Annotated in this window: 48 protein-coding genes, 1 tRNA gene and 1 pseudogene (2 of these 50 cut by a window edge); 29 read left to right on the forward strand and 21 right to left on the reverse strand. The window is 60.5% G+C overall.

The window, feature by feature from the left end; genetic code table 11:
- From X751_RS136860 to X751_RS1000000164900, 9 genes are all read right to left on the reverse strand, one after another.
- On the reverse strand, nucleotides 1-2,999 hold the 5' portion of the coding sequence (locus tag X751_RS136860; protein ID WP_023672409.1) for an ATP-binding protein. 376 nt of this gene lie to the left of the window's left edge; the window shows 2,999 of its 3,375 coding nt (coding positions 1-2,999); its start codon is at nucleotides 2,997-2,999; its stop codon lies off the left edge, out of view.
- A complete protein-coding gene (locus X751_RS136855) occupies nucleotides 2,996-5,155 on the reverse strand; it encodes a serine protease (protein ID WP_023672410.1) in 2,160 nt (719 codons plus the stop codon). Before X751_RS136855 ends, X751_RS136860 begins: the two co-directional genes overlap by 4 nt.
- Before the next feature lie 31 nt (nucleotides 5,156-5,186).
- Entirely contained in the window at nucleotides 5,187-6,365 is a 1,179-nt protein-coding gene (locus X751_RS136850; RefSeq protein ID WP_023672411.1) for a serine protease, read from the reverse strand.
- Nucleotides 6,362-7,873: a S8 family serine peptidase gene (locus X751_RS1000000164885; protein WP_023746217.1), complete on the reverse strand. Its 1,512-nt coding sequence runs from the start codon at nucleotides 7,871-7,873 to the stop codon at nucleotides 6,362-6,364. Before X751_RS1000000164885 ends, X751_RS136850 begins: the two co-directional genes overlap by 4 nt.
- On the reverse strand, nucleotides 7,848-10,274 hold the full coding sequence (locus tag X751_RS1000000164890) for a DNA/RNA non-specific endonuclease (RefSeq protein WP_023746218.1): 2,427 nt from the start codon (nucleotides 10,272-10,274) through the stop codon (nucleotides 7,848-7,850). Before X751_RS1000000164890 ends, X751_RS1000000164885 begins: the two co-directional genes overlap by 26 nt.
- 118 nt (nucleotides 10,275-10,392) lie before the next feature.
- Nucleotides 10,393-11,235 carry a matrixin family metalloprotease gene (locus tag X751_RS136845; RefSeq protein ID WP_031214812.1) on the reverse strand — a complete coding sequence of 281 codons (843 nt, stop codon included), beginning with the start codon at nucleotides 11,233-11,235 and terminating at the stop codon, nucleotides 10,393-10,395.
- A gap of 268 nt (nucleotides 11,236-11,503) precedes the next feature.
- Nucleotides 11,504-12,439: a hypothetical protein gene (locus tag X751_RS136840; protein WP_198022477.1), complete on the reverse strand. Its 936-nt coding sequence runs from the start codon at nucleotides 12,437-12,439 to the stop codon at nucleotides 11,504-11,506.
- Between the two features lie 179 nt (nucleotides 12,440-12,618).
- Nucleotides 12,619-13,536: a DUF3616 domain-containing protein gene (locus X751_RS1000000164895; protein ID WP_023669242.1), complete on the reverse strand. Its 918-nt coding sequence runs from the start codon at nucleotides 13,534-13,536 to the stop codon at nucleotides 12,619-12,621.
- Nucleotides 13,537-13,572: 36 nt separating this feature from the next.
- Nucleotides 13,573-15,690: an N-acetylmuramoyl-L-alanine amidase gene (locus tag X751_RS1000000164900; protein WP_156936419.1), complete on the reverse strand. Its 2,118-nt coding sequence runs from the start codon at nucleotides 15,688-15,690 to the stop codon at nucleotides 13,573-13,575.
- 315 nt (nucleotides 15,691-16,005) lie between these two features.
- Here X751_RS1000000164900 and X751_RS136835 point away from each other — a divergent pair, with 315 nt between their 5' ends.
- The 6 genes and pseudogenes from X751_RS136835 to X751_RS1000000166375 form a co-directional block, all read left to right on the forward strand.
- The gene (locus X751_RS136835; protein WP_156936420.1) at nucleotides 16,006-17,634 is read left to right on the forward strand and encodes a hypothetical protein; all 1,629 of its coding nucleotides are present in this window, start codon (nucleotides 16,006-16,008) and stop codon (nucleotides 17,632-17,634) included.
- 230 nt (nucleotides 17,635-17,864) lie between these two features.
- Nucleotides 17,865-19,187: a DegT/DnrJ/EryC1/StrS family aminotransferase gene (locus tag X751_RS1000000164905; RefSeq protein ID WP_023827285.1), complete on the forward strand. Its 1,323-nt coding sequence runs from the start codon at nucleotides 17,865-17,867 to the stop codon at nucleotides 19,185-19,187.
- Between the two features lie 241 nt (nucleotides 19,188-19,428).
- Nucleotides 19,429-20,778, forward strand: a complete 1,350-nt coding sequence (locus X751_RS136830) for a hypothetical protein (RefSeq protein WP_023746221.1) — start codon at nucleotides 19,429-19,431, stop codon at nucleotides 20,776-20,778.
- Nucleotides 20,779-20,959: 181 nt separating this feature from the next.
- Complete coding sequence (locus X751_RS136825) at nucleotides 20,960-21,991, forward strand: hypothetical protein (protein WP_156936421.1); 1,032 nt, start codon at nucleotides 20,960-20,962, stop codon at nucleotides 21,989-21,991.
- Nucleotides 21,992-22,091: 100 nt separating this feature from the next.
- Nucleotides 22,092-22,721 (forward strand): hypothetical protein, encoded by a 630-nt coding sequence (locus tag X751_RS136820; protein ID WP_155922515.1) that lies wholly within the window; start codon nucleotides 22,092-22,094, stop codon nucleotides 22,719-22,721.
- 195 nt (nucleotides 22,722-22,916) lie between these two features.
- Nucleotides 22,917-23,224 (forward strand): annotated as a pseudogene (locus X751_RS1000000166375) (ATP-binding protein); the annotation flags it as partial.
- Between the two features lie 444 nt (nucleotides 23,225-23,668).
- On the opposite strand, the gene X751_RS1000000164910 reads toward X751_RS1000000166375, so the two are convergent.
- On the reverse strand, nucleotides 23,669-28,474 hold the full coding sequence (locus X751_RS1000000164910) for an HNH endonuclease (protein WP_156936422.1): 4,806 nt from the start codon (nucleotides 28,472-28,474) through the stop codon (nucleotides 23,669-23,671).
- A gap of 480 nt (nucleotides 28,475-28,954) precedes the next feature.
- Between X751_RS1000000164910 and X751_RS1000000167260 the strand changes: the two genes are divergently transcribed.
- A complete protein-coding gene (locus tag X751_RS1000000167260) occupies nucleotides 28,955-29,140 on the forward strand; it encodes a hypothetical protein (RefSeq protein ID WP_198022478.1) in 186 nt (61 codons plus the stop codon).
- Entirely contained in the window at nucleotides 29,122-29,352 is a 231-nt protein-coding gene (locus X751_RS136815) for a hypothetical protein (RefSeq protein WP_023669253.1), read from the forward strand. The genes X751_RS1000000167260 and X751_RS136815 overlap by 19 nt, the downstream gene beginning before the upstream one ends.
- Before the next feature lie 2 nt (nucleotides 29,353-29,354).
- Here the strand turns inward: X751_RS136815 and X751_RS136810 are convergent, their stop codons facing one another.
- Entirely contained in the window at nucleotides 29,355-30,308 is a 954-nt protein-coding gene (locus X751_RS136810) for a hypothetical protein (RefSeq protein WP_023669254.1), read from the reverse strand.
- Nucleotides 30,309-31,536: 1,228 nt separating this feature from the next.
- Between X751_RS136810 and X751_RS136805 the strand changes: the two genes are divergently transcribed.
- The 12 genes from X751_RS136805 to X751_RS136750 all read left to right on the forward strand — a co-directional run bounded on the left by X751_RS136805 (nucleotide 31,537) and on the right by X751_RS136750 (nucleotide 43,450).
- A complete protein-coding gene (locus X751_RS136805) occupies nucleotides 31,537-33,567 on the forward strand; it encodes a conjugal transfer protein TraG (RefSeq protein WP_023669257.1) in 2,031 nt (676 codons plus the stop codon).
- 117 nt (nucleotides 33,568-33,684) lie between these two features.
- Nucleotides 33,685-34,098, forward strand: coding sequence for a hypothetical protein (locus tag X751_RS136800; protein WP_023746226.1), 414 nt, complete (start codon nucleotides 33,685-33,687; stop codon nucleotides 34,096-34,098).
- Nucleotides 34,095-35,063: a P-type conjugative transfer ATPase TrbB gene (gene trbB, locus X751_RS136795; protein ID WP_023669259.1), complete on the forward strand. Its 969-nt coding sequence runs from the start codon at nucleotides 34,095-34,097 to the stop codon at nucleotides 35,061-35,063. Before X751_RS136800 ends, trbB begins: the two co-directional genes overlap by 4 nt.
- 11 nt (nucleotides 35,064-35,074) lie before the next feature.
- Nucleotides 35,075-35,383 carry a TrbC/VirB2 family protein gene (locus X751_RS136790; RefSeq protein WP_023669260.1) on the forward strand — a complete coding sequence of 103 codons (309 nt, stop codon included), beginning with the start codon at nucleotides 35,075-35,077 and terminating at the stop codon, nucleotides 35,381-35,383.
- Nucleotides 35,383-35,655: a VirB3 family type IV secretion system protein gene (locus X751_RS136785; protein ID WP_023669261.1), complete on the forward strand. Its 273-nt coding sequence runs from the start codon at nucleotides 35,383-35,385 to the stop codon at nucleotides 35,653-35,655. The genes X751_RS136790 and X751_RS136785 overlap by 1 nt, the downstream gene beginning before the upstream one ends.
- Complete coding sequence (gene trbE / locus X751_RS136780; RefSeq protein WP_023669262.1) at nucleotides 35,649-38,099, forward strand: conjugal transfer protein TrbE; 2,451 nt, start codon at nucleotides 35,649-35,651, stop codon at nucleotides 38,097-38,099. Before X751_RS136785 ends, trbE begins: the two co-directional genes overlap by 7 nt.
- Nucleotides 38,096-38,821: a P-type conjugative transfer protein TrbJ gene (gene trbJ / locus X751_RS136775; protein ID WP_023669263.1), complete on the forward strand. Its 726-nt coding sequence runs from the start codon at nucleotides 38,096-38,098 to the stop codon at nucleotides 38,819-38,821. Before trbE ends, trbJ begins: the two co-directional genes overlap by 4 nt.
- Before the next feature lie 36 nt (nucleotides 38,822-38,857).
- Complete coding sequence (gene trbL, locus X751_RS136770) at nucleotides 38,858-40,180, forward strand: P-type conjugative transfer protein TrbL (protein WP_023746227.1); 1,323 nt, start codon at nucleotides 38,858-38,860, stop codon at nucleotides 40,178-40,180.
- A complete protein-coding gene (gene trbF, locus X751_RS136765) occupies nucleotides 40,181-40,912 on the forward strand; it encodes a conjugal transfer protein TrbF (protein WP_023669265.1) in 732 nt (243 codons plus the stop codon).
- On the forward strand, nucleotides 40,902-41,930 hold the full coding sequence (trbG, locus tag X751_RS136760; RefSeq protein WP_023669266.1) for a P-type conjugative transfer protein TrbG: 1,029 nt from the start codon (nucleotides 40,902-40,904) through the stop codon (nucleotides 41,928-41,930). Before trbF ends, trbG begins: the two co-directional genes overlap by 11 nt.
- Nucleotides 41,931-41,940: 10 nt before the next feature.
- Nucleotides 41,941-43,158: a TrbI/VirB10 family protein gene (locus tag X751_RS136755; RefSeq protein WP_023746228.1), complete on the forward strand. Its 1,218-nt coding sequence runs from the start codon at nucleotides 41,941-41,943 to the stop codon at nucleotides 43,156-43,158.
- A gap of 13 nt (nucleotides 43,159-43,171) precedes the next feature.
- Nucleotides 43,172-43,450 (forward strand): DUF2274 domain-containing protein, encoded by a 279-nt coding sequence (locus X751_RS136750; protein WP_023669268.1) that lies wholly within the window; start codon nucleotides 43,172-43,174, stop codon nucleotides 43,448-43,450.
- A 1,120-nt stretch (nucleotides 43,451-44,570) separates the two neighbouring features.
- On the opposite strand, the gene X751_RS136745 is transcribed toward X751_RS136750, so the two are convergent.
- Nucleotides 44,571-45,434, reverse strand: coding sequence for an ImmA/IrrE family metallo-endopeptidase (locus X751_RS136745; protein ID WP_031214820.1), 864 nt, complete (start codon nucleotides 45,432-45,434; stop codon nucleotides 44,571-44,573).
- Entirely contained in the window at nucleotides 45,427-45,807 is a 381-nt protein-coding gene (locus X751_RS136740; RefSeq protein WP_023669270.1) for a helix-turn-helix transcriptional regulator, read from the reverse strand. The genes X751_RS136745 and X751_RS136740 overlap by 8 nt, the downstream gene beginning before the upstream one ends.
- Nucleotides 45,808-45,934: 127 nt before the next feature.
- On the opposite strand from X751_RS136740, the gene X751_RS1000000164915 reads away from it, so the two are divergent.
- The 9 genes from X751_RS1000000164915 to X751_RS136720 all read left to right on the forward strand — a co-directional run bounded on the left by X751_RS1000000164915 (nucleotide 45,935) and on the right by X751_RS136720 (nucleotide 52,803).
- Nucleotides 45,935-46,444 carry a multiubiquitin domain-containing protein gene (locus X751_RS1000000164915; protein ID WP_023746229.1) on the forward strand — a complete coding sequence of 170 codons (510 nt, stop codon included), beginning with the start codon at nucleotides 45,935-45,937 and terminating at the stop codon, nucleotides 46,442-46,444.
- Nucleotides 46,419-47,606 carry a ThiF family adenylyltransferase gene (locus tag X751_RS136735; protein ID WP_023746230.1) on the forward strand — a complete coding sequence of 396 codons (1,188 nt, stop codon included), beginning with the start codon at nucleotides 46,419-46,421 and terminating at the stop codon, nucleotides 47,604-47,606. The genes X751_RS1000000164915 and X751_RS136735 overlap by 26 nt, the downstream gene beginning before the upstream one ends.
- On the forward strand, nucleotides 47,603-48,034 hold the full coding sequence (locus X751_RS136730) for a DUF6527 family protein (RefSeq protein WP_023669273.1): 432 nt from the start codon (nucleotides 47,603-47,605) through the stop codon (nucleotides 48,032-48,034). The genes X751_RS136735 and X751_RS136730 overlap by 4 nt, the downstream gene beginning before the upstream one ends.
- Nucleotides 48,035-48,321: 287 nt before the next feature.
- Nucleotides 48,322-49,008: a phosphoribosyltransferase gene (locus X751_RS1000000167650; protein WP_198022479.1), complete on the forward strand. Its 687-nt coding sequence runs from the start codon at nucleotides 48,322-48,324 to the stop codon at nucleotides 49,006-49,008.
- Between the two features lie 85 nt (nucleotides 49,009-49,093).
- Nucleotides 49,094-49,978 carry a DNA-processing protein DprA gene (locus X751_RS0134520; protein WP_198022480.1) on the forward strand — a complete coding sequence of 295 codons (885 nt, stop codon included), beginning with the start codon at nucleotides 49,094-49,096 and terminating at the stop codon, nucleotides 49,976-49,978.
- A gap of 1 nt (nucleotide 49,979) precedes the next feature.
- Complete coding sequence (locus X751_RS1000000164920; RefSeq protein WP_023669276.1) at nucleotides 49,980-50,489, forward strand: HAD-IA family hydrolase; 510 nt, start codon at nucleotides 49,980-49,982, stop codon at nucleotides 50,487-50,489.
- Between the two features lie 162 nt (nucleotides 50,490-50,651).
- A complete protein-coding gene (locus X751_RS1000000166385; protein WP_348524589.1) occupies nucleotides 50,652-50,987 on the forward strand; it encodes a hypothetical protein in 336 nt (111 codons plus the stop codon).
- 187 nt (nucleotides 50,988-51,174) lie between these two features.
- Nucleotides 51,175-51,471, forward strand: a complete 297-nt coding sequence (locus tag X751_RS1000000166390; RefSeq protein WP_023669277.1) for a helix-turn-helix domain-containing protein — start codon at nucleotides 51,175-51,177, stop codon at nucleotides 51,469-51,471.
- 12 nt (nucleotides 51,472-51,483) lie between these two features.
- The gene (locus X751_RS136720) at nucleotides 51,484-52,803 is read left to right on the forward strand and encodes a type II toxin-antitoxin system HipA family toxin (RefSeq protein ID WP_023669278.1); all 1,320 of its coding nucleotides are present in this window, start codon (nucleotides 51,484-51,486) and stop codon (nucleotides 52,801-52,803) included.
- Nucleotides 52,804-53,074: 271 nt separating this feature from the next.
- Here X751_RS136720 and X751_RS136715 read toward each other — a convergent pair whose 3' ends face one another.
- The 8 genes from X751_RS136715 to hisD all read right to left on the reverse strand — a co-directional run.
- Complete coding sequence (locus tag X751_RS136715; RefSeq protein ID WP_023746231.1) at nucleotides 53,075-54,385, reverse strand: integrase arm-type DNA-binding domain-containing protein; 1,311 nt, start codon at nucleotides 54,383-54,385, stop codon at nucleotides 53,075-53,077.
- A 212-nt stretch (nucleotides 54,386-54,597) separates the two neighbouring features.
- Nucleotides 54,598-54,673 (reverse strand) — tRNA-Phe (locus tag X751_RS136710).
- 214 nt (nucleotides 54,674-54,887) lie between these two features.
- Nucleotides 54,888-55,079, reverse strand: a complete 192-nt coding sequence (gene yacG, locus X751_RS136705; RefSeq protein ID WP_023669280.1) for a DNA gyrase inhibitor YacG — start codon at nucleotides 55,077-55,079, stop codon at nucleotides 54,888-54,890.
- Entirely contained in the window at nucleotides 55,076-55,702 is a 627-nt protein-coding gene (locus X751_RS136700; protein ID WP_023681911.1) for a Maf-like protein, read from the reverse strand. The genes yacG and X751_RS136700 overlap by 4 nt, the downstream gene beginning before the upstream one ends.
- A 19-nt stretch (nucleotides 55,703-55,721) precedes the next feature.
- The gene (gene infA, locus X751_RS136695) at nucleotides 55,722-55,940 is read right to left on the reverse strand and encodes a translation initiation factor IF-1 (RefSeq protein WP_006200926.1); all 219 of its coding nucleotides are present in this window, start codon (nucleotides 55,938-55,940) and stop codon (nucleotides 55,722-55,724) included.
- A gap of 185 nt (nucleotides 55,941-56,125) precedes the next feature.
- Entirely contained in the window at nucleotides 56,126-56,590 is a 465-nt protein-coding gene (locus X751_RS136690; protein ID WP_081725519.1) for a low molecular weight phosphatase family protein, read from the reverse strand.
- Nucleotides 56,578-57,063 carry a UPF0262 family protein gene (locus X751_RS136685; RefSeq protein WP_023746232.1) on the reverse strand — a complete coding sequence of 162 codons (486 nt, stop codon included), beginning with the start codon at nucleotides 57,061-57,063 and terminating at the stop codon, nucleotides 56,578-56,580. Before X751_RS136685 ends, X751_RS136690 begins: the two co-directional genes overlap by 13 nt.
- Before the next feature lie 6 nt (nucleotides 57,064-57,069).
- Nucleotides 57,070-57,671: the 3' portion of a histidinol dehydrogenase gene (gene hisD, locus X751_RS136680; RefSeq protein WP_023746233.1), read on the reverse strand. Its footprint extends 691 nt past the window's final position; only the last 602 of its 1,293 coding nucleotides appear in the window; its start codon lies off the right edge, out of view — the gene reads right to left on this strand; the stop codon is at nucleotides 57,070-57,072.

The following is a 57,671-nucleotide window of genomic DNA, read 5'->3' on the forward strand; positions in this document are numbered from 1 at the left end:
GCGAAACGCTGAATTCGGCTGCGGTCACCCCAGGTCGCGATCGCGCTCAAAAGGGTTGTCGCCTCAGCGATGACGTCGCGCTCCTTGAGTATCTGCCTTGGAACCTCCGCCATCGAGCCGCGCTCGATAGCGTCTCTATGCTCGGTTGCAAGAGCGCGGAATTTGTCGGAGGCTCCGCGTCCGCGCGAACCGCTGCCGCCCGCCCAGTGGACGAGAATGGCATATTCGGCAAATGAGATTCCGCCCAGTATGCGATCCTTTTCCGCCTTTGCCCAGATCGTCAGTGCAGTGCCTTGGGTTTCGAAACCGACCTGCAGCAGGAATCGTAGCGAGCATTCCCGCATACGGCCCTGGCCGGAAGCGCCGGCGAGCGAATCGCCGAGGCGCCATTCGATGTGGGCGAAAAGCGTGGGGTCGTAGAGTCCTGCGGTGATCAACGACTGCGTCAGCGCATGCCAGTTGTCGTTGCCGCGGCTGCTGTACAGCGAATCGATCAACGCAGGATAGCGTTGGGTCCAATACGCTGGCGGGCGTTCGCCGGCAAGCGAGAGCTGGGCTACGTAGAATGCGAATTGGGTGAGATCGAACTGGGCCGAGGGGATCACCAGAGCGGCCGGGTCGAGGCGCGACCAGAATCCGCATTTGATCTGGATTGCCTGCCAAGCACTCTGCTGTCCAACATCGTCGGACGAGGCCGGCCTGTCGCGCTCGGCCAGAAGCTGTACACGCGGCTCGATCCTGCGGTCGTTTATGCCGCGCAGACCGCTGCCGGTGCGACCGAGATGCTCCCACAAGAGATCATCCGGGAGCTGACTCATATGGTCGAATTCGAGTGATCGTTTGCCAAACTTCGCTTGAATCAGATTCCAGGCTGGAGAACCGGTTTCGAAATCCTGGATGTCGACCACGAACTCGGGGAGGTAACCGTGAAGGCTCCGATCCGAGTAGATTTCCTCTTTGTCGCCCCGCAGCAGGACATAGTATACGTGCTCGACGGGGTCCCGGTCGGCGTAGTAAACAATCAGCGCCTCGACTACCCGGTTGAACCTCTCCGGATCGCGGCGGCGCATCAGCGGGAGCGTGCGCGCCCTGAGTTCCCTGCGGTGACGAATGCTGTCACCGCCGGGCTGTCCTTCGACGAGCCATGTCTCCCGGGACAAGAGATCAAAAGCCACCTCAGCTTCCGACGCATCAAGTCCGCAGACCGGCGCCAGCACCTCCCGCGCCATGTGGCGCGTGACGTTGCGCGCAACCAGCCCGGGCCATGCAAGCTTGCGGGCGCGTTCGTCGCGGACATGGTCCAGGATGCGCCGCTCATAGAGTGCGGCGACGAACTTGTCGTCGGCGCTTTCGCCCAGCCGGACGATGTCGTCGACGACGGTCGCTCGCATGTCGGGCTTCGTGTCGCGCACCATCTCGACCGCTACTCGCAGGCTGAGCGGCTCCCGACGGCTGTCGGGGTCCTTCTTGCGCCCCGCAATCCGCCGCGACCAGCTTTCAACCCATTCATTGGGGAGCAGGTCTTTGCCCAACTGCTCGACCATGCCCCGCGCGTCGTCTACTGAGAGCGGTTGTAGCTTCAGCGGGGTGACCTCAAACGCATCGCCGACCGAAAGCTGGTCGACACCAGACCTTCCCGCGGCAACAACGCAGAATTCGAGAAATGGATCCTCGGAATCGGCGCCCAGGGTACGCAGCAAGATGACGACGCCCTCCGTCGCTGCCAGGTCGGACTCCACTATCTCCAGCGTGTCGAGCACCAGCAGGAACGTCGCGGCGCCATTCAACCTGAGCGCAGTTCTGATGATGCTGCGAAACGTCTTGCACCATTGCCTGAGGTCGCCGGTCGCCCGGCCCATGAGCGACTGCCGCATTTGTTCGCTCAATTGATGGAGAGCCTGCTCAGCGTTCGGATACTGGAAGGACAGTTGACGGCAGATTTCCAGCAGCATCAAGCCGGGGCCGCGAGGCTGGACATCCGAGCGGTCGAAGTCGAGATACGCGAACGGAAATTGCTGCCGGGAAAGCGTCGCATGATCGTAGAGGAACTTCGCCACCAGCGCCGTCTTGCCTAGGCCGCCGCGCGCGACAAGAGAAAGCAGCCTCGGCTTGCTGCGGATTACGCGATGAAAGCCGCGGCTGGCCGATTCCAGGACGGAGTGCGAAGCCAGCTCATCGACAACGCTGCGCAAAATGAGCAGTTCCTCGGCCCGCCCGACGAACCGGTCTCCCACGCTCTTTGGCGCCTTGGCCGGATCTACTCCGATCAGAATGCCGAGCGGGATCAGGATTTCCGCCAGGCCGGCACGTCGCCGGCATTCCGCCAGCGAGGGGACGGAGGGCGAGATGTTCATGACGCCCTCGAGTTCTTCGCGGGCGGCCGTGATCGCACGGCGGTGATTGGCCAAGAGCGCATCCGAGACGCTGCGTCCGCGGAGGAATTCGCGCAGATACGTGTCGGCGAGTTTCTCGAGCTCGGCGTTCGGGGTCGACAGCATGGCGCGGTCGTCGGCCTCGTACTCACCAAGCAAGCTAGGCAGCGCGAGTGTCGCGTCGACCGAATTCAGCAATCGCTGTCGCTCGGCATTCAAAAGACGCAGGTGTTTGGCGCCCGAAGCACAAACAAGAACCGACTGGCGAAGCAGCCATGCTCGCGTCCTGACGTCAGGGTTTAGTGCGTCGAGGTGGTAATTGTAGCTGATGGCCGCGCGCAGCAACGCCCCAGAAATATCAAGCGGGGGTGTCGCGGCATCGGCAGGCGTGGACAGGCCCGCTGCCTCAAGCGCCGGCAAGTCGGGACCGCCTTTCTGCGCTCCGAACTCCGACACGTCCGAGCCTGGTCGTGCCGGCTCGAACGATGGTAGGTTGGGGCCCGTCCACGCCGCGTCGAACCGAACGATCGTCTCCAGAGCAGTCTTTCCGACCGCTTTCTCCAACTGGTCGCGAATGTCCGACCTTGCGAGGAGATTGGTCAGATAGTCGGCGGAGAGGCTTTTCATAGCTTGTGCCCGCTGCTCTGGTAGGCGCCGGCAATGAGATTTGCCAGAATCTGCTGACAAACGCTCAACGGCGTGTGGTCAAGATTGCCCTTTGCGTGTTCGCCCTGCAGAACGCCGGGCACCAGCAGCAGTACGCCCGATGCAAGGGCGAGCGGATCCTGCAGGATGCCGGCCTCGTCAAAAGCTGCCTGAAATGTGGCCGAGATATGCTGGACTTGCACGTCGGCCGGAGAAAACGTCTCGACGGACATGTCTTGCGAGGTCAGGAACTCTGGAACGGCTCCTAGGAATAACCACTGCAGCTCGGCGCGCACGTCCGTCACCGCACCCTCATCAATGTCGGCGCCGATAAGGCCGGCTGTGAACTTGCGGACCTGAGATGACAGCGGACGCTGGTCGAGGTCGTCCAACAGTATCCAAGTTTTCGCCCATTTCACGGACGACACCATCACCGGCGGATTCGCGTTTGCGATGGCGAGATCCTCTTGTGTGTTGGGACGCCCGAGCGCGATGTTGTCCTGAACAATTCGTTTCAAGACTTCGGTCGTGTTGACCGTGGTCGTGCGGTGCGCGGCGAGCCGCTTGGAAAACCACTCCGGCATCTCCTGGGATTCCCAGCGATCGACCTTGTCCCCGTCCTTGGCGTCTTTTGGCAAGTCAACGCTGGGCCTTGGTGGGAAGGCGCCAAGGTCTTCCTTCGACATCCCGAATCCGGCTGCGAGCGCGAGCACGAAGTCCTCCAGAGTTTCGGGAATGAGCTCGGTGTCGCCGCCCAACACGATAATATTCTGCGTTCCATCGGCCGCCAGAAAGGTCCTCACGATGTCCGCCGTGAACGACTTTCCGGCACCCTTCTGTGGCGCATCGGCGACATAAACCCTGTTGCTGCGGCTCCTTGTCTGGGGCGATGGACTTGTCGCGTTGTCGAGCCACGTCTGAAGCTTATCCCTGCCCAGCACCGGGACCAAGGCACTTCCGGGCCGTGTCACGCGCCAGATCGATTTTGCCGCTCGCTGCACGGAGTTGATCGGAAGATGTGTGAGGACTTTCGGATGGATTGCATCGATGCGGACGGCCAGATTTCCCTTGAGTACCCCTGCAGGCCTGTATGCAGCGCTGTGGATGCCGATCAGTTCCATCCGGCTGTTGAGACAGGGGGCGCCAGAAGAGCCCTCGTCAGTTTCCAACTCGTAGATCACACGGGTGTTGGGATCCCAGTTGCCGAGTATCCTGCCGAATGCGTGCTGCATTGACATGCCTTGCGGATGCTGCGGCATGACGACCTGGCTCTCGACTGCGTAGGCCGGCGGCGCAGGCATGTCCACGGCGAACCAGCCACGTCGCGCCCTGAAGCCGCCGCTGACGGGAAGGTTTCCAACAGCTTCGTCCAGCCTGATAAGCCCGAAATCAAGATCGGTTGCCAGCTGCGCGAGCTCTTCGTCGTTCAGCGCCGCCACGGTGCCCGCCCATGGAACGGGCGAGCTTTGTGCAACCAACCAGTTGGTTGGGTGCAATCCAACCACGCGCACGCCATGGAGATTGGCGAGGTCGGCCGTGCCCTGAATCGGATCACCCGCCCAATAGTCGAAAACGACCTTAAACGATTGAGGCACCTGGGCGGACCGACCTGATGAAAGCAGTGGGTCGAAGGTGTGTAGAGCCGTCAAGATCAGGTCGGGACCCACGAGAAAGGCGGTCCCGCTTGTCGAGACAGCTTGACCTTGGGCGTTGAGGAATGTTCCCACCACAATGGCCACCCGTGGGCGGACCTTGGTAAACAGCTCTGAAAGTCCTCGGTCGGTGATGAAATGGCTGCGCTTTTTCAGCAGCGCCTGGAGGGCGTTTGGCGGCGCGGCCGGCATTCGAACCGATCGCGCCAATGCCGCTATCCTTTCCTGGTGATCCCCCGACCATGAGATTTCGAAGAAGAGCCTCTCGGCGAGATCGCACGCAAGTCCCCTTTCGTTGAATTCATGAAGGAGCGCCCGAAACAGGGCAAGCACGGGGTCAGCCTGCCCGGCGGACTTCTCCTTCACGAACGCCTCGTAGTCGGGAACAATCTCGAAGGCGCGCACTTCCCGTTCAAGACGGCTCGGCGCGACGTCACGCGCGCACGCAGTGGCAAAGACGTCCAGTTCTGCTGGCGTCAGCTTCATGTTCGCAGTCTCGGGGCAAGACGCTGGCTTTTCATGGCCGCGGCAGCAGATTGCCCAGTTCGGGGTGGTTCACGATGTCATCCGCCGGGATGGCGCGGTTGCCGGACTTGGAGTCTCCCCAGTAGTGCAGCGCGCGGACGTCCGGCGCGGCAAAGCCGACGACGGCGGCCCCCGAATAGCCGCCGACCGTGGAGGCGTCGTGGACGATGTGCGTCTGTTCCGGGGCTACCGGGTCCATCAACTCGCCGAAACTCACGCGCTTACGCTCGTCCGGGCGGCCGAATACCGCCATGATGTCGTCGGGCACGCTCTCCAGATAGCCGGGGTGGCCGACGATATATAGTCGGTCGATGTCGAACACATCGGCGCGTGATACGGCAAGGGGAGACGGGCCGGCGCCATGCACACATTCGACGCGCAGCAGCGCGGCGTCGACAGGATCGGAATCGGAGGCCACAAACGGCACGTCCATTATCCGGTAGAGGATCTGCCTTGCCGCACCGTTGTCGAAGGCGAAGTCGAGCAGCACCTCGTAGTCACCCTTCATGCGGGCCTTGTTCGTGCCAGGGAAACGCCGCGCGATGCGTACGCCACCGTCAGGCGGGAACAGGACGTGGCGGTTGGTCAGTGCCAGATCAGGGCCGATCAGGAATGCCGTTCCCTGGACCCAGGGAGGCCGGTTGGCAATGAGCCGGTCGGTGACCCGCACTGCAGCGGTTGCCGACGTGACCGTCCAAAGGTTCTTGAAGTGCTCATCGGCGAGCAGTTTCCACAGACCGGCCTCCGGGTAGACGCCAATGTCCTCCAACCCCTCCGACAGCACCCTGACCGCAGGGCGGCCGCGCACATGGACCACCGCCTCCAGAGCGATCGCCTCGGCTTGGTTGAGTGCTCCGTTGGACGCTACGTCGAGTTTCAGAAGCGCCCGGTTGGCGCTGGCGACGATGGTACGGGCGATCCCTTCCGCCTCCGCGGGGCCGATAGGTCGGCCTTCCTGGACACGCGAGGCCATCAGTCGCCTGGCGATGGCTAGGACGTCGCGGTCAGCGGGACCGCCGCTGGACGCGCCACCCGACTCCGCGCCAGTGCTTTCGAGACTACCCATCGGTTTCGCCACACCGCCTGCCTCAAGCTGGCCCGGGGCGCGCCCAAGGATCTTGTGTACGCGGCTCGCTGTATGCTCAAGCCGCAGCGTGTCGATATCGCTCATGGCCGCCCTCCCGTGGCGGTGGTGCGTGTCAGAGACGGCCCCAATTGTGTCCGCAAGCCCCTGGAGATCCGCGCCGGTGGCATGGCTTCCAGACTGCCCTCGCGGGCACGCGCCATGCGGGCACGGTCGAGCCCCATGCAGGCAAGCTCCAGCAAGCCCTGATTGTCGCTAAACAGCGGGGCCACCGCCTCGAGCTGGCTGAAGGCTCCGGTCTCCGCCAGCAGATCCCGCACCTGATCCGTCGTCGAGCGAGCACCGGCCGCTTCGGGTGCCCCCGCGAAGTCGGGCGCGCGGCGCAGCAGCGCTTCGGCGTTGACGATCCCTGCCCCATACTCGTCCGTGTCGAAGCCGGGTGGTACGTGGGCGCTTCGTTGCACTGTCGCCTTGAACACAGACTGCAACTTCGTTCCGGGCCTGAGGTTCTGAACAAGCTGGTTGCGCCCATGGTGGGCAAGCCAGCACGCGGCGACGCCAGCCAGGTGAGCGACCGCGTACGATGTTCCCTCGCCGCCGCCCACCTTGCCGGCATTGGTCGGATCGCGCGCGTCAGCGCGCAGCACAAGTTCTGCTGGGCCGGAGATATCCACGGCCTGGCCGTGGCTCGAGCCTTTCCAGGGCAGCATCTTCTCATTGATGCCGCCAACCGCCACGACCTCGTCATAGCGCGCCGGCCAGACGACCGTCCCGACGCAGTTGCCGGCTGCTGCGAGGACGATGATGTTGGCGTCCACCGCCTTACGGACCGCGGCTTGCAATGCCGAACCAAAAAGCCCGCCCAGGCTCATGGTGATCACATGCGCGCCCTGCAGCCTGGCATGGTTGATCGCCTGGGCCACGCGGCTCTGGTCGATAACGACGACGGAGGTGATGGCGCGGATCGGTATCAGGGTGGCCTCCGGCGCGCTGCCGCTCATCGCGCCAGCCTCGGGACTGGCAACCACGCTGCCAGTCGAGGTGCCGTGGCCAATGTTGCCAGAGCCCTTCATCGGATCGACGGGCGGTTTGCCGGGCTCGATGAAATTGGCCGAGCGCTTGTCCTTGTCGACTTTCGTGGGCATTTCCGTGTGGGTTGGCACCACACCGGTGTCCGGCTGGAACACGAGGATGCCCTTGCCGCCGCGCGGGCGCCCCTGCGCCTGCGAGAATGCCCAGGCCTGGCGAACATTGGTCTTGTTGATTGCCCAGTCCGGGTCCAGCGGAGCGTCGTCCTTCTCGTCCACCCAACACCAGAAGGCAAAATTCGCGCTCTCGGCGGTGCCGTCCGCCGGCGGCGCCGCGCCGACGGCGAAATAGTTAGTCGACAGGTCCGGCTCCACCGTTTCGCTGCCGAGCAGATGGTTGAGGTGGCGAGCGACGTCGAACAGGTCCGAGCGATCAGTGGCGACCACGCCTGGGATGGTGATGAGACGGAAACGGTCGAGCTGAGGATCGGCATCGAACAGCGGCCCGACCTCGACATCGAGGTTGAGCGCTCGGCTGACCTCAGCGCGAATAGTGCTGTCGGTCATCGGGGTCGACAGGGTGACGACGAGCCGAATATCGTCGGCGGAGGGCTTTTGGCTTTTCTGCACGTCGCCCCAGAAGGCCACAATATCGGCGATGTCGGCGCCGGCCGGCGGAGGCGGCGCGGCCGGACNGCACGTCGCCCCAGAAGGCCACAATATCGGCGATGTCGGCGCCGGCCGGCGGAGGCGGCGCGGCCGGACCTTCGCCGGCCGCCAGCCCGGCGGCGACCCCGGCCGACGCCATGATGCCGGCGCCCTCGGCGGTGGTGAACTGGTCCGCATCACGGATCTTGCGGGCGAAATCGACCCCTGCGAGTTGCTCGATTTCGGCGATCGGGCGCATGTACTTGACCCACTTGTCGGGCACCACCAACTCGGTGTCGACGCCCGACAGGTCCTGTTCCAGTGTGAAGCCGTAGCTCTGCAGCCGGCCCTCGGTGCTGGCGACAATCAGCTTCCAGAACTTTCGAGGGATCTTGATCGCGATCTCGCCCTCCGTGTCGACGCCGCGAAAGATCGGATCGTCCCCGGCGAGAACAGGTCCGCCGAAGACCGCCAGGTTCTCGGTTCGCGCGCTCTTCAGCACCAGGTTCTCAAGCGCGCCCCAATTGTCGGCCTCCTCGTCGGGCCGATTGAAACGGGCTGTCTGCGGGGAGCAGTTGGTGACATGAAACGTGTCGCCATTGGCGTTCTGCATCTCGGCGTAGGTGTCGCCCCAGGCGACGTCCTCCCGCCGCACGATATGACCCTTGTCGAAGGCCTTGCGGTCCTTGTTGTAGAACTTGTCCGGCAATTGCTCGGTGTCGAGGATTCGCCCATCGCCGAACCATTTCTCGCTATCGTCCTTGCCCATGCCGCCGAGGCCCTTGCGGCCATAGTCCGCTTGTGGCCGATTGCCCGGCCTCTTCCTGGCGGGATCGGCGCTGACATTTGCCGCCGCGAAAAGGGCCAGCCGTCGCGCCTTGTGCATAACCACTGAGAAGTGATGGTAGGAGATTTCGTGGCTGCCATCCGCCATGCGGACCAGTTCGTTCGGGCGTCGCGGCTTCGGCATGGGGACGGAGACCCCAAGGAATGTCGGATTATAGCCTTTGCGTGTCGAATAGTCGGTCTCGTGCACCGGCTCGACGGCGCGCTCGACGATAACCGTCGCGGTAGCGTTGGATTGTTGCGTGGTCACGGACGCGGCACCGAGTTGCGCCTGGCCGAGGCGGACCGTGATTTCGAGCGGTATGGTGATGCGCGTTTCTTCGCCATTCGCGGCCATTGCACGTCCTCCTGAGCCAGATGATGGGGATGCGTCCGCGGCGATAGGCCCAGTCGTGATGTCGACGGGCTCGGGCCGAGCCGAGCCGGTGGACACTTGGCGCCAGGCGTCGTCCCATGCGGTCGCCCTGCGCGTGACCGGGCCTGCGAAGGTCACGCCCGTGTCGATGACGCGCCCGTCGGCGGCCAGGGCGCCCGCGGGAACGCAATAGTTTGCGACGGCGTAACGCCCACCGAAGTGGAGACCGAGCACATCGCCGGTCTCAAGATCGAGCACGCACGACCCCGAATTGCCGCCGAGCGTGGAACTGTCATGGAGGGCAGCGTCGACGACGCGGTTGTAGTAGGTGTCGACGGCTGCGATCTCGCGTATCTTTCCGGGTTGAAGGCGCTTGATGCCGTAGACCCCCGCGAACACATCGTTCTGGATGTCGGCGGGGTTGCGAATGTCGAAGGTCGGATAGCCGATCACGGCGACTTCCTTGCCCGTCATCGCGCCGGGATCGAGGGTTGAGAGACGCAGATGCTGGCGGATCGCGGGTAGACCTTCGACCTCAAGGAGGGCCATGTCCCAATGGGGGTGGATCATAGCAACCCGCAACACCTGCAGATAGGCCGTCGCTGGGAGACCGCGCTCCTTCAGGAAATCGATGCCTGCTTCGAGCCCCTGAATGAAATTCAGACCCGACGTCCCGAGGCCCTCCGCGAATGTCTCCGCGACATGCCGGTTGGTCATGAGCAGTCGGGGTCCGACCACGAAGCCGGTGCCGCCATAAGGCAGCGTGGGGTGATTTGGCAGTTCAATCCGGCCGATGCCGGGGAACTTCGCCTTCAGTCGGTCGCGGAGTTCCGGCTTGTTCAGATGCAGCCAATCGGGGTGTCGTGTGCTGAAGTCGCCGCCCACAATGTCAATGGCGGGTCGCTTCGCCGGCAAGATGACCGCTTCAAGATGGTAGCGTTCACGGGGATCGAGCATTTCGCCACGGTCCAGCTTCTGAAGTGTGGTGCGGGTCAGAGTTTCAGCCGCCCCCGCGCTTTCCGGCCCAGAAGCACCGGGCATCATTTCTTCGATCGTTTTGGACGCCGTCGTCTTCGTGAGGAATTCGCGCAGCTGATTTTGCGATGCAAAGGAAGTCATGACCGATTCGATGCCTCTTGCGTCAATTTCCAGTGCAGAACTATCTGAGTTCAGAATATGGGTGGTTTGCCGACGGTTTGGGTCTGCACTGGCGAAACCCGCTCCGCTGTCGCGAATCTCAAGCCCCGGGCAATGGCGCGACAACGGTCCGCGTTGCCGCAAGCGCGAGCGCGCTTTCGGTGGCCGCGCCGCTCGCATGAAATGGCTTTACAATTCTGATCGGTGTCCCATTGATCTCCGTCAACAGGCCGTTCCACACCATCTGATAAAGGCGCTTGAGATCGAATGTGTCCTGGGAGGTTAGCTTACTGTCGTTGCCGTAATTCATTATGCTGAATTTCTTATGCTCCCCGAAAATCTCGGCAGGCCAGTCGGTTTCGCTGATCAATGCAAAAAAATGTCTCAAGCCAAATATGTGGCCGATCTCATGGATAAGCGTTTCGACCTGTTCTTCCGAAGGCTGTTCGAACATACGCGGATAAAGCGTTAGCTTGTGACGCCCTGCGTCTGGGAAAAACGCACTGGCCAGGACGCACCCATTGTCATCGCAATCGTCCGTCGATCTCATGACGACTTCGAAGTCCCAGGAATCGTCGCGCTTGGCAAATTTGACGGGAGCCGAGTCGCCCCACTTTAAGATGGCTTGGCCGAGCAGTTCTTCTACAGCCGCTTTCGCCGCGGCCTGATTTTCAAACACTGCGAAGGAATTGTCACGGAAACGCCAGCGCAGTGTGGTGCCCTTGGCCCACAGCGGAATAAAGCCCTCGGACGCATCGACCACAATTTCTAGCGGCGTGCGTCCGTGTGGCGTTGTGTGCCCCCTCTTTTCCGTGTCGCAACGCACACCCTCTCTAATAATGTGGGCGTCTTTGACTTGCGCCTTTTTCGTTCTCGTCAGTTTGAACGGATTGGCGTTACCAGCTTGTTTGGACGCCGTAGTCTTCGCGTGTGAACGTGCCATCGACCTATCCTCCAATACGTTCGGTGCATGCGCATTGTTTGCGCTGACGTCAGTTTTACGCATCTTACACATTACGGCAGTTAGAAATTATAATATATGTCATACTTGTTTGTATGATACAACAGTATATTATGATAAAAACAGTATCTATGCGACGCAACACAAGACCTTTGGCAGTTCGATCAAGCTGATCTGTGCTGCCAGAAATAACTTACGTGTGTCGCGGTGACGAGAAACACCTGCCGCTGCAGGCGACCTTCTTGTTTGCCTATCCAGCTTTCACCGAGACGTGTATGTGGGACGAGTCCTCAAAGAAAACCCAGTCGCAACCCGCATCCACCGCCAGGCGAGCTAGCCTGCCGAGCTTTGCACCGTCGACCGGATTGGTCGTGAGGTCGGCGGCCCTGCCTTCGTAATGGAGCGAGGCGTCGGCATGTTCATTGTCCTCATCCCAAGCCTCCGTAACCCGCAGCTTGGCGCCGGGCCATTCCGACGCAACCACATTGGCAAGGGAATCCAGTTTGCTCTTGAGGCGGGGCGTCATCATGCGATCCGCGCCGGTGTTTTCCTCGTCCTTGAATACGATCTTGGCGTTTGTATTCGTGACAAGACCGGCGAATTCGGGATCGGTGCGTGTAATTTTTTTAGTGATCGGACCGCAGGTCACCACTTCCGATGCGTTGGGGACCTTTTGACCCTGCGATAGGTCGCCAGTGGTAAATGTCGCAGGACCGCCGCCTACCCGTCTATCGGATGAAGGCCTGATGCCGAAATATGCGTACGCCGCTGATACTGCCAGGCCAAGCCAGGTGGAGCCGATATCGGAAAGGGTCGAACTGGCCTTTGGGTAGAGCATGACGCCGACAACGAGTGCGGCCAAGCCAGTTGCGATCCATGCCAGAAGGTAGAGCACAACAACGGTATTGGTCGCGTAGACGGCGGCTTTGGATTCCGGCGCGAAGGAACCAACGGTGGGCGCATTTCCTGGTTCGGTAGCCGTCAGGTGGGCAATGACCAATGCAGAGACCAAGCCGCCTACGGTGGTGACGACATACTTGAAGCCGTCTCCAAATAACGGAGATGCCGGCTCGCATACCGGCATGGACCGACAATTTTCGACGACCAACGAAATCACATAAAACGTCGAAAACGAAAACAGGCATAGAAGAAGTACTGCGATAACACTGCCGAAGAATGCAGTCATCGGAGAGTTCATACCCTTAGCTCCAGGTTACATCGTAAGTGTTTCTGCGATTGGCGGTGAGACGCTGACGACACACCTGCCGCTTTTCATTTGCTGTCAGCTCACGGTACTCGGCGGCTAGGCCCCGCAGCCGCATCTAGTTGATCGCCTCGATCCGAGTTCGTAGTTCTCGCTGCCGCTCAGAGGGGAACGTCAATGCTGGAGAAGCCGCGCTGATCTGAAGGGGGATCCTCCTCCTCGACTTCCGCACAACGGTCTCCATCGTCACTGATAATCTGGAGCGCGCGTCCGTCCTGGAGCACCATGGCAACTTCCGGATCAAGACCGGAGAGATTCGGTTGTGTCTCCCAAGCCACCGCTTTGTGCTCGGGCTCCCCATCCCACCAGTAGAGCGCGTAATCGACGGCTGCCGCGTCACTGGCCTTGCCAGCAACGATCAAATAGCGATCCCCAACCCGTTCCAGGCTGCGAATGCCGCGCCCATCCAGGTCGAGCATCGCCGTATCGCCGAATTCAGCCAGACTGTCTTTCGCGGCGAGCACCAGGTCGGCGTTCTTCAGCTTCACAACCGCCGCCTTGCCGTCGACGAGATTACGAAACCCGAACAGCAAGCCTCCATCGGGTGCGGCGGCGAGACCCTCGATGTTGATGCGACCGTCGGATGATCCTGAAAGCTTCACCAGCTGCGGCTTCAGATCCTCGCGCAAGACCCCCGTCGGTTCGAGCGTCGTGCCGCCGTTGCCCTGCACAATCCGGGTCGCGAAGATCACCTTTCTCTTTTTGTCGCTACCGCCCGAGCTATTGGACTGGGAGGCAGTCCAATAGACCGTGTCGCCTCTCGCAGTGGCGCCCTCGAGATCAGACTTCTCGTACCCGGTGAATGTCGTAAGATCCACGGAAGCAGAGATGGTGGGTGATCCGCGCTCATAAATCCGGATCACATTCGACTCGTCGCTTGCGACGGCGAACCTTGATGGGCCGATAAACGCTCCGCCGGAGGGCTCGCAAATCCCACTGTATCGCTGCAGGTCGGCCGTCGATCCGGCCGCTGCGGCTCCGCAAAAGAAAACGATAGCGATGCCGACGCTCCTGTTCATAGCTGCCTCCTTGCTGCCGTCTGTCGAACCCGCCGGCTAGACAATCCCGATTTCAATCAAAAGCGCGCAGGCATCGCCGTACCATTTTGCCGCCCGGTCGAGATGATCGCCATAAGTGCGCAGACCCCACGGACTATGCGCGCTGCTGTAAAGTCCGCCGGCGTTGAACGCGGCTGCCACGAAGATCGGATCAATGCCGCTCTTGTCGAGCCGGATCCGTATTTCTGCAGCGCCAAGATCAAGATTGGTCGCAAAGTCATACAGCGGATGACTGTCCGGTTTGGGGTGGGGTTTGGCCGGATACACCGGTGCGACCGCAAAAGGATCGTAGTTGAGGCCGAACGCCGTGCCTTTCGAGCGGATGACCCAGCGCGCCGTCGTGCCGAGCGATTGCACGGGGCCCGCCGAATAGTCCCCAAGCGTCGGCGGATTGACGTCATCGTTCTCGACATGCGCCTCCCAGCGAAATGTCTTCGGGCCTGTGAACTTGTCGGCTTTGTAGATGTGCGTCTCGGTCGCCACCGTCATCAAGAGCAGCGCCGGCGGTATGCCGTGTTTGGCGCTCGCGGCAAGCAGCTCCGAGCCCATGTATTGCATGATCTTCCTTATCGTATCGAGACTTTGCTCCGAACGCTGTTGCTCGACGGTGCCGTTCTCGCGGGTGGCAAGGCCACGCGCGTCGTACCGCCATTCCCTTGTTCCGTTGCCGAAAGGATGCCAATCCTTCTCATCCATTGGCGGGACGGCCGTCGGCGCGAAAGCAATCGAGGGCGCGCTGACAGTCTGCATGCGGTCCGATCTTGCAACATTGAGGGCAGTCGTGGCGTGATCGGCATCGAGCCGCACGGCAGATACAGCGAGGTCAAGAAGAAGCTGGCTTGGATTGCGCAGCCGGCTCGGGCGGGGGTTGGCCTTCGGCCAGGAATAGTTTTTGGTCGTGCCGCTCGAATAAGTTTCAAAATGCAGCATGTTCAATCGGCCGACAGTGCCGATCCGCTGCCCGGCGTTCACCCGGTCGCCGACGCTCAGGCCGAGCGATGCGAGCGAGTTGGGCGAGACTTCGCCGTAGTTGACCACATATCCATCGTGCTGCACCAGGAGCGCGTTGGTGTTTTCATAGAAGGGGTAGAAATTTGCGATTCTGCCGTCTTCAACGGCGACGATCGCGTCTCCTTCGGAACAATAGAGATCGATCGCGCAGTGATAGCGGGCGCCGCCGCTTCGATCGGCAAGGAAGCGACGTGAGGCGTTGGCACCCGAAGCGCCTCCGCCGACCAGTCGCGTGTTGACTTCCAAGGCGCGCGGATGGCGCGTCACAACAGGCCAATAGACTGTGCTTGCTGTGGACGCGGCGAACGCAATCGGGTCCCCAGTCGGGATCGGCAGGGCCTGCTCGGCAGCGGTGCCGGCGTCGGCATGCGCTGCAAAGTGATGATCGATGGACCTGAGCGCGTCGTCCATGGCCTCTGGAGCTAGCTTGCTCGCGGCTCCCGCCTTTGCCGCTGCGACAAAGGTGACGTCGGGCATTGCGCGCCTGCGCGATCCCCTGCTGTAGAAGGCGACGCGGTCGAGGAACGTTTGCCAGCCATCTGGCCGCCCGCGCAGGACGCTGGGGCAGTTTTTGCCGGTCCAGTCATGATGCTGGCGCAGGCCCTCGGGCACGGTGATGCCGAGCTGCATGCCCAGAAACACGCAAAGCCGTGCCGCCCGGTCGTATGCGGCTGCTTCATTCATGCCGCGATGCATGCAGATCTCGATGCCAATGCTGGATGCATTGGCGGCAGCATGGGCGTGCCAGCCCATCTCGTTGACCGGGAGATGCTGGTAGATCTCGTTGTCGTCCACCGTGAAGTGCCACGATACCTTGCGCGCGACTGCGTCGCTGCCGCGAATGTATCGATTGTGCGCGTCGGCATCGGCGCCCGGACCGGGGTTGTCGGTGTTGTGAATGGTAATAGTGGTCGGCCGTATCCGTGTGCCAGGCCGCGTCGGGAAACCCGGTGGCAAGAGGTCGACAATGATGCCCAGCGGATCGGCGGATGCCGCGCTGGTTGCCCGGTGCGAGCCGGTATTCGATCTGACCTTTGTTTTCGGTGCCTGGGTATCCAACGCATCCTCCTTCGATGGGCAATTCAATCGTTCGAACGATCTCACCAAATCGGCTTTGCAAAATTGTTCGTTCGAGATGCTCGCAATCCTAGATCAGGAAAAAAATCGCGGGCGTGAAAACACCGTGAAATACATCGATGCGAGCTTAAGGGGTGAATGGAGCCGCTATTGTGCGTGTGTCAGCTCACGCTTACCCAGCAACTCTTGCCGAACGGACTTCGCTCCCTTCAGCAGCAGGATTTTGCTTTTCCCCACGAGGATCAGCAAGGACGCATGAACATTTGCTTCTTCTAATGGATAGCGGGACGCAGAAAATTGCAGTAAGTAAATATGGGCACAGAATACTTCTGCAGGGCGGACATGCTAAAGCTAAATGCTCTCGGCAGGCTTACCCTCACCGATGAGGGGGGGCGTGATTTCGCGCCACAAGGTAGCAAGGCGCGCGGCGCGATTGCTCTTTTGGCCGTCGCGCCTGGTCACACCCGCACGCGGGCATGGCTGCAGCAGCGCCTGTGGAGCGACCGGGCCGCGGAACAAGCGGCAGGCAGTTTGCGGGCGGCCCTTAGTGAGATACGCCGCGCGTTGGGGCCGCACGGCCAACTGCTGGTGGCCTCGCGCCATGCCGTGACTCTAGACCCAGCGAGCTTCAAGGTCGTGTATGAAGCGTCTGCCGACATGAGGCGGGCAGGCACGGTCGAGGCCTTTGAAGACGTCGACGTGCACGACCATGAATTCGAACATGTTATCCGCGACGTGCGCAGCCATGTCCTCGAGAGATGGATGCAGCAGCGTAGGGCAGCGCCGCGCCGAAGACGCATCGTGCTGGTGCGTAGCGATGCACGAGGAGCGCCAGCGGCCGATGTCGGCGCACGATTGTTGCAGAATCGGATTCTGAGCGCATTGCGGCAGATGGACGATTTGGAGATCATGAGTGCGGACGGGGACGGCGGCGCGGATGATCTCGATGCACCCGCAGGCCAACCGCAGGCGATGCTCTTGATCCGGGTGCTTTCCGTTGCGGTTGGTGGTGACGTTTTCCTGTCCTGCGAAATTCAGAATGGAAGACGGCTGTGGTCCGACAATGCAAGCGTACCTGGCGCCATCGGCGCGATGCACGAGTCGGTCGACTTGGACAGGCTTGCGCTCAACACAGTCGAACGGGTTTGCGAAGCTTTTGCCGAATCGGCATCGATTGATGGAGCGGATGCTTGCGCATCTGTCCTGGCGCACCAGGCGCGGAACCTGTTTTTTCGTCTTGACAAGAAAAGCCTCGTTGCTGCTGACAGCCTGTTCAAGCGCGCCTTTGAGATAGAGCCGCGCGGCCGGTACCTGGTGTGGCGGGGCTTCTTGCGCAATGCCGCATTCTTTCAACATCGAACGATGTCATTCCTGGACAACGTTGCGCCGGTCACCGAGCTCGCTGCGGAGGCGCTCCGCCACTCGCCCGACGATGCCGTTGTCCAGACAATCAGTTCGCAGATTGAATATATTCACCAAGGCAATCTGCGGACCCCGCTCGTGATGGCGCAGCGCGGCGTCGAGCGCGATCCGACGGACCCGTTGGGATGGGCGCTGCTCTCCAACGCCCTGAGCACAAACGGCAAGTTGGAAGAAGGATACCAGACAGCCCGGCGTGCTCTGGAACTTACAAAGCACAGTCCCTATCAGTTCTATTTCGAGCATTTCGCTTGCATGGCCGCAACCGCTCTGGCTGACTACGATCAGGCGCTGCTGCACGCCAGAACGGCGCTTCGCTTCCGCCCGGATTTTGTCTCGACACGGCGTTATGAGGTGGCCTTGCAGCTGCGCCGCGTTGAAGTGCCCCAGCTTCGCCAAGCTGTTAAGGCTCTGCGAGAGCAGGAGCCCGACTTTGCTCCAGCGGCGCTGCTTGATCCGGCCTATCCGGTCAACACGCTGCGGCGGCTGCCGATCATGGCAGCAATAGAAAAGAAGGCTGCGGGCCGGGCCGATGACTGGCTGGAAGCGTAGCTGGCCCATCCGCTAGCGACGCGGTCTGGCGTCCTACCGCCGTTGCGTGAAATCGTCGTGAATTCGTCCCCGACGGCCTGAAGAGCCCCAGCGCCCACTATCCTTTTTTTCCTGAAGCGCATTTACTCGAAGAAAGCTTCAATCGCGTTCAGCTAGGAGGCCTTGTTGCCTGGGTGGACAAACAAACTGCCCGAACGTCGCGATCGCCTCGGGCGTGAAGAAATCGACGCATGTCGCGCACGACAACCCGCGACCAGAAAGGACAGCCTGTGACCGCACCTGAGCGACGCAGATTTGACAGTGCCGAGCGGCAACTGCTTGACGCCGCGTTGGCAGGGCAGGAACTATGGCCCTATACCAGCAGCGGCGATCCAAAGCGGAATTTCTGGAACGAGGCCCGTGAGGCTTTGGAAAACTACTATAGCGACACGAGCGGCGAGCGTCTCCGCGCCGTCCCGGCGGGATCTGGCACCGCCGCCATCCACGTCGCGCTTGGCGGCCTCCAAATTCCCGCCGGAACGGAGGTTATCGTTCCACCAATCACCGACATGGGAACTGTCATGCCGGTGATCTTTCAGAACGCGATTCCCGTGTTCGCCGATCTTGATCCGAATACCGGATTGCTGACGGCCGAAACGATCGCGCGCGTCGCTACCAGTCGCACTTCGGCGGTCATTGTCGTGCACCTGGGGGGCTCGCCTGCAGATATGGATCCGATTCTTGATTTCTGTCGGCAACACAATATCAAAGTGATCGAAGATGCTGCGCAGGCTCAGGGGGCCAGCTATAAAGGACGTCCCGCGGGAACGCGAGGCGATGCTGGCTGCTTCAGCCTCAACTCCCAAAAACACATCACGTGTGGCGAGGGCGGCTTTGTCCTCGTAAGGAGCGAGGATGATTTCCTGCGGTGCCTCAACTTCTCCGACAAGCACCGCAACCGGACCGGCGTCACGGATCCCAATAGCGAGCACTACATATACAACGGGTCAGGTGTGAATTACCGGATGAGCGACCTGGAGTTCGCCATGCTCCTGGCGCAGCTTCCCAAATTGGCTAAAGTAGCGGCTCGCTTTACAGCCGTTGGCCAACGGCTTGATGAGAGGCTGTCAAAGATCCCCGGTGTGCGGCCGCAGCAACACCACGGCAAAGCGATCTCCAGCTATTTCTTTCAAATGTTTCGCTTGGAGCCGGATCTTGTAGCGCGCCGGGAAGATGTGCTGAAGGCAATGCGCGCCGCTGCGACTTCGGTCGGCATGGGCGTCGGTAAATCCTACGGCGATGAGACCCTTTATCGGACTGGGGTGTTCAGGAACCGAAACTTTTTCGACACTTTCGGACAACCCAACAACGAAACTCCAATCTGGCCGGCCGAGCTGGTTGCCCGACAAATCTTTCCGGATATCCCCGAGACTGTCTTTGACTATAAGCAGACACACTGCCCGGAAGCTGAAAGGTGGATCGAAAGCTCGTTGCAGATAGTGTTCCACGACGGCCATGAACCACATCACGCCGACATCGTTGCTGATGCAATTGAGACCGTACTGTCTATCTAACACGGATCGCCCAGAAAATGGACAGTGGGACGGGGTATCGTCGAAGGCGAGAGCGATCCCCTGAGGTAGAACACCGTCGCCCGAAGCAACGGGTTGCCAGACCTTATGCCTGACGACACTGAGGGACCTTGCGGTATTAAAATAACGATCACTGCAGGTATAACATAATCTGGCAGACCGGTGACTACACCAATGGGGGACGCGGATGCGTGTCTGTGCAAATGCTATAACGCTGATTTGGATGTTGCTCGGCATCTTTGCTATTGCGCCTCGGCCGGCTCACGCCGCCTGCGACGTTGCGGAGAACGCCTCGCTCGATACGGCGGCGAGTATCCTCTTCAAGTGCTCAAGCACTATGGCTCTTTCTGGTCTGCCTGCCGGGGAGAAGGAGTTCGTTGCCAATTTTTCCTTTCCGAAGACCCTCCCAGCCGTGGAGACTCCATGGCGTGGGATCGACTTTCGAGTACAGCCTGAGCGTTACCTTCGCACTCTTCTTGCCTATGGGCTGAAGGATAATGTCTCTATTGACTGGAGGATCGAGAAAGGATCGCAAAGTTGGTGCCACGCGCCGTGGTTTCAGGATATTCGCGAGCGCATTCACGGTATGACCCGCGAGCGAGGATCGCGCCTCTTCGAACTCTCGGAGCATCAACGCTCTCGCGACGAAAACTGGGCAATTGGGTTCTACAACGGGGTTGGATGCTATGGGCTCGGTCAGGTTTGGGGGGACCCCGCGCGACCGAAGACCAAGGCCATGGTGTTCCCGCCCAACACATTTGCAATCAAGCTGCTCTTCACCACCGCGCCGGTTTCGCGGGTGCCATATCTAACCGGGTCGAAAATATGGAACGCCGCCATTGGCGAAGGCGGCTCCGTGCAGGAAATGCGCCTTTTGCAGGTGGATGTTGCGGTGAAGGATCCAGCGGCTGGCGCCCTGACAGGTTGGGTTTTTGGCACGTTCATGTACGACGCCTATGCACCTGGTGACGATGTCTGGTCAAAGCTCGTTCCCGTGGGACTGATGTGGGGAAACGACCCTGAACTGACTGCCAAGAAGTATCAGGAAGATGGAGGCACCGTGCAGGAGAGCTGGGTCAATCCCACGGTAGCTGCCCGGTTTTTCTCGCTGCCTCGGCACCATCTTGGACTGTTTGGGCGCCTCAATGGACCCGTCGACAACTTCAAGTCTGCATGCCTTGCCTGCCATGCGCGTGCCCTCGATTGGGGTCGGGGAATTCCGCCTGAAGGCCCTGTTTTTGATGAAATGAATGGCCTTTTGCCGTTCACCATCAATCCTTACGATGAACAGGCGCTGAGACATTATTTCAAGAATCGCGCACCCACAGAACCATTCGTCGCCGAGACCCAGTCGCTCGACTATTCACTCCAGCTTGCGGGTGGCATTTTCAATTTTCGCCGTTGGGTGGATCTAAAGTTTTCATCCCAGGCCGCGGAAACGCGCGATGTTGCCCCTTACATTTTTGAAGCAGAAAAGAGCGGCAACGCCGAAGCAGCACTGTCCAGGATACTGCCGCCGACACAAGACAGGTCCCACGTGGGTCCTTCGCCGTTTTCCCGCGACGAACCATGAAGAACGCTTACCCAACTTGCCGGTGTGAGGTCTCCCACCGCAGGGTGAGCACCTAGTGGAGGAACGACGTTGATGCGTGCAATTGTGACTTTCGCTTGGCTTTGTGCGTGGACGGGCTGTTGTCTTTGCACAGTCGACCACAATTGTATCCTGGAACATAGGTCGTGGGTTGGAGGAGTCCATGCTTGGCCGGCAAGCTGACTTCGCGGGCCTGGATGCTGAATTGTCACCCGATGTGGTCGTAATGGTCGAGGTGATCGGGCGAACTGGCGCCGAAATCGTTGCCAATCACTTAGGGTGGTCAAACTATCACGTGGCGGTATCCGACCTATCGGTTCCAAATACAGCAGCCCACGAGGGCCTGGAGGTCGCGGTTATCTCCAAGATTCCGATGATCCGCGTCACAGAGTACGATGTGAAACTCGACGGGCGGACGCATGAGGTCTTTGGAAGCTTCGGCGGACTGCAAGTGGCGGAAGAACTTCTAACTTCGAGCGGTCTTTCGCAGGTCCAGCCAACAGGAGGCAACGACCGCGGTACCCTGCGCGTGGATCTGGCGAACGGCCTTACGATCTTTCCTGTGCATCTGAAGAGCAATATCAACAATGCATGCTCCGACGCGACGGACGCAAACCGGGCATTGGAAAATATGGCCATCGATGTTCCAGCCAAGCTCATCACAGCGATAGCACAAGGCTTTGCCCGTCAAGTAGATGCCGATAAACGCAACGCGGCCGAGCGAGAACGCGTGATCGCCGCGGTGAAGGTCGTCGCCGACAAAGCGACCGCAGAAGGCCGCACAACGATCATCGCCGGCGACTTCAATACGAGTCTTGAACAGGGCAAAGCAGGGTCCGCTTTCGCGGACTGCAATCTCCAGCCGTTTGAATGCAAGAAAGCGCCCTTTCCCGCCGCAGCCTGCGTCGCCGGCGACGGGTTCGACGATACTTTCGCAATCCTGACGACACCCCTCATCGGTGCAAGCGCGTTTGCGTTGCTTACACAGGGGCTGGGTCGCACTTACAAGGACACCGCTTTTGCCGACGCTGCAATCGATCACATGGCTGTGCCGGCTGGCGATCAAGCCGATTTCAAAGCGCCGACGCTTGGTTGCAACGCCGGCGTCGACCTGGCGCAGACCGATTGGGCGGCGAAAGCTTGTCAGTTGCACGGGTCCGATCACTTCGCAGTCGTGACCACCTACGACCCATAAACGGTTTTGGCGGATCCTGAGCAATCACTCATCGAAAAGGCGCGCAGCCACCCGCCAAAACGCAGCGTGTTGCACCTGCTAACTTAAAGGAGAGGGAACCGTGACACTTCAAGCTGCAGATTTCTCAGAAGACCGCTGCATGGCATGCCGGCTCAAAATCGAACACGGCGCCGAAAAGTGTCCTCACTGTGGCACATCTCAAAAGAAGAGCTGGTGGGGCAATCTTGGGAACGCGTCAACGGTCTTGGCTATAATCACCGGTTTGGCGTCAATCGCCACATTTCTGGTCGTCGGACTTCCGGCACTAACCAAACAAGTGACGGAAAATCGTGCCATTGTGGCTGCCAGCTTTGTGGGCGGAGGGTCCAGCCCGGGGGAGGCCGGGTATGTTGAAATCTTGTTCGTGAACTACGGGCTCAGGTCGGCGATCGTTTTCAAGCGGTACCCGTGTTATTCCTATACCGAAGATGACAAGCAGGTAGTGGACAGCTCGGGTCAATCATATCCAGAGATATTTATTACGACCGCAGACAATACGACCGTCGACGGCCAATCCACGAAGATCATCCGCTTTGACTCCCAGGGCGGGCTTCCTCTCCCGGAAGGCTCCCAGCAGAATGTCAAAATCACCTATCAGCTCTGCGATTTACAATTCGTCGACATATCCGATGTCCCAAAACCGGGCGCAGAGCCACGCATTCAACGCTTGCAAGTGAAGGTGCCGGTATAATGTCAGTGCTGATTTCGCAGACGTTGCGCAAGAATATGCTGACGAGGAAGGACGTCCCGGTGTTGCCGAGATATTCAGCTGCTGCCCGTCGTTCTGCAGGCGGCTCATTTCTCACCTAAGTGTCAGTGCCTCGACGCGCAAGAGCGCACGGTCTGGAGTGTCGGGTTTGCTCTGAGACGTCGAGAAGGATCAGCGCTAAGATATGCCAAGCATCATCACAAGCGGGTTCGCTTCTTCTCGACGGTCGAGCTGGTCAATGCGCTGGAACAGCAGAAGGCACAGGGACGATCGGGCCAGATCGCCAATAGCCCAGCGAGTGGGCCAGTGTCTTCGGCGATGCCAAGATGACAACCGCGCTACTCGACGGGCTGACCCATCATTGCCACATCCGCGAAACCGGAAACGACAGCTTCCGATTCAAAAACAGCTCTGCCCACGAGCCTAAAAAAGCGAAGGAGAAAGCCAGAACCTTGACCCTCAATCCCGAACCGAAACATACATGAAAGGCGGGTCAAATCTCGGTGGAAACGCCGGGTCAGTTCTCAGTGAAAATCAACACCATAGTCATACGGAGGCAGGCACCGAAGCGCCCCCGACCATCGAAAGACTGGGGCAGCTTGTCGAACGCGCCAAGGCAATTATCACCAAAGCAAAATCTGATAAGTGGAAGGACTAGAGATTTTGATGCAGTACACTCAGCAGTCAAGGTCGCCTTCTCATACGTTCTCCACGACGTGAATGGCAGCTTTGCGCCCAATTTCGGCCGTTCAGGTCTGTAGCGTCGTCTCCTGAAAGCCGACTTCGTTCATGAAGACATCGGAGACTTCGTTGAGGATCAAATCGGGCGTCCATCCAATCGCTTCCGTGCTTCGTGAGCGGACCTCCCTGTAGGTGCCCGCGCGGTATCTTCGCGCTAAGGGATGGGACGCAGCTGTCGGCACTGCCGCCTAAGACGAGGTCGCCCGTCGCGCCGCGCGTCGGCGGGCGGCCCGGTTGCGGCGAGGCAGCCGCTGGCGTTGCGGAGCCTGGTTTCTGAACCTGTTGTCGATCTGCTCAAGCGTTTCCTTGACCGTGTAAGCCTGGATTTCGACCAGCTGCTCGAAAAGCTCCAGCCCTACCTCGCGGGTATCGTCGCCAATGCGGTGAAGCGTAATCGCAAGGTCAACCAGCTCGGAAGCGGAGCCCGCTATCCCTGTCTGGATGTCCCCGAGTTCGTCACGCCAGGTCTCGATCAGTCTCCTGGCGATCTTCGCCACGAGGAGAGCGCAATGGGGGAGAAGTGTCTGGAGGCGATCCACGACGAACGTCGCGTTGATTTTCGGAGCGCCTTCAAGGTTGGCCTCAATGGCAGTGAGCAACGCGACCCAGCTCGGATCGGGCGTGATCTCGTCTACGAGCCGGAACACGTCGAAAAGGTTGTTCCAGGCAACGCCGCTTATCTGGGGGATTACGCGAACGAGTAGCTCAGACGCGCGCTCCCGACACTCAAGATCCGGAAACAGGTTGACGGCGGCATTGATGGCTCCAAGCCGTGTCGAGTCCGTACCCGGTCCAAAGACGACCTGCTCCAGCAATGGCTTCGTCCAGGGCAGCTTCGGTTGCAGGAACGCAATCAAGGGCGTCAGCTCACCTGCAAGCTGCTCGAAATACTCGTCGCCGGAGGCGGCCCACTTCTCCAGGTAAGAACGCACGAAACCGGCATGCCTCCAGTGAAGGTAGGCGAACAGAATGGCAAGCTCGGTAGTCCTCAGCAGAGCCGGGTAGCGTTTGAAGACGGTGTCCAGGAGCCCCTCAAGCTCTTCCCTATTGGTCGGCTTAAGGTAGCGTAACCAATGAAGGATGGCCCTCCATACCCGATCGTCTTCTCCGCGCTCGCTGGCGCGTGTCAGTACGGCCAGGACGCGGTCGTGCTGCCCTGCCAGCAGCAGGGCATGGACTAGAACATCCAGCTTGGGAAAGCTTCCAGCGGGAAGTGTAAAGGCGGAGCCCATTCCCCAGAGGATGCTTTGCTCCCGCCTTCCTGCGTCCTTCTCGCTGGCCTTCTCCTCTCCCGTGTCGAGGAGTTCTTGATCCTGATCGTCGCTCCGATCTTCCTTAGGCTGCGCTGTAGCGGTGTCTGGAGCGGCAGGCTCATTGAGCCACTTCTCAATGATGTCGAGGGTTTCCGGTGAGACCGCAATCTCCCGGCGGACCAATCGGCTGACGGCCTCGGACGCCGAGTTCTGAAACTCATCGCCGGTGAATCCACGCCCGTCGAGTTCGGCCATGAGATTCATCACAAGCTGAGGATCACCCGCTTCGGCGATGGCCTCCAGCGCGTAGCCTGCTGCGCGGGTCCCAAAGCTCGGCTCGAACTTGCGTATGAGCGTAGCGGCCCGCTGGGGGTCGGTCTTTGCAAACTCCGCGAAGGCCCGCGACAGCTGTATGTTGCCGCCCTCCATCATGCGGTTGGGATGGTCCCACTCATACTTGTCCGGCAACTGGCGGAAAGCGTTGAGAACTTCGTCGTTCTGCGCCTTTGCGAGCTGCTCCGCCGAAATGGGCGAACCTATCCACGACGGCCCATAATGCCGTATTCCCTCGTCCGAACCGGGGAAGCGGCGGCGTTCTTCCATCACAAGGCGGCGGGTCGCTCCCGGCAAGCGTTCGGAAGGCAGTGCCGATAAGAGGCCCAGCTTTATGCGACGAACCCTGTCGCTGAAAAGTTTGCGGCCTTTGACGTCCAGATCGGGATAAGCTGTCGGTGCGTAAGCGTTGACGGCGGCGATAAAGGCTTCGACATCCGCGTCGGACCAGTGAAGGCTCGCCTCCGCGATGAGGCGCTTTGTTGTCCCAGAAGGGTCTTCGTGGTTTCCGAGCCTAAATCGTCTCGGATCGCCCTGAAGGAAACGATACGCGACTTGCGCATACTGATCCGGGTAGAGCGATAGTACATGCGCGAACAGCCGCTGGGCAGGATTGAATTCATCTCCTTCATGCTCTGACAGCCATTGAAGAAAGTTCTTTTCGTCGTTGAGGGCAAGGGTCTCCAACGCAACGCGAATGGCGCTGAGTATGGGGGGGTCAGAACGCCCTTGACTCCGCTCTTCCTCTTCGAATTTGAAATCGAGCGTGTGCTGCAGCGGATAGGAGAGGCTGTGTTCCTCGCTGTCAAGATCGCGAAGCGCGACCATCGCTTCGGTCAGCCAAGGCCACAGGGCTCCAAGGAACAGCGCGGGATTTTCCTTTCCAAGTGCCTCCAGGGTGTCCCAGGCTTTCGCCTGCTCGACGACACTTTTGATCGGCTCTCTGGGAGACGAGGATATGCGCGAAGTCCAGGAGCCGTCGCCGTCCTCTTTGGGAGCGGACGCTATCCTTCTGGCCGACTCCTGTTTTGCCGACTGAAGCTCCTGGTCGAGCTTTGCGAGCAGAAGCTGAACCGCAACCTCCGGCTGGCTTACGCCGATTGTGGAGATAATAAATTCGAGGCTATGCGCGTGCATTGCGGTACGCGCAATCAGCGCCCTCGCCATCTCGACCATGCCCGGCGTCCACACCCGCGCCTGACCCAGGGCAGCCCAGGTGAAGCCATCCCAGCCCGGCAACGCCGACCAGTTCTCGGCGATCAGCCTCTCGACCTCGCGGGCAGCAAATACCCAAGCGCGATTGAGAACGCCCAGAGCCAGGGTGGCTTCCTTGTCGTCGTTCATCGCACGGACAATCTCAGTGTGTTTGTACCGCTCAAACCATCCGTGACTTCCTGCCATTGCCATGAAAGCCGTTGGTCGCCTGTCCGACGCAAGCGCTTCGTCGAACAGGCGTGCCTCCACGCCGTCCGGCGTCGGCTGCTGACCGAGGAATTCAACGAGAAGTGTCCGGAGATGAAGCCGCAAATCCTGGGTATGGAAGAGCGATTGCATCTCCACGCCGTAGGCAGTCGGATCAACCTCCCTAAGATAGGTCAGGGCGGACCACAATTTCGGCCGCACGAACAGCGAAGTCTGCCGGGCGATTGTGAACTCCGATAGCCGTCCTTGGCTGCGGGTGAAGGATCGTGCGAGGGCATGTTCGAACATGGTCTGGTGGGAAAAGCCTATCTTGCTTCCGGCCTGGCCCAGGTCTGAGAGCATTCCCGCCCTCACGAGATAGGTTATGTCCTCCGAGTCCTGGTCAAATCGCGCGGCGGGGAGCCACAGGATTTCCTTCTCCGCCATCTGGTCTGCGATGTCGGTGACGAGCTTCGCAAGCCGCGACCCGCTGGGCTGCCTCGTTATCGTCTCCGCCCACATCTGGTCCAGCATGAGCTGGTACTTGCGGAAGGGCTCGCTGCTCCTCTCCTCCAGCTTCAGGAACGTTTTCAGCGCCTGGGGCGACCGTAGAACTTCCTGCGCGTCGGCAGGCCAGCCTGCGGGTTCGAATCCATGGCGCTCCAGCACAGGAACGACCTCGGACCAGGGCGGCAGGTCCAAGTGAATTGTTTCGGCCGTGATGGTCTTGAGACGGACGTCGTGCTCGTACTCGAACTCGCGAGCCGACAGGACAACGTGCACGTTTGTCAGGCCGCTGACGCGCCGGACCAGGCTCAGCAGTACACTCAGCCGCCCAGTCTTTATGTCCGTGTAGCCTGCGAGCGCATCGAGCTGGTCGATCATAAGAACGACCGGTCGCAACTGACTTATCCGCCAGAGCATCGCGCTGGGACGAATGGTAAGTCCAAGCCACTCGGCGAGATCGTCTTCGGTTTCGATTGCCGAGTCGAGCAGGTCGGCCTTGATGGCCAGAACCCTGATGCCATCCTTTATGAGCGCGTTGGCTACTTCGGCGAGCAGCGCTGACTTGCCGGAACCCGGAAGCCCAAGGACGGCCTGCGTCGTGGTCTCCTGCCCCGCGATAGTCTCGAGAATCTGGTCCTTCTCCGGGCGGCTGAAGTGGGTACCGTCCGGAAGTGTCTGCGACCACTCGAGCAGGTCGCGCGGGACACGGCCTAGTTCGTCGTCCCTCATCTGCACTTGCCGGAAGGACTGCTCGTCTACAACACTTGTTAGAACAGCGTTGTGCTCCTGGAGCAGCAACGCCTTTGTTTCGGGTGTGTCGATCTTTGCCTTGTCGTCGCTAGTCGCGCGAATGAGCATCAGGAAAGAACCGCGCTCGGTCGAGACAAGTTCGATCCCGGCATTGCCGGTTATGTGCCTGAGAGATTCGATGATCGCGTCCACCTTCTGAACGTGGAAGTCGTCCGCATCGCCTTCGAAATTCAGAACAATGACGCGCGTCTGAACCTTCTTCACCTTTGGAAGGGCGAGTGCTTCACCCGGCTCAGCGGTCGATACCTCGCTCTCGCGTTTTCGAATGGCGCGCTCGGCATTTCTTCTCTCAACCTCCGGCTCCCAGTTCGCCTTGTTGTACCTCAGCATCTCCGGCGTGATCGAAAGCGTGAGCTGTGTGGGCGAACGATGCGCTTGGTCGTGGCAGGTCGGGCAGAGGACAATCAGATTGTCGTAGCTGTTGTCCTGTGAGGTCGAATATTCCTCGATGTGATGAACGATGAAGGACTGACCTTTGTCGCCCTTGCAGCAGTTGCAGAGGTAGTTGCTGTTTTCGAGAAGCGAGAGCAGTAACGCCTCATCAATTGGCTGACGTACTACGGCGGCCTTGAGTGCCTTGGCTTCCTCCCCCGTGAAGCCTTTGTCTTTGATGTCCTTCTGACTGGCTGTCCTGACTTTCGTGATCGTAAGCCCAGCCGTCACCGCGCGTTGTCCCAGCTCCTGTGACACGCCGTATTGCAGAAACTTGACTAGATTCGTCTCAAGCCTTGGGGCCACAAAACCTCTCAGCGGGGTGCGCCAGATACGCTCTGCAAGTGGGCAAAAAACAGGGATTGCAGCTTATGTAACAGACCTAGGTGCGGGAATACGGTGAGAGCCAATGTATCGGAGTTATCCCGCGAATTGTGTAGTGCCGGGGAGTGCAGATCGGCAACGCTGCACCGCCCAATCGTTGATAGGCGCTATGCAGCGGGGCTAATCTCATAAGCTACTTGCATTTCTGATCGATCTGAGACCCGCCGCGAGCAAAACTTGAATGTCTGCTATTCGTTAAATCGTCGCCCGAACCTACCGGTCTGCAAGCGGCCCAAAGGCTGCCGGACCGCAATGCGCCTTCACTTCGGCCATTCGATCTCATCCGCCTGCGTCTTGAAAGCTGACCTCAGCTTCTTAAATGGTTGGGACTGGTGACGATTGGTAAGTCACTCTATGACAGGTGTGCGTTGGATGCATTGCCGAAAGTTGATCTACGAATACCAGTACTTCGACTTGCAGAAGGACGGCGGCGACAACTGCGTGCAGCAGATCGACGGGCTCCGGCGGCTCGACCTGCCCGAATTGCGCGCCATCTTCCCGCGGTTGAGGAGGACACGGGCATGGGCGCGAAGAACCTGACGACGGCGGAGATGCAGGCGATCCTGACATCACTGCTCGTCCATGAGCAGAAACTGAAGGAAACGGCAGGGCGAGCTGGCAGGAGCCAGGCCGACCCGAATGCCGTCTACGACGTGGTCGACAATCAAGCGGACCAACTTGAGGTGGTCCGAGCGCTCTACGACCGGATCGACGCCGCCGATGACCTGATTATCGTTGAGGGCGACGACTAGCCTCAGAAGAGCATCAGATCGTTCGCGGGCTGCAGATCCGCGTCCTGTGTGACGGTCGACCTGAAGGCTTCCTCGATCCGCATACGCTTCTGGTCCGGCCAGCCAGCAACGTGCGACGGTCGCACGAAGAAGTTCTCGGTCGCGTCCAAAATCATGGTCGAGAGGGCGAGGAGCTGGTTCTCACCGCACGATTGAAGGATCGGCTGGATACGCTCCCTGCAGGAATCGGCGTGGGTTCTGGGGTAACTGAAGATGACTGTCGTCTCCTCTTGGCTGGACGGGATCACGTTTAGGACGAGGCGGGGAAGGTCACGTTCCAGACGCCGGTCGTCGACGGCGAAGAATGATGACGAGGCGAGCACGGGCTGCCGCTCTTTAATTGGGACCACCGAATGCAGGATGTCGCCAAACCGCCCGGACGCGAACACTCGGTCATAGTATTCGGTCCGGTAGCAGTGGGTCACGTAGGCTCTCATCAAAGCGCGGGTCGCCCAGAGTAGCGGCGGCGAGTCCTCATCCGGCGAGACGCGTCCGTCCTCGACTGCGGTGCGCAGGGCATTCTGCAGATTATCGGCGCCTGCCATGGTGGCGTGGACTTCGCGCGTCACCGAGCGCCAGGCAATCAGGAACATCTGCGCTGGATTGTTGAAGTCCAGCGGTTGGGTGTCGATGCTGCGGAACACGGTGGCGTCGTGTTCGGCGCAAAGTCCCGTGAAGGTGGACGCCTGCCGCAATCCTCTACTCTCGAACCGGGACCGAAGCTGACCTTCGACTATCTTCGACCGCAATTCCATGACTTTCCGCTTCTCCGCGATGAGCGCAAGCGCCGTCGCCCGCTGCACGGAGTGCGCGTTGATCGCCTTGTTTGGGCACTTCATGGTTGGCCAGAGACATCTGCTGTAGCCGCGTTTGGCTCTGGCGTAGAACTGTTCGGTGAGCGCGTCGCCCTTGACCATCGATCTGTCCGCCGCTGTGGGGCGCGGCTTCTACAGCCTTCTACCTTCACTGTAAAGCCGTGCAGGCGCCGGCGTTGTGCGGCTGCATGCATCTACGCTGGCTCATCCGCAGCGCCCTGATTTTGCGCCTGAAAGAACGCGTGCCTGAGGTGCAGGAGTGCGTCTGCGTCCTGCTGATCCGCTCCGGCAAGGACGAGATCTGATCCGCCCCTTTCTCGTACCCCGCTCCGACTCCGATGACGTGTCGACTGACCGCTCGAATGGACTGCGAAATCGTGACTACCGCCTGTTCGTGATCATCGCCGCAGACGCGGTCGACGACCTGGAAGACGCGCTCGGGCGCCTTCCAGGAGTGCACCGCGTCCTATGACGACGAGGTGAGCGCCTACCTGCGGCAGCAAAGACAGGTCTTAAAGGGGAGCCGGCCACCTACGACGCGGGATCCGCACCGGCGATCCGGATCTCGTCGTCCTGGGTAAGGCGAACGATAGGCGGGCTGCTCCTGCTGGCACTCTTCGTCGGCTTCGCCATTGTCATGCCGAGAACAGGACCGCCCCCATCCGCTTGCTGGAACCGTCGTTCTGGACCAACCCAGTCACGTCCACTTCACAGCACAGAGCTACACGAACGAGACCGAGTCCTTGACCAGCGCTTGGTCAACGGAGCCGCTGTCTGACGCTAACCCCCGCCAAGTCGACGTCGAACGAGGATGCGAGTTCAGACCCCCGACAGCGCTCGGATGTGGCGGACGGTCGTCATCAGCCGCGGAACTCCGGTCGAGTACGCTCCGCTCACGAAGAGCATGTCGAAAAAGCTCCTGTTCAACATCTGATCTAGGTGGGGGGCTCATTCAAATCCAGGCGGTGACTGTGGAAACGAGTGCGAGTCTTCAGGTAACACCGGAAACCTGCTCAACGGCTGAATGGGGCGCGCGAAGCGGTCGTTCACGCAACGCCCTAGGAGCGACTGGAAAGGGTCACTTGCAGAAGTCTTGTCAGCCCACTGCAACGTCCGCTTTGCATTTTTGAGCATCGTAAGTTGTCAGTCCGCTTCCGGCCCAAAACAAGTCATTCGCTCGTCGCCTTCGCGATGACACTTCTTGGCGCCCAATCTTCCAAGCCTGCAACGTTCACTGCATCGCACGGGCGCGTATATTGGGTATCTTCGATTTTCTGAAACGTCACGTCATGCTGCTTCCATCTACTACCAAACAGTGGAGGCTGTGCCCGTGACACCGACGAAGCTCCTTGTCGGCCAGATCGTAGTTGTGTTCGCCATCGTCATCGTTGGCGTATGGGCGGCAACGCAATGGTGCGCCCACATGCTGGACTATCAGCCGCAGCTTGGCGCGCCATGGTTTGCCGCGGCGGCCCGGCCGATCTACAAGCCGTGGAAACTGTTCGAATGGTGGTTTCACTTCGACGCCTATGCGCCTGAGGTCTTCGACAAGGCCGGCATGCTTGCCGGAGCCAGCGGATTCTTGGGGTGTGCGGCCGCAATAGCTGGCTCCCTCTGGCGCGCGCGGCAGAGGGGGTTGGTCACCACCTACGGTTCCTCACGATGGGCCGCGGCTCGGGAAATCGAGAAGGCAGGCCTGTTTGAGCCGGCCGGCGTTTTCCTTGGCAAACTGAAGGATCACTATCTGCGACATGACGGGCCGGAACATGTCATGGCCTTTGCGCCGACACGTTCGGGCAAGGGCGTGGGATTGGTCGTTCCAACGCTTCTTTCCTGGACCGGCTCGGCCGTCATTCACGACATCAAAGGCGAGAACTGGCAGCTGACTTCCGGCTGGCGGTCGAAGTTCTCTTTCTGCCTCCTGTTCAATCCGACCGACTCGAGATCGGCGCGCTATAACCCGCTGCTGGAAGTGCGCAGGGGTTCAGATGAGGTCCGCGACGTTCAGAACATCGCGGACATTCTCGTCGATCCGGAAGGCGCGCTGGAGCGGCGGAATCATTGGGAGAAGACTAGTCATTCACTCTTGGTCGGGGCCATCTTGCACGTGCTCTACGCGGAAGAAGAAAAGACGCTCGCGCGCGTCGCCACTTTCCTGTCGGATCCGCAACGCTCGTTTGCCGCGACACTGCTGCGGATGATGACCACCAACCACCTCGGCACGGCGGACACACCTCGGGTCCATCCCGTCGTGGCCTCGGCGGCTCGCGAGGTGCTGAACAAGTCAGAGAACGAGCGTTCTGGCGTTCTCTCGACCGCAATGTCGTTTCTCGGGCTCTATCGTGATCCGACGGTTGCCTCGGCAACATCGGCCTGCGACTGGCGCATTGCCGACCTCATGGATGCGGAACGACCGATGTCGCTCTATCTAGTGGTGCCGCCATCGGATATTTCGCGCACCAAGCCACTGGTGCGACTGGTGCTCAATCAGATCGGCAGGCGACTGACGGAGCGGCTGGAAGGTGACCCGAAGAAAAGCCGCAAGTACCAACTGCTCATGATGCTGGACGAATTTCCGGCTCTTGGTCGCCTCGACTTCTTCGAGACCGCGCTCGCCTTCATGGCGGGTTACGGCATCCGCGCCTATCTGATCGCGCAATCCTTGAACCAGATCTCCAAAGCCTATGGCGAGAACAACGCCATTCTCGACAATTGCCATGTGCGCATTGCCTTTTCCTCCAACGACGAGCGCACGGCCAAACGCATATCGGATGCGCTCGGTACGGCGACGGAACTCAGGTCCATGCGCAACTACGCCGGCCACCGGCTGGCGCCCTGGCTTTCGCACGTCATGGTCAGTCGCCAGGAGACCGCTCGCCCGCTGCTGACGCCTGGCGAAGTGATGCAGTTGCCGCAAGCTGACGAATTAATCCTTGTTTCCGGGTTGCCGCCGATCCGCGCCCAGAAGTTGCGCTATTACCAGGATCCGAATTTCACCGAACGGGTGCTGCCGGCGCCGGTGTTGCGCGACGGTCTGTACGCGGACTGTCCTGCGTCGCGCCCCGACGATTGGAGCGGACAAGTCCGCAGTGTTGACCGCCGTCTCGCTGCCGATGACGAACACGCCGGCGCGGCAATCGAAGAAGGGAGCGGCGTGCAACAGCAGCGTCATCCCGGCCTGCCTGAAGACCACGTCGTCGTCTCTCGGGAGCCTGATCAGGATGACCTCTTCAATCTGTCGGACGATGACGCCGAGGCACTCGCAGACAAGCGCGTCATGGACCGGGTTTCTACCGCGGCGAGCGCCTACGGCCTCAACGAGGGAAGGGGCGACGACAAGGACATCATCCCCGGCTTCTGAACGCTTTCCGCAACTGAGGCGTATCTCGGCGTAGATAACGCCCATAAGCGATTTTGCGGATCTCGGCGATGTTCGTTCGCACCGGCGCATCAGCGCCGGCCAGTCGGAACGAGACGTATGAAGCCCCGTCGCATTCGCCACCAGTTTCTGCTCGAACCCGAATTGAGCGAGAAGCTGGAAACCCTCAGCCGCAACCCGTCGACCACGAAATCGGCAATCGTCGCGAAAGCGGTCGAGGCCTTCATCGAATGGCGTGGTGAAAACGAGCTCGACCAGCGCTACGGCAAGCGGCTGGACCGTCTTTCCCGCGATCTCGACCATGTCAGGCGCGACGCCGAAATAACTCTGGAGAGCCTCGCGCTCTTAATCCGCTTTTCAATCACGCTTCATGCGCACACGCCAATTCCGGATCGGGCGACACAGGCGATCGCCCAAGAGCGCTTTGACAAATTCGTCGAGCAGGTCGGTCGCCAGATAGCCTCCGGGAAGCGCTCGCTTGGTTACGGCAATGGCAACGGAGGCGAAGGATGAACTCTCATCCCGCAGCGGACCACCGCCGCCGAGCCATGCTGCGCACAGCCATGGGCGCCGCGATCACCGAGGCCCTTGCCGATCCGACCGTCATCGAGGTGATGGTCAACCCCGACGGCGCGCTGAGGCTCGACCGGTTGGGAGAAGGCCGGGTCGATACAGGCGTGCATATGCATCCTGCCGAGGCGGAACGCATCATCCGGCTCGTCGCCTCCCATGTACGCGCCGAGGCGCATGCAGATAGTCCGATTGTCAGTGCCGAATTGCCATCAGGCGAGCGCTTCGAGGGTCTGCTACCGCCGGTCGTGCTGGCGCCATGCTTCGCCATCCGCAAACCGGCGGCAAAACTCTACACGCTGGCCAACTACGTCGCCGATCGCGTCATGCTCCCGCTGCAGGCTGATGCCCTGAGGAAGGCAGTGCGCGAGCGGCGCAACATCCTGGTCGCCGGCGGCACATCGTCGGGCAAAACGACACTTACCAATGCTCTACTGGCAGAAGTCGCCGAATGCGATGAGCGGGTGATCCTGATTGAGGACACCCGCGAGCTGCAATGCGCGGCCAAGGACTGCGTTGCCATGAGGACGAGGCGGGGCTCCATCACACTCGCCGATCTCGTACGCTCGACCTTACGGCTGAGGCCCGACCGCATCATCGTCGGCGAAGTCAGAGGCGCGGAAGCGCTCGATATGCTGAAGGCATGGAACACCGGACATCCCGGCGGCATTGCCACGGTTCACGCCAATTCGGCACGCTCCGCACTCTATCGTATTGAGCAGCTCGCCCAGGAAGCGGTTGTCACCGTTCCCCGCCGGCTGATCGCCGATGCCGTCGACTTGGTCATCTTTATTGCCGGAAGAGGACCCGCGCGCCGGGTTGACGCGATCGCCGAGGTCACGGGTCTCGACGGCAGCGGCGACTACGCCGTCACCCCGCTCACACTTCCGCAACTCCAGCAGCTCTGAAAGGTCACCTCATGCGCAAGAAGCTTCGCTTTCTTTCGTTCGCCGCCGTCGCGCTTCTTCTCACGGCCCAGGCCCACGCTGCCGGCTCCGGCATGCCGTGGGAACAGCCGCTGCAGCAGATTCTGGAATCGGTGCAGGGGCCGGTCGCCAAGATCCTCGCGGTGATCATCATCATCACCACCGGTCTGACCCTTGCCTTCGGCGACACGGCGGGCGGTTTCCGCCGGCTGATCCAGATCGTCTTCGGCCTGTCGATCGCCTTCGCGGCCTCGAGCTTCTTTCTTTCCTTCTTCTCCTTTGGCGGCGGGGCAGTCGTCTGATGAGCACCGGAGAGCAGCATATCGAAGGCTTCGAGGTTCTGATCAATCGGGCGCTCACCGAGCCGATCCTGCTCGGCGGCGCGCCGCGGGCGGTGGCGATCCTCAATGGCACGGTGGCCGCGGCCATCGGCCTAGGCCTGCAGCAGTGGATTGGCGGTCTAGTGCTCTGGATCGCCGGCCACACGCTCGCGGTCTTTGCCGCACGGCGTGATCCGGATTTTGCCAGCGTGCTTGTCCGTCATCTTCGTCAAAAGGGCTGGCTTGCATGCTGAAGCTTTCCGAATACCGCGGCAAAGCCGACCGGCTTGCCGACCATCTGCCCTGGGCAGCACTCGTCGCGCCCGGCATCGTGCTCAATAAGGATGGCAGCTTCCAACGGACATTGCGGTTTCGTGGCCCCGACCTTGAAAGCGCGACGGAGGCCGAACTCATCGGCATATGCGCGCGGGCAAACAATGCGCTGAGAAGGCTCGGCTCTGGCTGGGCATTATTCTTCGAGGCCGAGCGCATCGAAGCGCTGGGCTATGCGAGCTCGGCCCTTCCCGATGCTGCCTCATGGCTGATCGATGAGGAACGGCGCGCGGCCTTCGAGGGCAAGGTCGCGCATTTCGAGAGCATCTATCATCTGACCTTGGTCTTCATGCCTGGGCCCGATGGCCAAGCGCGCGCGGAAAGTGCTCTCGTCGACTCGCATGACTTGGGAGGGGAAAGAGACTGGCGCCAGGAGCTTGCCCGGTTCCGAGACGAGACTGACCGCGTTCTCGATCTTCTTTCGGGCTTCGTGCCCGAGGTGCGCGCGCTCGACGATGCCGAGACCCTGACGTACCTGCACGGCACGATCTCGACACGCCGTCATCCGGTCGCCGTGCCGGAAACGCCAATGTATCTCGACGGCGTCCTGGTTGACGCGCCGCTGACCGGCGGCCTAGAGCCGATGCTGGGCGAGCAGCATCTGCGCACGCTCACAGTTCTCGGCTTTCCGAACGTCACCCGGCCAGGAATCCTTGACGCGCTCAATAACCAGGATTTCGCCTATCGCTGGGTGACGCGCTTCATTCCACTCGACAAGGCGGAAGCCACGAAGACGCTGACTCGGCTCCGGCGGCAGTGGTTTGCCAAGCGCAAATCGATCGCGGCTATTCTGCGCGAGGTGGTGACCAACGAACCGGTGCCTCTCGTCGACAGCGACGCCGACAACAAGGCGCTCGATGCCGATGCAGCACTGCAGGCATTGGGCGGCGATCATGTCGGCTTCGGCTATCTCACCACAACGGTGACGGTGTGGGATCAGAACCGTAAAGCCGCCGCGGAAAAGCTTCGCGCCGTCGAGCGGATCGTCAACGGGCTCGGCTTCACCACCATTCGCGAAAGCATCAATGCCGTCGAAGCGTGGCTTGGTTCATTGCCGGGTCATGTCTACGCCAACGTTCGCCAGCCGCTCGTTCACACGCTTAACCTTGCCCATCTCGTGCCGCTGTCGTCCGTGTGGGCAGGTCCAGCGGAGAACGAGCACCTTGCCGAGGTCACCGGCGATTACGCTCCGCCGCTTCTTTTCGCCGAAACCAGCGGCTCGACGCCGTTTCGGCTTTCGACCCATATCGGCGATGTCGGCCACATGCTGATTGTCGGGCCGACCGGTGCCGGCAAGTCGGTTCTGCTTGCCCTGATCGCTTTGCAGTTCCGGCGCTACGCTGGCGCGCAAATCTATGTCTTCGACAAAGGCAATTCGGCCCGCGCCGCCGCGCTTGCCATGGGCGGCGACCACCATGCGTTGGGTGCGAATGGTGCGCTTGGTTTCCAGCCGCTGCGCCACATCGACGACCCGGCCACACAGAGCTGGGCGGCCGAATGGATCGCCGGCCTCATTGCCCACGAGAATGTCACCGTCACCCCGGAGGTGAAGGAGGCAATCTGGTCGGCGCTCACCAGCCTCGCCACCGCGCCGGCGCAGGAACGCACGCTGACTGGCCTGTCGGTCCTGCTTCAGTCCAATGCGCTCAAATCGGCATTGATGCCCTACACGCTCGACGGACCATTCGGCCGGCTGCTCGATGCCGATGACGACCGGCTGGCCATCTCGGATGTGCAGTGTTTCGAAACCCAGGAGCTGATGCACAGCCAAGGCGCTGTGCTGCCTGTGCTCACCTATCTGTTCCATCGTCTTGAGGACCGGTTTGACGGGCGGCCGACGCTGCTCATGCTCGACGAGGCCTGGGTCTATCTCGACAACCCGCTCTTTGCCGCCCGCATCCGCGAATGGCTTAAGGTGCTGCGTAAGAAAAACGTCTCCGTCATCTTCGCGACGCAGTCGCTTGCCGACATCGCCGGCTCTTCTATCGCACCCGCAATCATCGAGAGCTGCCCGCAGCGCATTTTTCTCCCCAATGATCGTGCGGTGGAGCCGCAGGCACGGGCAGCCTATGAGCGCTTCGGTCTTAATGAGCGACAGATCGAATTGGTCGCCCGCGCCACGCCGAAGCGCCACTACTATCTGCAGTCGCGCCGCGGCAATCGCCTCTTCGAGCTCGGGCTAGGCCCGATCGCTCTTGCGCTTTGCGGCGCCTCCGACCCGGCCGCGCAGACCCTGATCGACAATATTCTTTCCGAAGAAGGGCAGGGCAGCTTTGCCGCCCGTTTCTTCAGTGCGCGCGGCCTGGATTGGGCTGCCGAGCTTCTCCAGCAATTTCCTCAACCTAACAAGGAGCAATCGTCATGATCGGACGCCGCCTTTTTACTAGCCTGGTCACCGTTTCCCTGATTGCCAAACCGATGGCTGACTACGTCCAGCCGGCCTATGCGCTCATCGTGTTTGACCCGTCCAACTATACGCAGAATGTGCTGTCGGCAGCACGCGCATTGGAGCAGATCAACAACCAAATCCAGTCGCTTCAGAACCAGGCGACCATGCTGCAGAACATGGCGCGCAACCTTCAGCGCCTGGATTTCTCTTCCGTGGGCCAGCTTACCGGCTCGCTCCAACGGATTGACGGTCTGATGACCCAGGCGAGCGGCCTGAGCTTCGATCTCGACAAGCTGCAGGACCAGTGGCGCCAGCAATATCCGGAAAGCTACGACGCCACCATCAAGGTCAGCGATGTGGCGAGCGCCGCGCGCGAGCGCTGGCAGAGCGCCATGCAGGCGTTCCGCCAGACCATGAGCGCGCAGTCGCAGATAGTCGAGAACGTGCAGGCCGATGGCGACCTGCTTACCGACCTCGTCAATCGCAGTCAGGGCGCGGCAGGTGCCCTCGAGGCAAGCCAGGCCACCAATCAGCTGATCGCGCTTTCGACCAAGCAGCAGATGCAGATCCAGACGCTGCTTGCGACCCAGTTCCGGGCCGAGGCCGAGGATGCGGCGCGCAAGGCGCAGTCTGAGGAAGCCGCTCGCGAGACGACGAAGCGTTTCCTGGGCACCGGCACGGCTTATCCCGGCAACTGAGCGGCAGTTCTTCAAGACAACGAGGAAGGCGGCGACATGAACGACCTCGGAGTCATCGATCGCTTCATGGAGACCTTTACCCGCTACATTGACAGTGGGTTCGGTCTGCTTTCGGGCGACGTCGCCTTTCTCACCACCATTCTGATCGGCATTGACATCACGCTCGCGGGCTTGGTCTGGGCGTTCGGCGGCGAGCCCAACATACTTGGCCGGCTTGTTCGCAAAGTGCTCTATGTCGGCGCCTTCGCCTTCGTCCTGAACAATTTCAAGAACCTCGCCGACATAATTTACCGCTCCTTTGCCGGTCTCGGCATCAACGCATCGGCCGGCAACCTGTCCGCCGACAGTCTCCTGCGGCCAGGCCGCATTGCCGCGGCCGGCTTCGAGGGCGCCTGGCCGCTCCTCAATCAAGCGAGCCAGCTAGTAGGCTTCCCCGAGATCTTCGGTAACGCGCTCACCATCTTCGTGCTGCTTCTGGCCTGGTTCCTGGTCCTCATCGCCTTCTTCATTCTTTCCATCCAGCTCTTCATCACCATCCTCGAGTTCAAGCTCACCACGCTGGCCGGCTTCGTCCTGGTGCCCTTCGCGCTCTGGAACCGTTCGGCGTTTCTGGCCGAGCGCGTGCTCGGCAATGTGATTTCGTCGGGCATCAAGGTGATGGTGCTTGCCGTCATCGTCGGCATCGGCTCCACGCTCTTTGGCGAGTTCGCTTCCGCCCTGCAGGGCCAGGAGCCGGACCTGGCGGCGGCCATGTCTCAGGTACTGGGTGCGCTGGCGCTGCTTGGGCTCGGCATTTTCGGCCCCGGGATTGCCTCGGGTCTTGTTTCCGGCGCGCCGCAGCTTGGCGCCGGCGCGGCACTTGGAACAACGGCGGCCGCAGCTGGATCAACGCTCGTTGCCGGAGGCGCTGCGTTTGCCGGCGCGCGCATGGCAACAGGCGGCGGCCTCGCCGCAGTCCGTGCCGGCACCGCCATGGGGTCCGCTGCCATCGTCGCTTGGCAGACGGGGCGCGCGACATCGCCCGAGTCCGGGCTGTCCGGGGTAGCTGCTGGGCTGCAGGGGGTTGCGAGTGCCGCTAGCGGCGCCGCGATGCGGGGAATGCGATCCGCAGCAGAACCATTCCGCCGTAGTGCCGACGCCGGTCGCAATGCCGGCTGGACCGCGACCGGCGGCATGCCGACCAGCTCGATGAGCGGAAGCTCTCCAGTTATAGCTCCCGCAGCCGCGCCTGCCTGGGCAAGGCGTCTGCGTTCCGAACAGACCGCACGCGCCCATCGCCATGCTGCCACGCAGGCGGTGCGCGATGGAGATCGGGGCGGAAGCGGCGCCAATCCCTCCCTCAATGACAAGGAAGACTAGATGCTCTTCAAGCGACCCGTTCACCGTTATGGAAAGACGCCCGAACCCGTAACACCCTACCAGAAGGCCAGCCAACTCTGGGATGAGCGCATCGGCGCGGCGCGCGTCCAGGCCAAGAACTGGCGCTTCATGGCCTTTGGCTGCCTGGCTCTGACGACGGGGCTTTCCGGTGGGCTTCTGTGGCAGTCGATGCAGGGCCGCGTCGTGCCTTATGTCGTCGAAGTCGACCGCTTTGGCGAGGCGCACGCGGTCGCGCCGGCAGTCCAAAACTACCATCCCGACGATGCCCAGATCGCCTGGCATCTCAGCCGCTTCATCCAGAATGTCCGTTCGGTTTCCACCGATGCGGTTCTGGTGCGGCAGAATTGGCTGTCGGCCTACGACTTTGCCACCGACCGAGCGGCGCTCTTCCTCAACGAATATGCCAAGGCGAACGACCCTTTCGGCCAAATCGGCACGCGCAGCGTGTCAGTGCAGGTGACCAGCGTGGTCAGGGCTTCCGACAGCTCGTTCCAGGTCAAATGGACCGAGCAGGTGTTCGAGCGCGGCAGCCTCGCCAGCACGACGCGCTGGATCGGGATCCTCACCATCCTCATCCGCGCGCCTAGGACAACCGAGCAGCTGCGCAAGAACCCGCTCGGCGTCTTCATCAACGCCATCGACTGGTCGCGCGAGCTCGACAGCGCCGCGCCAACCCCCGTTTCCCCTAAGGAGCCCGCCAATGACAAATAGAGCCCCATTGCTTCGTGCTGCCTTGATCCTGTCGGCGTCTGCTGCGGTTCTTTCGGCCTGTGCCTCGAAACCAGTGCCGCCGCCTCAGATTTCCTATGACCACGAGGACTTCAAACCAGCCGCGATCGAGAAGGCGCCGGAGAAGCCGGTCAAGGTCGTGGAAGTGCCGAAACCGTTACCGTTGCCTGGTCAGTTGATGCCCGCACCCGGCAAGCCCGCCCCAGATAAGCGCTCGCCGGAAGAACAGGTCGCCGATGCCAACAAGGCGGCGACGCAACAACCCACCAAGTTTGGCTATGTCAATGCGGTGCAGGTTTACCCCTTTGCCGACGGCGCGCTCTACCAGCTCTACGCCGCGCCGGAGCGCGTCACCGATATCTCATTGCAGCGGGGCGAGAAGCTGAACTCGGTCTCAGCCGGCGATACGGTCCGTTGGGTGATCGGTGACACCGTTAGTGGCTCAGGCGATGACCAGCGCACTCATGTGCTGGTGAAGCCATTCGCGCCGGGGCTTGCCACCAATCTGGTCATCACGACGGACAGGCGATCCTATCACCTGCAGCTTCAAAGCACTGAGAAAACTGCCATGGCGGCGCTCTCCTGGATTTACAGCGAAGACCAACTCGTGGCGCTTCGGCGGCGCAACGCTCAGGCAGAGGCTGAAATGCCCGCGGCCTCGAACGTAGCACTCGAAAACATCCGCTTCCGCTATTCGATCACCGGCGACACGCCGCCGTGGAGACCGACGCGCGCCTTCGATGATGGCAGCAAGGTCTACATAGAGTTCCCGAAGCGCATCGATCAGGGCGAGGCGCCACCGCTCTTCATCGTCGGAGCCGACGGCGATAACCAACTCGTGAACTACCGGATGCGCGGCAACTACTACGTCGTCGATCGCCTCTTTGCTGCCGCCGAGCTAAGGCTGGGCACCAAACAGCAGCAGGTGGTGCGCATCACGAGAACCGACGGTCGGCAACCGCCGCGGCGGGTTTCGCTGTTTTCGCGCTTTGGCAGGTAAGGGGAGGCTCATGACCGATACTTCCCACCCGAATGCTCCGCCGAAGCTCAATCCCGAACAGTTGCAGCTGCGAGCCTCACCCCGCCGAGCGGTGCGGTTCAGGCGCGGCATAATCGTCGCGATCGCAGCTGTTGGCTCCGGCACCATCTTTGGCGTCACGATGATGGCGCTGCAGGGGCCGGCACTGCGCCTGAAGCAGCAGGCTGAAGAGCTTTACAGCACGGACCGCAAGCCGACCGCCGAGGGACTTGAATCGCTGCCCAAGGACTATTCCGGGAGCAAGCCGAAGGCTCCGGTGCTTGGACCGCCGCTGCCCGGCGATCTCGGCCGCCCTATTCTCGAGCACCAGCGCCAGCTTGGCATCGCGCCCGGGCAAGACGTTTCCGCCGAGGCGCAGCGGCTTGCACAACAAGCGATTGAAGCGCGCGAGTCGCAAGTCCTGTTCCGCATCGAAACCCGACTCCAGCAAACGGAAGCTTTTGGCAATGGGCAGGGCGGACGTTCGCCTTTCGAGACGGCGTCTCCGCAGCCAGATACCGAAGGCCAGCGAGCTTCCGTCGCGCCGGCCGAGGGCGACCAGAACAATCAACAGCGCAAGCTCGATTTCATCGATCAACGGAACACCGGCGGGATCTACAACCCGCATGCACTGCAGACGCCGGCTTCGCCCTATCAGATCATGGCCGGTAGCGTGATCGCTGCAAGCCTGATCACCGGCATCAATTCCGATCTGCCCGGCCTTGTCGTCGCCCAGATCACCGAGAATGTGCACGACAGCGTCACCGGCAGCATCCTGCTCATCCCGCAGGGCTCACGGCTGATCGGCACCTACGACAGCGTTGTAGCCATTGGGCAAAGGCGCGCTCTGTTGGTGTGGCAACGCATCGTGATGCCGGACGGCTCCTCTACCGAAATCGACAATCTGCCCGTGACCGACGCGGCCGGCTATGCCGGGCTCGAGGACAAGGTGGATTTCCATACTTGGCAGTTGATCAAGGGCGTCGCGGTAGCCACATTGCTGGGGGTTGGTACCGAGTTGAGCTTTGGGGAAAATGAAAGCGACTTGGTCAAGGCAATTCGTGAATCCACCCAGCAGAACGTCAGTCAAGCGGGCCAACGGATCACTGAAAAGAACCTGAACGTCCAACCCACGATCACCGTGCGCCCTGGTTGGCCGTTGCGCGTCATCGTGCACAAGGACCTCGTGTTGCGGCCATACACGGGGTGAACAGGAGGACTTCATGGCGAACCTGAAACTCGGAAAACTTCCGGATCGGACACCTTCGAAGATCACCATCACCGTTGGCGCCGCGTTGAGCCAAGCACTCAACGACTATGCCGCTCTTTACCGTCGGACCTATGGCGAGTCCGAAACCGTGGCTGACCTGATCCCCTTTATGCTGGTCGGGTTTCTGGAAGGTGACCGGGCATTTGCCAAGGCCAGAAAGGAAGGTTTGCCGGGCGCCGGCGCGTCGGAGAAACCGCGAAGGCAATCATCTTCCACACCGGACAACGCGTAACGCTTGGTGTCGCACCGCTAGGTTCTTGATGCTGACCGCGTTGCCACCGATCCCAGCAAGCGCTTCGCAAAATTTGATATCAGGCGTTCGCTTTACGCTTTGAGATAGGTTTCTTGGCCGGAGCAGCCTTCCCTCCCCCAAACCTAACGATTTTGCCAGCGCTGATCGGGCGGCCGAATAGTTCGGGGCGACCATGGGATAGTCCTTCGCCAGTCCCCACCTCGCCCGGTATTCATCGGGCGTCATCCGTGCCGGGTTGCCAGATGGCGCTTGAGTGACTTGTATTTCTGCTCCATCTTCAAGACTGATTATGTAGTCTGGGAGGACGGACCTTTTAGGATGACGGCTTCGGAGCCGTTTCTTCAGTTGGCGCCCTGTCCGATCTTAGTCAATGCCGAATTTAGACTAGCGATCAAATCGGGCAATCCAGAGACCGGAACCGCGTTCCTCTGGATAGGCCGAAAAGATATCCGCAGTAAGTGCGAATAGATTACTGCCGGCTTCTTCAGACATCATCACGCTCCTAGTCCTCTGATTGCAAATGAAGCGGCCGCCTGAATCTAGTCTCTGCTAGTCTCGGTTGAGCGTGAGATTCAATACCAATTCTTGGCGGAGAATTTGCGATAGAGTTGCGTCAGGAGGTCACGCTGGCAGTTCCAACTCTGGTTTTAACCCAAAACGTCAATGAACTTTGGAAATTGGTTTTTTCCAGTGAGCTTGACCTTTATGTCGAGCTTGCTCGCCACGGCATTACTCCCGGGCCAGCCGAGCGAATAACGATCGATGACTTCCTGGCTTGGCGCCCTCGCGGTCCCTCCATAAGCAAGCGCTCAAAGCGCTGGTGGCTTGGCTCTGGCACTAGTTCGCAAATGCCGCCAGCACCTCCAATGGTGGGGTCTTGCGAAGGATACGTCGATCTCTTCCGTTCGATGGGAAGCGCTTCCACCGCATCACGGGCTGCGGCCAGCTCCCGCACGGGTTGCGCCGAGAAATCGCCGGTATGGTCAGTCTTTTCCCGGCCCACAGCGGTCAGTGTAAGGTTCTGCAAACAGGGGTCAGATTTTTCTCGGCTCTACGGAAGGATGTTTCGCGCCGCGCGCCGGCCGGCCCAGCTCATTTCCTATTTCCTACGTTTCGACCTGCCAGGCCAAGGCAGCTCGCCGTCAAGCTCGCGGAGGCCGTAGGTCTCCTCCTCCCATCGCTTCCGTTCAGCCGCCGGGGGCGGGAGATCTTCATCATCGAACCAGAGCAGCGTCAGGGTCTGATCCCAGGCGGCGAGGTGGCGGACGTCTTCGTAGAGAGAACCTTCACGCTCCCAGCCCTCGAACCACTGATCCGGCTCGGCTTCCTCGGGGCCTGCCGCCGCTGCCCCCGCCCGCACCCGGGCGCTGTAGGAGTCGCTTGGCAAATCCATTCCGAGGCGCACCCAAGCCTTGGCGCCTCGCAGGGATGTGGAACGCGAGCAGTAACGAACCTTGCCGCCCTCGGAGAGCACGAAGGCGCATAGTTCGCGCGAGAAGGTGGCGAAACGTGAGCCCGTCGACATCAAGGAAGCGTCGAATTCGTCGGCCAGGTCGCTGACTGCGGCGAAATTCATGTCAGCCGCATCGACTCTCGGCTTGAACAGCTTGAATGGAAGCAATAGCTCGGCCGCGAACACGTCGCAGGCGATCTCGCCGGGCGGCCTACGCGTGAAACTCCAGCTCGGCGACCTATGATCCGCCGCTATGCCGAGGGCCTCGTGAGCCACTTCGTGACAGATGCTAAAGCGCTGCCGACGGCTGTTGTGGGCGCAGTTCACGCAAATGCGGTACTTGCCGTTCGACAACCGCACCGACCATGCGTCCTCATGTTCCTGAAGCACTTCCTGCTTCACGGTACCTCCGACTTGCGCCGCGTAGGCGTTTACTGAGACCGGAAGCGCCAATGGACCGCTCTTGGCGATGAAGTCGCGTGCCTTCATCGCGACGGAGAGTTCATCCATCTTCGTCCTCGCTCATGAACCGGCGGATGCGGGCAAGGGAGGTCGCGTAGTCGGGGCGGGCGCCACGGTTCACGACGGTGGTAAGCATATGGAACTCTTCGAATGAAACTCGATCATCGGCCCTCGCGAACTCGGCAAGATCGGGGTCGACATTGGGGTGACTTGATAGAAACCGCAGGATCTTGACTTCCCGCTCGGACGGCGCCAGACCGCTGAGCAGCTTGTTCACCACCTCGTCGGACGGCGCTTCCTTCGCACCCGTCTCGAGGCGGTAGATGTAGGCGTGATCGACTTCGCTCCGCTGAGCCAACTCTCGCAGGCTAAGATCGCCGCGAAGCCCCTTCAGCCAAATTCCTAACGCAGACTCCGGCATCCGCCCTCCTTGACATTCGCCACAATATCTCCCATTCTGTTGTCCAGACAGACAACGCGCTCTGGGTTGGTCTCGTGCCGAACAGGGCGTTTTTGAGAGCCTAAGTGTTGTCTGTCCGGACAGCAAGATGCCATCCGGCAGAGCGAAACGCAAGCACCGCGAAGCGGAGAAAGTAGTAAAAATGTCAGTCAATGTCGCTGCGCACCTGGTGCGTATCCATGTCGACCGGGAGATTTTCGAGTCGCCCGACCCCACAACGGGCAAAGCGCTCTACGCGCTGGCCGAGATCCCGAACCACCGTGAGTTGTTCCGGGAGGTGCCGGGTGATCACGAGGACAAACTCGTACCGCGCGACGACACTGTGATCGACCTGAAGAAGGATGATCACTTCTACAGCCAGAAGGCTGTGACAGTTGGCATCAATGGCGAGCCCTTCGAAACCACTGAAACTCGTCTCTCGTTCGAGGAACTGGTGAAGATCGCGTTCCCCGTCCTGCCGACGGGAACGTGCATCGAATTCACAGTGACCTACCGTGATGGCCCCCCGTCGAACCCCAAAGGCACGCTCACGGCTGGCCACTCCGTGAAGATCAAAAACAGGATGAAGTTCGATGTCACGGCGACCGATCGATCGTAGCCCGCCGCTGAAGCGGCTTCGAGACGAGGGCTACAGCGTCGACGTGGTCACGGGATATCTCGTGATCCGTGACGTACCCTATGTTGACAGCAACCGGCAGGTAAAGCGCGGCGTGTTGTTCGCCCCATTGGAGGTGACCAACGACGTTGCGAAGCCGCCCAAGGATCACCAGACCAAGTGGTCCGGCGATCACCCTTGCAACGAGGACGGCAGCAAGATCCAGGGGCTTGGCGACAGCGACTTGGGTGACGGCCTGAAGATCGACGGGATGCCGGTGCGCTGGAACTTTTCCTGTAAGCCCAAGCCCGCCGACCGCTACGATGATTTCCATCAAAAGATGGCGCACTACGTGGCGAAAATCTCGGGCCCGGCACAGGTGATCGAGCCGGGTGTGACGGCGCAATCCTTCAAGCCTTACGCGCCCGACGAGGACGACAGCGTCTTTCTTTACGAGGACACGGCCAGTAGTCGCGCCGACATCGTGGCAATCGCGCTAAAGCTCAAGCCGCTGAAGGTTGGCATCGTCGGCCTGGGCGGCACGGGCTCCTACGTCCTGGATTATCTCGCCAAGACCCACGTCCGCGAAATCCACCTCTTCGACAACGACGGGTTCAACCAGCACAACGCCTTTCGGGCGCCGGGCGCGCCTTCAGGCGAAGAACTGGAGGAGGAGCTCTCCAAGGTCGAGTTTCACGCGCGTACCTACAGCAAAATGCGCCGCGGCATCGTCCCGCACAAGGTCAAGCTTACCCCTGAGAACCTTCACCTGCTGGAAGGCCTTGACTTCGTGTTCCTGTGCATGGAGGGGACCGGGAAGCGGCCGATCGTCCAAAAACTGGAGGCAATAAACATCCCGTTCGTAGATGTGGGCATGGGCCTGACGGTGCACAACGAGAGCCTGCGGGGCCAGATACGTACAACGACCAGCACGCCTACCAAGCGCGAGCACGTCCACAACGGGAAACGCATCGCGTTCATGACGACAGAAGAGGTCAACGAGTACGACAAAAACATTCAGGTGGTGGAACTCAACGCTCTGAATGCTGCCTTTGCAGTCATCAAGTTCAAGAAGCTTTTCGGTTTCTACGATGACGACACCCACGAACATTTCAGCATCTTCGTGCTCGCGGGCGCCGAGACGATCAACGAGGACAGCGAATGAAGAGACCCTACAAGATCCGACACGAGTTCGTGGAGTTCGTCCCGAGGGTCCGCGAGGCCGGTGTCCTCTATGTTTCGATCCCGTATGCAACCGCAGTCCATGATTGCTTCTGCGGTTGTGGCACCAAGGTGGTGACACCGATTAGCCCGGTAGGCTGGCAACTCACCTTTGACGGCGAGAGCGTCAGTCTCTCGCCGTCAGTCGGGAACTGGTCATTCGCCTGCCGGTCCCACTATTTCATCCGTATGGACACAGTGGTCTGGGCAGGCGACATGTCGGAGGACGAGATTGCGTGGGGCAGGATGCGCGACAAGGCGGCGCGCGAAGGTCACTTCGGTGGCCATGTCGAGCCGCTCGCTTCGCCGAAGGCCGAGGTCGCGAAAACCAAATCTAGAGGTTTCTGGTCGTGGCTGACCGGCGGTCGTTAACACGTGCCGCGCTTCGGGCCCGCGCAGATGCGAGTCTCATAGGCCTACGTCTGGGCCGGGACCTTGAGGCCGCTCTCATAGGTCGCGCTTTCCGTAGAGCATCCAACTCGGCTGACCTTTCAGAGTGGCACCTAGGCCCGAATCGCGTCAGGCGGAGGCCGTTTCCCAAGAGTGCACTGCGGTCTCCGGTGAAATTTCGAATTTTGGCAGAATAAAAAGGCCAGCAAGCGAGTTGATAGTCGGCCTCGTGCTGCTTACATCGTGCACTGCGAAGTAAGGGGGGTGGCGTGGTTTATTTCAACAAAATTGCCGGATGGATGGGTTTTCCTCACCTGAGTGTGTCTCTCGGGCTGACGTATTCGTTTACAATTGCCTATAAACTGAAAGACAGGACTGACGAGAAGTGGACCGCCTGGTTTATTCGATTCAAAGACAAGAATAATAAAGCCGAGTGGGGTGCGGCGACGGTTCTATACGATGCTGCTCCGACTCTCATCAAGCACTTAGGTATTGATCCCAAACGCGCCTCATTTATCCCCGCGCTTTCGTCCAAGGAAACGAAAGCCGACCCAAGCCGCTCAATACCGTGGATTACCAAGGAATGCGCAAAAACTGTGGGGGCGCAATATTCCGACAGCATCCTATCCAAGAATGTCCATCAGAAGATTCATACGATTTATTCCGCTGAGGGTCGCTCCGCTGAGCTGGATAAGGCTAAGTATCAGTCGGCAAAAATAGATGCGGACCATGTCTTCGTTTTCGATGACTTCATCACGCGAGGTGATACGCTGTCTCGCATCGCGCTAGCGGTGCTTGCCGCTAATCCGAAATGCAAGGTGTATGGGATTGCGCTCGCGAAAGCGGAGAGTGTTGCTTACTGCCCGAATCCCGAGAACGATCATGTTCCTGCTAGGTGGGATACGCTATGGGGGCAGGGCGAACGGGAGCACGACGCGAAGTTCAAGAAGGATTAGAGCAATGGCTTCATCGCCCGTGTCATCGACATCAGTAGCGCTAGTCGCTTTGATGAAGCTCAAAGGTCTCGGCCGGCGGGGGGCCTTGCGCATCGTTAATGGGCCTGTGCCTGACCGTGATGCGAAAGACGTTGTGGTGGACAGGGCGGCGCGGGCGAAGGTATCGGAAAGCGCACTGTTAGAGGCATGGGATCGAGCTCAGGACGAGTTGGAGAAAACGCTAAATAGCGATACGAAGTTTTTCTCATTCCATGACGAAGGGTACCCTCAGCGCCTTCGTAATATCCCAGATCCTCCTGCCGTCTTGTATGTAAGGGGAGCCGTGGCAGGACTCCACGCGACGAAGTGCCTTGCCGTCGTGGGGACGCGTGAGCCAACTCCTTATGGTGAAGCTGTTGCTAGGAAGTCGGCAGCGGCGGCAGCAAGCGAGGGCTTCACTATCGTGAGTGGCTTAGCACATGGCTGCGATACTCTTGGTCACGAAGGCTGCTTGGATGCCCACGGTGTGGGGGTCGCAGTGATGGCCCACGGCTTGGACAAAGTTTATCCCGCCGCCAATCGGGGACTGGCAACTCGCTTAATTGAAAACGGCGGCTGTTTGGTCAGCGAATATCCTCTTGGTGTCACTCCTATGCGGACAGCTTTTGCCGAGCGAGATCGCATCCAAAGTGGTCTCTCCGACGCAGTGCTAGTGGTGGAGACGGATGTGAAGGGTGGGACCATGCACACGGTGCGGTTCTGCCGAGAGCAGAAGCGTGCGCTGGCGTGCATTGATCATCCCGATAAGTGGAAGCACGAGGACAAGACGAAGGGCAATCAGATGATGATTGCTCAGCACTGGGCCCGCGCCATATCCGATGGGGTCGCCTTGACGCAGTTCTTGCTGCACGTCCAGCAGGTCGAACGCTCTCCAGCAAAAAGACCGGAGCGCGCATTGGACATCGATCCTCAAACTCGGTTGGGTTTCTGAGATGATTATTTTCGACTTCGATCAAACTCTCGTGGACACCTCCACAGTTGAGCACCTTCGCGCCGCTCGGGACTGGAAGGCGGTTATGGCCCAAGCCCCGAAACTGGCCGTCTACGGCGGAATTACCGAGTTGCTCATCGAGCTACATGCGGCTGGTCACACATTGGCTATCGTTACAAAAAGCCCCGACATGGTGCCGAAGGCCTTCATAAAGGCACATGCCTGGCCGATAGATATTGTGGTCGGCTATCATCACGTGAAAAACCGAAAGCCGCACCCGGAGGGTCTTTTGCTTGCGATGTCAAAAGCGGGAGGAAAACCTCACAATACTTATCATGTCGGCGATCAGCCTCAGGATACCGAGGCTTCGCGTGGAGCCAACGTCGCCGCGTTGGGCTCGGCATGGGGCTGCCTCGACGTGGCAGGTTTGGAAGCCTCGAAACCAGACGCTATTTTCTCGTCTGTCGGCGAACTGCGCGACTACCTCAAAAAGAAGCTCGACCTGAAATAACCCGCTCAGTCGAAGGTGTCCCCGGAGTCGGTGACAGGGCTCTCCTGCATGACCGTGATCGACGATCCGTCGCTTCCACCGTTCGCGTGATGTCGCGCGGTCTACTTCGGGCAGACGTCGCGGCGCTGCCAATCCGGCTCCTCCATCGACGTTCAGGGGGGCATCTCGAAGGCCGGCGACGAGGACGTGCGGCGGGCGCTCTGCGAGACGGCGTTGGGCCAGAGACGCGCTTCAACGGCTCCGACAAGGTCAAAAGCTGGGGCCAGGGATCGCCGAACGCTCATTTCACTGCAAGGCCTGCGTCAAGTTGACCGTGATCATGCACGCAGTCTATGGACCGGCCGCGCGGTGCAAGGGAATTCGAAACGGGTGGTCGAGTACGGTCCGCGCCAATCTATCCTTCCTCTCACTGGAGCCTATGCTCCGGGCGATCATGGTAATCCGCTCACACCCGATCTTCCTATTTGGCAGTCGCAAAACTCGAAACGGTCACGCTAGAGACTTTGTACGACGGGCGCGAAAGCGGCTGGTCCTCTGACGAGTTTGCCTATCTCAATATAGGTTAATATATGAGGATCACCCATATAGGAACCTATATGGGGTAAGGTTTGATATAGTGGCATATATTGACACCCGTCATATAGGAGCCTATATCAGGCTAGCTCATACAGAGATCGTATACGCCATGAAGATCAGAACAGCTCGGGACATTGGTATCCTGATCAAGGAGGCCCGCACCCGTCGCGGCCTGTCCCAGGCTGCCTTGGCCAAGATAATCAACACCACGCAGACGTGGGTGTCGTGGATCGAGAACGGCAAGCCCAGCGCCGAGATCGGTAACGTGCTGCTGGCGCTGACTACGCTTGGTGTGGAGCTGGACTTTCAAATCCCGCCGGCGCCGACGTCAGCTGCTGATCATCATCATAATGCCGATGAACGGCATGTCGACGATGACGACGACGAGATTCCCTACAAGCTCTAGGTGACGATGATCATGGTGAACCCGATCGACACCCTCGACGTCCATATCGCTGGCAGACCGGTTGGGTGGCTCCACCACCTGCAGGGCGGCAAGCTTTCGTTCTCCTATCAAGAGGCATGGATGGAGGGCCGGGTGGCGATCCCGCTTTCCCTGTCCATGCCGACGATCACCAGGACCTACGAGGGCAAGGTCGTCGAGGCATTCCTCTGGGGTCTGCTGCCGGATAATGAGCAGACCCTCGCCAGATGGGCGCAGAGGTTCCAGGTCTCCGCCCGAAACCCGTTTGCCCTGCTCAAGAATGTCGGCCGCGACTGCGCCGGCGCCGTCCAGTTCCTTCCGCGTGGCCACCAGGTTTCCCGCGGCGAGAACGTGGAGTTGCTCACGGAGGCGCAGATTGGCGACCGCCTGCGCGACCTCCGCAAGGATGGTGCGGCGACCCGGCGAATCGGCGATCCTGGTCAGTTCAGTCTCGCTGGTGCGCAGGCAAAGACGGCGTTCCATTTCGACAAGGGCAGCAATCGCTGGGGGATCCCTCTAGGCGACACGCCCACGACACACATCTTCAAGCCGCCTTTGCCGCACTTGCACGGGCATACCGAGAACGAGCATTTCTGCCTGCAGCTTGCATGCAAGCTCGGCATGGACGCTGCACACAGCCAGGTTCTCGACTTCGCAGGCGAAAAGGCGATCGTTCTCGAGCGCTACGACCGCCGCAACATCGACGGCAAGACCATCCGCATCCATCAGGAGGACATGTGCCAGGCCCTATCGGTGATGCCGACGCTAAAGTACGAGAACCAGGGTGGGCCAGGTATCACGGCGATCTCCAAAAAGGTGCTGGCGGCCTCCATGGAACCCGTCCAAGACCGTCAGACCTTCATGGCCGCGAACGTCTTCAACTGGATCATCGCCGGCACGGACGCGCATGCAAAGAACTATTCGATGCTGCTGGGTGCCCAGGGCGAGGCCCGCCTAGCTCCGCTCTACGACATCTCCTCCATTCTGCCGCACCTCGGCGAGGGAGAGATCCAGGCTGAGATGCGCGACCTTAAACTGGCGATGAAGATCGACAGAGCCTACCCGATCGAGGAGATCATGCCGCGCCACTGGCGTCGCTGTGCGTCCTCAGCAAAGGTTGGCGGCGAGTACACAATGCGGACGATCCGCCATCAGCTCGCGGTGATACCGGACATGTCATCGGAATGCGCGCAAGAGCTTCGCCAGGAGGGGATCATCCATGAGATCGTTGGTCGCCTCGTCGACGCGATCACGACGCGCATCCAGGGCTTGTCCCGGATCTATGGAGAGGAAGCCGCCGCGGAGCCCGTGTAGGTTGTGGAGGTGAAAGTCGGGCGGGGATAGCGGATCCACGGACTAATGTCGGCGAAACGGACGGACCGCACACTGCCCATGGCATTCTCGCTCTGATAGGCCCGGGCCGGGTAGGTGCCCGGTTTCGGAACCGGCCATCGGCATCTTGAATGACGGGAATGGGGTCGGTTGCAGAACGGCAGCTTCCCGCCGAATGTGGTCAACTTTCTCTCCAGGAAATCTGACAATGCGGGCCTACGATTTGGCGTCGAGTTGTGGCTTTTTTTAACGGTCAGTATGATTTCCGGCGGTTGGAGATCTGTTTCGGCGTTTGATCAACGGCCGCTGTTGGGTTCAAAGTGGATGGTCGCGTTGGTGTGTGGACAGCAGGCTTGCGGCGTCCCTCGATTGAGATCACCCGCAGGTTTTTGCTCTTGAGTTCATCCAGGTAATCGGCCCACCACTGCATCATCTTGACGCGCTCCTCCCAGTGCTCTGCCCGGGCGTAGGCGCGCCGAACGTCGTTGTTCTCAATGTGGGCCAGCTGCCGCTCTATGGCGTCCGGATGCCACTTGCCGCATTCGTTCAGCAGAGTTGATGCCGTTGCTCGAAAACCATGCGCGGTAGCTTCATCCTTGCTGTAACCCATACGACGCAGTGAGGCGTTAAGCGTATTGTCGGAAATCGGACGCGAAGCCGACCGAACACTAGGAAACAGCAGCGATCCATCACCAGAGATTTCTCTCAGTGAAGTCAGGACGCTGATCGCTTGCTTTGATAGGGGTACGCGGTGCGGCCGTCGCATTTTCATGCGTGCTTCAGGGATCGTCCACACCGAGCTTTCAAAATCGAACTCTTCCCATTCAGCGGCGCGAAGCTCGCCGGGGCGGGGAAACAGCAGCGCTATCAGCTTTAGACCGGCTCGGGTTGTAGGCTGTCCATCAAATGCATCGATCCCCCTCAGCAAACCGCCCAAGGCCTTCGGATCGGTAATCGCGGCGCGAGACGTTACCTTCGGACTGATGAGTGCGCCTCTGAGGGCGAAGGTCGGATCTGTCTCGGCGCGTGCGGTCGCGATTGCGTATCGAAACACGCTGCCGACGGTGGAGCGCAGTCGCCTGGCCGACTCGTATCGACCGCGAACCTCGACTCGACGGAGGGCGGTAAGGATGATAGCCGGATCGATCTTCCGAATGCACTTATCGCCGATTATCGGATAGGCAAAGTCGAGCAGCCATTTCACCTTGCTGATCGTCCGGACGGCACGTCCCTCCTTCTTCAGCTTGTCAACATATTCGTCCGCGATTGAGCGAAAGGAGTCCTTTGCCGAATCGGCCTTCCGCAAGCTGCGTTCCTTTCCAGGGTCGACGCCAGCTAGCAGGAGCCTTTTAGCATCATCGCGCGCCTCCCGTGCCTCAGCGAGAGAGATAAGCGGATAGCTCCCCAGCGCGAGCAGTTTCTGCTTGCCGTCAAAGCGGTAGGCGAGCCGCCAGAGGCGAGAGCCCGTGGGCTGTACCCATAGCTGCAGCCCGCCCCCGTCAGACAATTTCACGAGTTTGGAAGCAGGGCGGGCGTTTCGACATTTCACGTCGGATAGGGCCATTCGTCAGGTCTCCCTTGGCTGTTTCGATACCATCAGGATGTCGAATACCAACGGAAATACCATCCCCCCGCCTCGTTGGACCAAATGCGCCCGAAGCGCTCTCTGTCCCGCTTAATTGCGCAATGCGACGGAAAAAGATCAACAATCCCAGTGGCTTGCAGAAGCGGCAGCGTAGAAGGTTCGGCTTAACGGAGTGTCGGGAGAAGAGGGGATGGTGCCCAGAGGCGGATTCGAACCACCGACACGCGGATTTTCAGTCCGCTGCTCTACCAACTGAGCTATCTGGGCCTCGCCGGCAAACGAGACATCGCCTGACCGGATTTCAGGAAAGCGCCGTGGGGCACCCCTTGAAAGCGCGTGGGTTATAGCACGGGAATCCGGCCTGTCCAGCGCCTAAGCGCTGATTTTCCGGGGCAATTGTCGCAGACAATACCGACGCCGGCAAAGCAGCAATTGCGTAAGGTCGGCGAAGTGGAATTGCGCGGCCGGCACCGCCCAAACCCTACTTCGGCTCGTCGCTCTCGTCCTCGTCATCCCGCGCGGTGATGACATAGGCGCCCTTCAGCCAGCGGTTGAGGTCGATGTCCTTGCAGCGCTTCGAGCAGAACGGATAGGTCTCGCGCGCCGACGGCTTGCCGCATTCGGGGCAGGGGCGCTTCGGGCGCAGTGGTGTGACCTTATCGTCCAGGCTCATGGCCGCGCGGTATGCCAGCTGGTGTGGACCTTGAAGCCTTCGCCCGAAAGCAGCGCCACCGTCTCGTAGAGCGGCAGGCCGACGATGTTGGTGTAGGAGCCGACCAGCTTGACGACGAACGACCCGGCGAGACCCTGGACGGCATAGCCGCCGGCCTTGCCGCGCCATTCGCCGGAGGCGACATAGGCGTCGATCTCCTCGCGTGGAAGCCGCTTGAAGCGTACCCTGGATTCAACCAGCCTTTGGCGCAGCTTGCCGCCCGGCGTAATCAGGCAGATGCCGGAATAGACCCGGTGCGAACGGCCCGAAAGCAGTCCAAGGCAATTGGCGGCGTCGTCCAGCGTCTCGGCCTTGGGCAGGATGCGGCGACCGACCGCGACCACCGTATCGGCGGCCAGCACGAAACTTGGCGCATAGTCTTCCTCGCTTTTCAGCGAGGCCAGCGCCTTCTCGGCCTTTTCCTTCGACAGCCGCTTGGCCAGCGAGCGCGGATGTTCGGCGCGCAGCGGCGTTTCGTCGACATCGGCTGGCAGCACGCGGTCCGGCTCGATGCCGGCCTGTTGCAACAGTTCGATCCGGCGCGGCGAACCAGAGGCAAGCACGAGCTTCTGCAGGATGCTCATCGCGGTTCGCGCCGGACTGTTACTTGAAACGGTAGGTGATGCGGCCCTTGGTCAGGTCATAGGGCGTCATCTCGACCAGGACCTTGTCGCCGGTCAGCACACGGATGCGGTTCTTGCGCATGCGGCCAGCCGTATGGGCGATGATCTCGTGTTCGTTTTCGAGCTTCACCCGGAACATCGCGTTGGGCAACAATTCCGTCACGACACCCGGAAACTCGAGGACTTCTTCCTTCGGCATTCGATACCTTTGCTTGGATTGCAGTTCCGGCGCCCTGGAGCGCCCAGGCCGGAATTTCGGCGGAACCTATATGATAATCGTGCGCTTGTGAACACGCTTAGATCGCGTCATATGCGACGCGCTCCAAGCTTTCGTTTTATGCATGTCGTTGTCTCAAAACCGGGACCGCTTTTGAGCGACATGCATCAATCCGCCGCGTTTTTTACCTCCGGAAGCAGAAAACGTCGGCTGATGCGCGCTTTCAGCCGTTCTCTCACGTCGCGATAGCTGGCCATGATCTGCTCGCGCCTGCCGCCGACATCGGTCGGATCCGGCATCGGCCAGTATTCGACGTCGACGGCAAGCGAGCGGGTGAGTTCGAGCGCGGCGTGGTGGGCTTCCGGCGCCAGGGTGACGATCAGGTCGAAATAATCGTCCTCGAGATCGTCCATCGAGCGCGGCTGGCGCTCGCCCAGCGTCAGGCCCTCTTCGGCCAGCACCGCGTCGACGAACGGATCGCGCTCGCCCCTGTGCACGCCGGCAGAGGCGACGAAAGTGGCCGGCGGCAGCATGCGCCGCGCCAGTTGCTCGGCCATCGGCGAACGCACGGCGTTCATGCCGCACAAGAACAGGATCGAGCGGGGCGCCCCAGTCAGGTCTAACCCCGCCAGTGCAGCACGCAGACCAGCGTGAACAGCCGCCGCGCCGTGTCGAAGTCGATGTCGATCTTGCCGGCCAGCCGGTCCATCAACGTCTGCGAGCCTTCATTGTGCAGGCCGCGCCGGCCCATGTCGATCGCCTCGATATGGCTCGGCGTCGAGGAGCGGATGGCGTCGTAGTAGCTTTCGCAGATCAGGTAATAGTCCTTGACGATGCGCCTGAGCGGCGTCAGCGACAGGATATGGGTGACGACATCAGCACCATCCTCGCGGGCGACCGCAAACACCAGCCGGGATTCGGCCAGCGAGAGCTTCAGCCGATAGGGCCCGGCGCCGTCATCATTGACCGGCTGAAAGCTGTTCTCCTCGATCAGGTCGAAGATCGCCACCGCGCGCTCATGTTCGACATCGGGCGTCGAACGGCCGATCGACTCGTCGAGCTCGACATCGATCAGCCTTGCGCGGGTTTGATCGCCGTCCACCATCGCCGCCTACATGTTCAGCCGGATGGCGACGGAGCGGCCATGCGCGTCGAGGCCTTCCGCCTTGGCCAGCGCAATCGCCGCCGGCGCAAGTGCTCTCAGCTGCTCCGGCCCGAGCTTCAGGATCGAGGTGCGCTTGACGAAATCGAGCACCGACAGGCCCGAAGAGAAGCGCGCCGAACGCGCCGTCGGCAGCACGTGGTTGGAGCCGCCGACATAGTCGCCGATGACTTCGGGCGTATGGCGTCCCAGAAACACAGCACCCGCATTGCGCATCCTGGCCAGGAAGCCTTCGGCATCGTCGATAGCAAGCTCGACATGTTCCGCGGCGATGCGGTCGACCAGCGGCAGCGAGGCCTCGATGGTCTCCACCAGGATCACCGCACCGAAATCGCGCCAGCTGGCAGCCGCCGTCTCGGCGCGCGACAGGCTCTGCAGCTGCCGCTCGACCGCCTGTTCGACTGCTTTTCCAAACGCAGGATCGTTGGTGATCAGGATCGACTGCGCCGACACGTCATGCTCGGCCTGAGCGAGAAGATCAGCGGCAATCCAGTCGGGGTCGTTGCTGCCGTCTGCCACGACCAGCACTTCAGACGGTCCGGCGATCATGT

The sequence above is a fragment of the Mesorhizobium sp. LNJC394B00 genome (assembly GCF_000502555.1).
In the GTDB taxonomy this organism is placed as follows: Bacteria; Pseudomonadota; Alphaproteobacteria; order Rhizobiales; family Rhizobiaceae; genus Mesorhizobium.

Excerpts from the sequence above, each read along its gene's own strand:
- X751_RS136855 (WP_023672410.1), bottom strand. The coding sequence starts at position 5,155 with ATGAAGCTGACGCCAGCAGAACTGGACGTCTTTGCCACTGCGTGCGCG.
- X751_RS136850 (WP_023672411.1), bottom strand. The coding sequence starts at position 6,365 with ATGAGCGATATCGACACGCTGCGGCTTGAGCATACAGCGAGCCGCGTA.
- X751_RS1000000164885 (WP_023746217.1), bottom strand. The coding sequence starts at position 7,873 with ATGACCGACAGCACTATTCGCGCTGAGGTCAGCCGAGCGCTCAACCTC.
- X751_RS136845 (WP_031214812.1), bottom strand. The coding sequence starts at position 11,235 with ATGGCACGTTCACACGCGAAGACTACGGCGTCCAAACAAGCTGGTAAC.
- X751_RS136840 (WP_198022477.1), bottom strand. The coding sequence starts at position 12,439 with ATGACTGCATTCTTCGGCAGTGTTATCGCAGTACTTCTTCTATGCCTG.
- X751_RS1000000164895 (WP_023669242.1), bottom strand. The coding sequence starts at position 13,536 with ATGAACAGGAGCGTCGGCATCGCTATCGTTTTCTTTTGCGGAGCCGCA.
- X751_RS136835 (WP_156936420.1), top strand. The coding sequence starts at position 16,006 with ATGCTAAAGCTAAATGCTCTCGGCAGGCTTACCCTCACCGATGAGGGG.
- X751_RS1000000164905 (WP_023827285.1), top strand. The coding sequence starts at position 17,865 with ATGTCGCGCACGACAACCCGCGACCAGAAAGGACAGCCTGTGACCGCA.
- X751_RS136830 (WP_023746221.1), top strand. The coding sequence starts at position 19,429 with ATGTTGCTCGGCATCTTTGCTATTGCGCCTCGGCCGGCTCACGCCGCC.
- X751_RS136825 (WP_156936421.1), top strand. The coding sequence starts at position 20,960 with ATGCTTGGCCGGCAAGCTGACTTCGCGGGCCTGGATGCTGAATTGTCA.
- X751_RS1000000167260 (WP_198022478.1), top strand. The coding sequence starts at position 28,955 with ATGACAGGTGTGCGTTGGATGCATTGCCGAAAGTTGATCTACGAATAC.
- X751_RS136815 (WP_023669253.1), top strand. The coding sequence starts at position 29,122 with ATGGGCGCGAAGAACCTGACGACGGCGGAGATGCAGGCGATCCTGACA.
- X751_RS136810 (WP_023669254.1), bottom strand. The coding sequence starts at position 30,308 with ATGGTCAAGGGCGACGCGCTCACCGAACAGTTCTACGCCAGAGCCAAA.
- X751_RS136800 (WP_023746226.1), top strand. The coding sequence starts at position 33,685 with ATGAAGCCCCGTCGCATTCGCCACCAGTTTCTGCTCGAACCCGAATTG.
- trbB (WP_023669259.1), top strand. The coding sequence starts at position 34,095 with ATGAACTCTCATCCCGCAGCGGACCACCGCCGCCGAGCCATGCTGCGC.
- X751_RS136790 (WP_023669260.1), top strand. The coding sequence starts at position 35,075 with ATGCGCAAGAAGCTTCGCTTTCTTTCGTTCGCCGCCGTCGCGCTTCTT.
- X751_RS136785 (WP_023669261.1), top strand. The coding sequence starts at position 35,383 with ATGAGCACCGGAGAGCAGCATATCGAAGGCTTCGAGGTTCTGATCAAT.
- trbE (WP_023669262.1), top strand. The coding sequence starts at position 35,649 with ATGCTGAAGCTTTCCGAATACCGCGGCAAAGCCGACCGGCTTGCCGAC.
- trbJ (WP_023669263.1), top strand. The coding sequence starts at position 38,096 with ATGATCGGACGCCGCCTTTTTACTAGCCTGGTCACCGTTTCCCTGATT.
- trbL (WP_023746227.1), top strand. The coding sequence starts at position 38,858 with ATGAACGACCTCGGAGTCATCGATCGCTTCATGGAGACCTTTACCCGC.
- trbF (WP_023669265.1), top strand. The coding sequence starts at position 40,181 with ATGCTCTTCAAGCGACCCGTTCACCGTTATGGAAAGACGCCCGAACCC.
- trbG (WP_023669266.1), top strand. The coding sequence starts at position 40,902 with ATGACAAATAGAGCCCCATTGCTTCGTGCTGCCTTGATCCTGTCGGCG.
- X751_RS136755 (WP_023746228.1), top strand. The coding sequence starts at position 41,941 with ATGACCGATACTTCCCACCCGAATGCTCCGCCGAAGCTCAATCCCGAA.
- X751_RS136750 (WP_023669268.1), top strand. The coding sequence starts at position 43,172 with ATGGCGAACCTGAAACTCGGAAAACTTCCGGATCGGACACCTTCGAAG.
- X751_RS136745 (WP_031214820.1), bottom strand. The coding sequence starts at position 45,434 with ATGGATGAACTCTCCGTCGCGATGAAGGCACGCGACTTCATCGCCAAG.
- X751_RS136740 (WP_023669270.1), bottom strand. The coding sequence starts at position 45,807 with ATGCCGGAGTCTGCGTTAGGAATTTGGCTGAAGGGGCTTCGCGGCGAT.
- X751_RS1000000164915 (WP_023746229.1), top strand. The coding sequence starts at position 45,935 with ATGCCATCCGGCAGAGCGAAACGCAAGCACCGCGAAGCGGAGAAAGTA.
- X751_RS136735 (WP_023746230.1), top strand. The coding sequence starts at position 46,419 with ATGTCACGGCGACCGATCGATCGTAGCCCGCCGCTGAAGCGGCTTCGA.
- X751_RS136730 (WP_023669273.1), top strand. The coding sequence starts at position 47,603 with ATGAAGAGACCCTACAAGATCCGACACGAGTTCGTGGAGTTCGTCCCG.
- X751_RS1000000164920 (WP_023669276.1), top strand. The coding sequence starts at position 49,980 with ATGATTATTTTCGACTTCGATCAAACTCTCGTGGACACCTCCACAGTT.
- X751_RS1000000166390 (WP_023669277.1), top strand. The coding sequence starts at position 51,175 with ATGAAGATCAGAACAGCTCGGGACATTGGTATCCTGATCAAGGAGGCC.
- X751_RS136720 (WP_023669278.1), top strand. The coding sequence starts at position 51,484 with ATGGTGAACCCGATCGACACCCTCGACGTCCATATCGCTGGCAGACCG.
- X751_RS136715 (WP_023746231.1), bottom strand. The coding sequence starts at position 54,385 with ATGGCCCTATCCGACGTGAAATGTCGAAACGCCCGCCCTGCTTCCAAA.
- yacG (WP_023669280.1), bottom strand. The coding sequence starts at position 55,079 with ATGAGCCTGGACGATAAGGTCACACCACTGCGCCCGAAGCGCCCCTGC.
- X751_RS136700 (WP_023681911.1), bottom strand. The coding sequence starts at position 55,702 with ATGAGCATCCTGCAGAAGCTCGTGCTTGCCTCTGGTTCGCCGCGCCGG.
- infA (WP_006200926.1), bottom strand. The coding sequence starts at position 55,940 with ATGCCGAAGGAAGAAGTCCTCGAGTTTCCGGGTGTCGTGACGGAATTG.
- X751_RS136685 (WP_023746232.1), bottom strand. The coding sequence starts at position 57,063 with ATGGTGGACGGCGATCAAACCCGCGCAAGGCTGATCGATGTCGAGCTC.